General features: G+C 40.6%; 48 protein-coding genes. 30 read left to right on the top strand and 18 right to left on the bottom strand.

What is annotated here, in order from left to right; all coding sequences use genetic code 11:
- The 5 genes from HCR01_RS29400 to HCR01_RS29380 all read left to right on the top strand — a co-directional run.
- On the top strand, positions 1 to 755 hold a 755-nt coding region (locus HCR01_RS29400; RefSeq protein WP_193199557.1), incomplete at its 5' end, for a tetratricopeptide repeat-containing protein.
- A gap of 4 nt (positions 756 to 759) precedes the next feature.
- Positions 760 to 912, top strand: a complete 153-nt coding sequence (locus HCR01_RS29395) for a hypothetical protein (RefSeq protein WP_193199556.1) — start codon at positions 760 to 762, stop codon at positions 910 to 912.
- Between the two features lie 117 nt (positions 913 to 1,029).
- The gene (locus HCR01_RS29390) at positions 1,030 to 1,176 is read left to right on the top strand and encodes a hypothetical protein (RefSeq protein ID WP_193199555.1); all 147 of its coding nucleotides are present in this window, start codon (positions 1,030 to 1,032) and stop codon (positions 1,174 to 1,176) included.
- The gene (locus tag HCR01_RS29385; RefSeq protein WP_193199554.1) at positions 1,176 to 1,610 is read left to right on the top strand and encodes a type II toxin-antitoxin system VapC family toxin; all 435 of its coding nucleotides are present in this window, start codon (positions 1,176 to 1,178) and stop codon (positions 1,608 to 1,610) included. The genes HCR01_RS29390 and HCR01_RS29385 overlap by 1 nt, the downstream gene beginning before the upstream one ends.
- Positions 1,611 to 1,631: 21 nt before the next feature.
- Positions 1,632 to 1,778 carry a hypothetical protein gene (locus HCR01_RS29380; RefSeq protein ID WP_193199553.1) on the top strand — a complete coding sequence of 49 codons (147 nt, stop codon included), beginning with the start codon at positions 1,632 to 1,634 and terminating at the stop codon, positions 1,776 to 1,778.
- Positions 1,779 to 1,922: 144 nt separating this feature from the next.
- Here HCR01_RS29380 and glgB read toward each other — a convergent pair whose 3' ends face one another.
- Positions 1,923 to 4,214, bottom strand: a complete 2,292-nt coding sequence (gene glgB / locus HCR01_RS29375; protein WP_193199552.1) for a 1,4-alpha-glucan branching enzyme — start codon at positions 4,212 to 4,214, stop codon at positions 1,923 to 1,925.
- A 327-nt stretch (positions 4,215 to 4,541) separates the two neighbouring features.
- Positions 4,542 to 4,859, bottom strand: a complete 318-nt coding sequence (locus HCR01_RS29370; protein ID WP_226889711.1) for a hypothetical protein — start codon at positions 4,857 to 4,859, stop codon at positions 4,542 to 4,544.
- Between the two features lie 103 nt (positions 4,860 to 4,962).
- Between HCR01_RS29370 and HCR01_RS29365 the strand changes: the two genes are divergently transcribed.
- Positions 4,963 to 5,190, top strand: coding sequence for a hypothetical protein (locus tag HCR01_RS29365; RefSeq protein ID WP_193199550.1), 228 nt, complete (start codon positions 4,963 to 4,965; stop codon positions 5,188 to 5,190).
- A gap of 312 nt (positions 5,191 to 5,502) precedes the next feature.
- Here the strand turns inward: HCR01_RS29365 and HCR01_RS29360 are convergent, their stop codons facing one another.
- Positions 5,503 to 5,688 carry a hypothetical protein gene (locus HCR01_RS29360; RefSeq protein WP_193199549.1) on the bottom strand — a complete coding sequence of 62 codons (186 nt, stop codon included), beginning with the start codon at positions 5,686 to 5,688 and terminating at the stop codon, positions 5,503 to 5,505.
- Positions 5,689 to 6,170: 482 nt separating this feature from the next.
- On the opposite strand from HCR01_RS29360, the gene HCR01_RS29355 reads away from it, so the two are divergent.
- The 4 genes from HCR01_RS29355 to HCR01_RS29340 all read left to right on the top strand — a co-directional run bounded on the left by HCR01_RS29355 (position 6,171) and on the right by HCR01_RS29340 (position 10,968).
- Positions 6,171 to 6,863, top strand: coding sequence for a hypothetical protein (locus tag HCR01_RS29355; protein ID WP_193199548.1), 693 nt, complete (start codon positions 6,171 to 6,173; stop codon positions 6,861 to 6,863).
- A gap of 89 nt (positions 6,864 to 6,952) precedes the next feature.
- Positions 6,953 to 8,755 carry a peptidoglycan D,D-transpeptidase FtsI family protein gene (locus HCR01_RS29350; RefSeq protein WP_193199547.1) on the top strand — a complete coding sequence of 601 codons (1,803 nt, stop codon included), beginning with the start codon at positions 6,953 to 6,955 and terminating at the stop codon, positions 8,753 to 8,755.
- Between the two features lie 191 nt (positions 8,756 to 8,946).
- A complete protein-coding gene (locus HCR01_RS29345) occupies positions 8,947 to 10,044 on the top strand; it encodes an iron-containing redox enzyme family protein (RefSeq protein ID WP_193199546.1) in 1,098 nt (365 codons plus the stop codon).
- Between the two features lie 228 nt (positions 10,045 to 10,272).
- A complete protein-coding gene (locus HCR01_RS29340; protein ID WP_193199545.1) occupies positions 10,273 to 10,968 on the top strand; it encodes an SAM-dependent methyltransferase in 696 nt (231 codons plus the stop codon).
- Between the two features lie 133 nt (positions 10,969 to 11,101).
- Here HCR01_RS29340 and HCR01_RS29335 read toward each other — a convergent pair whose 3' ends face one another.
- Positions 11,102 to 11,983 (bottom strand): succinate--CoA ligase subunit alpha, encoded by an 882-nt coding sequence (locus tag HCR01_RS29335; RefSeq protein WP_193199544.1) that lies wholly within the window; start codon positions 11,981 to 11,983, stop codon positions 11,102 to 11,104.
- Positions 11,984 to 12,363: 380 nt separating this feature from the next.
- On the bottom strand, positions 12,364 to 13,590 hold the full coding sequence (locus HCR01_RS29330; RefSeq protein ID WP_193199559.1) for a succinate--CoA ligase subunit beta: 1,227 nt from the start codon (positions 13,588 to 13,590) through the stop codon (positions 12,364 to 12,366).
- 732 nt (positions 13,591 to 14,322) lie between these two features.
- On the opposite strand from HCR01_RS29330, the gene HCR01_RS29325 reads away from it, so the two are divergent.
- Positions 14,323 to 16,155 carry a hypothetical protein gene (locus HCR01_RS29325; RefSeq protein WP_193199543.1) on the top strand — a complete coding sequence of 611 codons (1,833 nt, stop codon included), beginning with the start codon at positions 14,323 to 14,325 and terminating at the stop codon, positions 16,153 to 16,155.
- A gap of 35 nt (positions 16,156 to 16,190) precedes the next feature.
- Here HCR01_RS29325 and HCR01_RS29320 read toward each other — a convergent pair whose 3' ends face one another.
- On the bottom strand, positions 16,191 to 17,525 hold the full coding sequence (locus tag HCR01_RS29320) for a hypothetical protein (protein WP_193199542.1): 1,335 nt from the start codon (positions 17,523 to 17,525) through the stop codon (positions 16,191 to 16,193).
- An 800-nt stretch (positions 17,526 to 18,325) separates the two neighbouring features.
- Here HCR01_RS29320 and HCR01_RS29315 point away from each other — a divergent pair.
- Both HCR01_RS29315 and HCR01_RS29310 read left to right on the top strand, forming a co-directional pair.
- The gene (locus HCR01_RS29315) at positions 18,326 to 19,225 is read left to right on the top strand and encodes a UbiA family prenyltransferase (protein WP_193199541.1); all 900 of its coding nucleotides are present in this window, start codon (positions 18,326 to 18,328) and stop codon (positions 19,223 to 19,225) included.
- 49 nt (positions 19,226 to 19,274) lie between these two features.
- Positions 19,275 to 20,669 carry a cytochrome P450 gene (locus tag HCR01_RS29310; protein ID WP_193199540.1) on the top strand — a complete coding sequence of 465 codons (1,395 nt, stop codon included), beginning with the start codon at positions 19,275 to 19,277 and terminating at the stop codon, positions 20,667 to 20,669.
- A gap of 56 nt (positions 20,670 to 20,725) precedes the next feature.
- On the opposite strand, the gene HCR01_RS29305 is transcribed toward HCR01_RS29310, so the two are convergent.
- Entirely contained in the window at positions 20,726 to 26,386 is a 5,661-nt protein-coding gene (locus tag HCR01_RS29305; RefSeq protein ID WP_193199539.1) for an ATP-binding sensor histidine kinase, read from the bottom strand.
- 511 nt (positions 26,387 to 26,897) lie between these two features.
- Complete coding sequence (locus HCR01_RS29300; RefSeq protein WP_193199538.1) at positions 26,898 to 27,530, bottom strand: response regulator; 633 nt, start codon at positions 27,528 to 27,530, stop codon at positions 26,898 to 26,900.
- Positions 27,531 to 27,789: 259 nt separating this feature from the next.
- On the opposite strand from HCR01_RS29300, the gene lipA reads away from it, so the two are divergent.
- Both lipA and HCR01_RS29290 read left to right on the top strand, forming a co-directional pair.
- Positions 27,790 to 28,689 carry a lipoyl synthase gene (gene lipA, locus HCR01_RS29295; RefSeq protein ID WP_193199537.1) on the top strand — a complete coding sequence of 300 codons (900 nt, stop codon included), beginning with the start codon at positions 27,790 to 27,792 and terminating at the stop codon, positions 28,687 to 28,689.
- A gap of 183 nt (positions 28,690 to 28,872) precedes the next feature.
- Positions 28,873 to 29,010, top strand: coding sequence for a photosystem I protein PsaX (locus HCR01_RS29290; protein WP_193199536.1), 138 nt, complete (start codon positions 28,873 to 28,875; stop codon positions 29,008 to 29,010).
- 21 nt (positions 29,011 to 29,031) lie between these two features.
- On the opposite strand, the gene HCR01_RS29285 is transcribed toward HCR01_RS29290, so the two are convergent.
- Positions 29,032 to 29,898 (bottom strand): branched-chain amino acid ABC transporter permease, encoded by an 867-nt coding sequence (locus HCR01_RS29285; RefSeq protein ID WP_193199535.1) that lies wholly within the window; start codon positions 29,896 to 29,898, stop codon positions 29,032 to 29,034.
- Positions 29,899 to 30,069: 171 nt separating this feature from the next.
- Here HCR01_RS29285 and hrmK point away from each other — a divergent pair, with 171 nt between their 5' ends.
- Positions 30,070 to 31,917 carry a hybrid histidine kinase/response regulator HrmK gene (hrmK, locus tag HCR01_RS29280; protein WP_193199534.1) on the top strand — a complete coding sequence of 616 codons (1,848 nt, stop codon included), beginning with the start codon at positions 30,070 to 30,072 and terminating at the stop codon, positions 31,915 to 31,917.
- Positions 31,918 to 32,048: 131 nt separating this feature from the next.
- Positions 32,049 to 32,879 carry an ATP-dependent sacrificial sulfur transferase LarE gene (larE, locus tag HCR01_RS29275; protein ID WP_193199533.1) on the top strand — a complete coding sequence of 277 codons (831 nt, stop codon included), beginning with the start codon at positions 32,049 to 32,051 and terminating at the stop codon, positions 32,877 to 32,879.
- Positions 32,880 to 32,890: 11 nt separating this feature from the next.
- Here larE and HCR01_RS29270 read toward each other — a convergent pair whose 3' ends face one another.
- Positions 32,891 to 33,943, bottom strand: a complete 1,053-nt coding sequence (locus tag HCR01_RS29270) for an SGNH/GDSL hydrolase family protein (protein WP_193199532.1) — start codon at positions 33,941 to 33,943, stop codon at positions 32,891 to 32,893.
- Between the two features lie 448 nt (positions 33,944 to 34,391).
- Here HCR01_RS29270 and HCR01_RS29265 point away from each other — a divergent pair, with 448 nt between their 5' ends.
- Positions 34,392 to 34,604 (top strand): helix-turn-helix domain-containing protein, encoded by a 213-nt coding sequence (locus HCR01_RS29265; protein WP_193199558.1) that lies wholly within the window; start codon positions 34,392 to 34,394, stop codon positions 34,602 to 34,604.
- A 142-nt stretch (positions 34,605 to 34,746) separates the two neighbouring features.
- Positions 34,747 to 34,959 carry a hypothetical protein gene (locus tag HCR01_RS29260; RefSeq protein ID WP_193199531.1) on the top strand — a complete coding sequence of 71 codons (213 nt, stop codon included), beginning with the start codon at positions 34,747 to 34,749 and terminating at the stop codon, positions 34,957 to 34,959.
- 42 nt (positions 34,960 to 35,001) lie between these two features.
- Here the strand turns inward: HCR01_RS29260 and HCR01_RS29255 are convergent, their stop codons facing one another.
- The 4 genes from HCR01_RS29255 to HCR01_RS29240 form a co-directional block, all read right to left on the bottom strand.
- Entirely contained in the window at positions 35,002 to 35,904 is a 903-nt protein-coding gene (locus HCR01_RS29255; protein WP_193199530.1) for a site-specific DNA-methyltransferase, read from the bottom strand.
- Positions 35,905 to 36,099: 195 nt separating this feature from the next.
- Positions 36,100 to 36,540, bottom strand: coding sequence for a cyanase (gene cynS / locus HCR01_RS29250; RefSeq protein ID WP_193199529.1), 441 nt, complete (start codon positions 36,538 to 36,540; stop codon positions 36,100 to 36,102).
- Between the two features lie 301 nt (positions 36,541 to 36,841).
- Positions 36,842 to 37,699, bottom strand: coding sequence for a methyltransferase domain-containing protein (locus HCR01_RS29245; RefSeq protein ID WP_193199528.1), 858 nt, complete (start codon positions 37,697 to 37,699; stop codon positions 36,842 to 36,844).
- A gap of 152 nt (positions 37,700 to 37,851) precedes the next feature.
- Positions 37,852 to 38,160 carry a TIGR03792 family protein gene (locus HCR01_RS29240; protein WP_193199527.1) on the bottom strand — a complete coding sequence of 103 codons (309 nt, stop codon included), beginning with the start codon at positions 38,158 to 38,160 and terminating at the stop codon, positions 37,852 to 37,854.
- A gap of 134 nt (positions 38,161 to 38,294) precedes the next feature.
- On the opposite strand from HCR01_RS29240, the gene HCR01_RS29235 reads away from it, so the two are divergent.
- A complete protein-coding gene (locus HCR01_RS29235; protein WP_162395758.1) occupies positions 38,295 to 38,618 on the top strand; it encodes a phasin family protein in 324 nt (107 codons plus the stop codon).
- Positions 38,619 to 38,696: 78 nt separating this feature from the next.
- Positions 38,697 to 39,218 carry an FKBP-type peptidyl-prolyl cis-trans isomerase gene (locus HCR01_RS29230; protein ID WP_193199526.1) on the top strand — a complete coding sequence of 174 codons (522 nt, stop codon included), beginning with the start codon at positions 38,697 to 38,699 and terminating at the stop codon, positions 39,216 to 39,218.
- A 105-nt stretch (positions 39,219 to 39,323) separates the two neighbouring features.
- Here HCR01_RS29230 and dnaB read toward each other — a convergent pair whose 3' ends face one another.
- The 3 genes from dnaB to gloB form a co-directional block, all read right to left on the bottom strand.
- The gene (gene dnaB / locus HCR01_RS29225; RefSeq protein WP_162395760.1) at positions 39,324 to 40,667 is read right to left on the bottom strand and encodes a replicative DNA helicase; all 1,344 of its coding nucleotides are present in this window, start codon (positions 40,665 to 40,667) and stop codon (positions 39,324 to 39,326) included.
- 240 nt (positions 40,668 to 40,907) lie between these two features.
- Positions 40,908 to 41,366, bottom strand: coding sequence for a 50S ribosomal protein L9 (gene rplI, locus HCR01_RS29220; protein ID WP_193199525.1), 459 nt, complete (start codon positions 41,364 to 41,366; stop codon positions 40,908 to 40,910).
- A gap of 180 nt (positions 41,367 to 41,546) precedes the next feature.
- Positions 41,547 to 42,317, bottom strand: coding sequence for a hydroxyacylglutathione hydrolase (gloB, locus tag HCR01_RS29215; protein ID WP_193199524.1), 771 nt, complete (start codon positions 42,315 to 42,317; stop codon positions 41,547 to 41,549).
- 376 nt (positions 42,318 to 42,693) lie between these two features.
- Here gloB and HCR01_RS29210 point away from each other — a divergent pair, with 376 nt between their 5' ends.
- The 9 genes from HCR01_RS29210 (at position 42,694) to HCR01_RS29170 (ending at position 53,385) form a co-directional block, all read left to right on the top strand.
- On the top strand, positions 42,694 to 43,731 hold the full coding sequence (locus HCR01_RS29210; RefSeq protein ID WP_193199523.1) for a glycosyltransferase family 4 protein: 1,038 nt from the start codon (positions 42,694 to 42,696) through the stop codon (positions 43,729 to 43,731).
- 15 nt (positions 43,732 to 43,746) lie between these two features.
- Positions 43,747 to 44,586 carry a putative nucleotide-diphospho-sugar transferase gene (locus HCR01_RS29205; RefSeq protein WP_193199522.1) on the top strand — a complete coding sequence of 280 codons (840 nt, stop codon included), beginning with the start codon at positions 43,747 to 43,749 and terminating at the stop codon, positions 44,584 to 44,586.
- Between the two features lie 17 nt (positions 44,587 to 44,603).
- Entirely contained in the window at positions 44,604 to 45,767 is a 1,164-nt protein-coding gene (locus tag HCR01_RS29200) for a glycosyltransferase family 4 protein (protein ID WP_193199521.1), read from the top strand.
- 199 nt (positions 45,768 to 45,966) lie between these two features.
- Complete coding sequence (locus HCR01_RS29195; protein ID WP_193199520.1) at positions 45,967 to 48,216, top strand: ATP-binding cassette domain-containing protein; 2,250 nt, start codon at positions 45,967 to 45,969, stop codon at positions 48,214 to 48,216.
- A 4-nt stretch (positions 48,217 to 48,220) separates the two neighbouring features.
- Positions 48,221 to 49,429, top strand: coding sequence for a glycosyltransferase family 4 protein (locus HCR01_RS29190; RefSeq protein WP_193199519.1), 1,209 nt, complete (start codon positions 48,221 to 48,223; stop codon positions 49,427 to 49,429).
- A gap of 72 nt (positions 49,430 to 49,501) precedes the next feature.
- A complete protein-coding gene (locus HCR01_RS29185) occupies positions 49,502 to 50,461 on the top strand; it encodes a glycosyltransferase family 10 domain-containing protein (protein ID WP_193199518.1) in 960 nt (319 codons plus the stop codon).
- Between the two features lie 3 nt (positions 50,462 to 50,464).
- Positions 50,465 to 51,439 carry an Npun_R2821/Npun_R2822 family protein gene (locus HCR01_RS29180; protein ID WP_193199517.1) on the top strand — a complete coding sequence of 325 codons (975 nt, stop codon included), beginning with the start codon at positions 50,465 to 50,467 and terminating at the stop codon, positions 51,437 to 51,439.
- Positions 51,440 to 51,443: 4 nt separating this feature from the next.
- Positions 51,444 to 52,334 (top strand): Npun_R2821/Npun_R2822 family protein, encoded by an 891-nt coding sequence (locus HCR01_RS29175; protein ID WP_193199516.1) that lies wholly within the window; start codon positions 51,444 to 51,446, stop codon positions 52,332 to 52,334.
- Positions 52,335 to 52,350: 16 nt separating this feature from the next.
- Positions 52,351 to 53,385: an Npun_R2821/Npun_R2822 family protein gene (locus tag HCR01_RS29170; RefSeq protein ID WP_193199515.1), complete on the top strand. Its 1,035-nt coding sequence runs from the start codon at positions 52,351 to 52,353 to the stop codon at positions 53,383 to 53,385.
- A 153-nt stretch (positions 53,386 to 53,538) separates the two neighbouring features.
- Here the strand turns inward: HCR01_RS29170 and HCR01_RS29165 are convergent, their stop codons facing one another.
- A complete protein-coding gene (locus HCR01_RS29165) occupies positions 53,539 to 54,891 on the bottom strand; it encodes an NAD(P)/FAD-dependent oxidoreductase (RefSeq protein WP_193199514.1) in 1,353 nt (450 codons plus the stop codon).
- Between the last annotated feature and the right edge of the window lie 612 nt (positions 54,892 to 55,503).

Raw genomic sequence — 55,503 nt, 5'->3', positions numbered from 1 at the left:
ATAGCCAAGGGCGGTACAGCGAAGCCGAACCCCTCTACACCCAAGCCTTGGAGATGAGAAAGCGGCTGTTTAATGGCGACCATCCTGATGTCGCTACTAGCTTGAACAATTTAGCAGGACTCTACGATAGCCAAGGGCGGTACAGCGCAGCCGAACCCCTCTACACCCAAGCCTTGGAGATGACAAAGCGGCTGTTTGATGGCGACCATCCCAATGTCGCTACTAGCTTGAACAATTTAGCTGGACTCTACTATAGCCAAGGGCGGTACAGCGAAGCCGAACCTCTCTACACCCAAGCCTTGGAGATGACAAAGCGGCTGTTTGATGGCGACCATCCTGATATCGCTAGTAGCTTGAACAATTTAGCTCTACTCTACAAAGGCCAAGGGTGGTACAGCGAAGCCGAACCCCTCTACATTGAAGCCTTGGCGATGAGAAAGCGGCTGTTTGATGGCGACCATCCTGATGTCGCTACTAGCTTGAACAATTTAGCTCTACTCTACAAAGGCCAAGGGTGGTACAGCGAAGCCGAACCCCTCTACATTGAAGCCCTGGCAATGTGCGATCGCATTTTAGGCGTTAATCATCCCACTACAACAACAATTCGAGAAAATTTAGCAATCCTGCAACGCCAGTCTACTCTCCATGCTATCTGGATACGTCGGTTAGGTCAGTTTCTTCAAATCTTATTTGCGATCGCAACTCTACCGTTTTCCCTGCTGTGGCGATTCGTTAAACAACTAATTCGTAATTAAAACATTGGCTTTGCACGTAGGCGTAGCCCTCACTTCTCTACGAGAGGCTGTGCTAACGGCAAGCTCAGTGACCATCGCAGCGATCGCCTTTTACAATTGGAGTATTAATTCTATTTACATCTATGAACTTTCCTCCCCAACTCCAACAAAAGATTGAAAAATGGGCAAGCAGTCAGGGAATTTCGACTGAGCAATTTGTTTTGCAAGCTATTATAGAAAAAATTGACACCTGAGTCAGCAAGTCATTGAAGAATATACTCAACAAAACTCTGAGATGACCAATGTATTGCCTCTTAACCAACCAAACATTTATCGAAAAGAAGGGATTTTAGTTGTAGAGGCAGAATTACCAGAAAACTTTGATGTTAATGCCTTTATAGATGAGTTGAGAGAAGAACGGATTCAAGATCAGATAGCTTGATGAAAGTCTTGTTTGATACTTCTGTCTTAGTTCCTGGATTAATTGTCAATCACCCGCAGCATTCTGTTTGCTTTTCACAGATGAAAGCTGCAAAATCTGGGCAAATTCAAGGTTTTATCTCGACTCACAGTTTAGCTGAAACATATTCTGTCATCACACGCTTACCTATTCAGCCACGTATTCAACCCCAACAAGCTCAGAGCATTGTTGTAGATATATCACAGTATTTAGAGGGAGTTCCACTGCTTGTCAATGATTATCAGGCTGCGATCGCTCAAATGGCAACCTTAAATCTTCCTGGTGGTGGTATTTTTGATGCTTTAATTGCTCAAGCTGCTTTAAAAGCAGAGGTAAACGCTCTATTGACCCTGAATCCAAATCATTTTAATCGTTTAGGAAATGCGATCGCTCACATTGTGCAAGTCCCTGAGTAGATACGTAGATGCTTCTTTGGCTTGTCGTTAAACATCGCTTTTCTCTCATCAACGAAAGTGCGATCGCTATTTCTAAACTTTGATTACTTTGAGCGAGATGAAAACATTGAAGTTGTGCGGGTTCTCTATGCGGGGCAAGATATAGAAAGGATTTTAGAACAGGAATAATATTGATTAGCGATCGCTCTTATGATTGCGTTAGTTGGGGAATTGTTTTTCTCGCGTCTGGTCAGGTTCACCTGTATACTTCGCGCTTGTCTGTTAAATACTGCGATCGCATAATTGAGGGTGGGCAATGCCCACTCTCAATTATTATCCCATCACCTCAGCAGTCTTCTTTTTATCCAACTTCAGAATCAACACACCCAAAGGTGGTAAACATAAATCCAGCGAATAAGGACGACTGTGCAATGACCAATCATCTGTCCACTTACCACCTAAGTTGCCCATATTACTACCGCCATATTGACGCGCATCGCTGTTGAACAACTCAGTATAAAATCCCGGTTGTGGTACACCAATGCGGTAGTGAGAATGGGGTTGGGGTGTAAAGTTGCAAACTACGATCGCAAAATCATCAGAATCCTTATCACGCCGGATAAACGAAACTACACTATGACGGTTGTCGCTACAGTCAATCCACTCAAACCCTGGCTCAGCAAAATCTTGAGTATACAAAGCTGGTTCAGAGCGGTAGAGATTATTTAGCTCTTGGAAAAACGTTTTCAACTGTTGATGCGGCTCATGCTGTAATAAGTGCCACTCCAAATCAGCCCAAACATTCCACTCACTCCACTGCCCAAACTCCATGCTCATAAACATGGTTTTCTTGCCTGGATGAGCGAACATATAGGAAAACAAACAACGCACATTAGCTAATTTCTGCCATGTATCCCCTGGCATTTTGCCAATCATATTGCTCTTGCCATGCACCACTTCATCGTGAGACAGAGCCAGCATGAAGTTCTCACTGTGGTTATACCACATGCTAAAAGTGATATTGTTTTGGTGGAACTGACGGAACCAGGGATCCATGCTGAAGTAGTCCAGCATATCGTGCATCCAACCCATATTCCACTTCAAGTTAAAACCCAATCCACCTGTATAGGTAGGCCAAGATACCATCGGCCAAGAAGTAGATTCTTCAGCAATTGAGAGAACGCCAGGGAAATAGCTGAAAATAGTGTGATTTACCTGACGCAGAAAATCTGCTGCTTCTAAATTTTCTCTGCCGCCGTACTGGTTAGGTAGCCATTCTCCTGGTTCGCGGCAATAGTCATTGTAGAGCATCGAGGCGACAGCATCGACACGAATCCCGTCAATGTGGTACTTGTCAAACCAAAACAGAGCGTTTGCTGCTAGAAAATTCTTGACTTCATGGCGATTGTAGTTGAACACCAAAGTTCCCCATTCTTTATGTTCGCCTTTACGGGGATCAGCGTGTTCATACAAGTGACTACCATCGAAGAAAGCTAAACCATGACCATCTTTGGGGAAGTGACCGGGAACCCAATCCACAATCACGCCAATGCCGTTTTCATGACATTTGTCAACAAAATACATGAAATCTTCGGCGCTACCAAAACGGGAAGTAGGGGCAAAGTACCCAGTTACTTGATAACCCCAAGAGCCATCAAAGGGGTGCTCTGCAATGGGTAGCAGTTCCAAATGGGTGTAGCCCAATTCTTTGACATAGGGAATCAGTCTATCTGCTAGTTCTCGGTAAGTAAGGAAGCGTGCACCCGGTTTAAGTTCTGAGACAGTAACTACAGGGGCGGTTTCACCATTGGGTAGTTTGGCTGGTTCTGAACTCGAAGCGTGCAACCAAGAGCCTAAATGTACTTCATAAACTGAGACAGGCTGCGTGAGTGGGTCGGTGTGACGCCGCTTGTCCATCCAATCTTGGTCACTCCACTTGTAGGAATTTAAATCAGTGACGATGGATGCTGTTTTGGGGCGGGGTTCCTGCTGAAAACCGTAGGGATCAGATTTTTCGTAAATGTGTCCTTCAAAATTTTTGATTTCATATTTGTAATGTTCCCCAACTCCGATTTCGGGAATAAATAATTCCCAAACTCCGGTAGGGCCTTTACGCATCTGGTGTTTGCGTCCATCCCAGAGGTTAAAATCTCCCAGTAATGAAACATTACGGGCATTGGGTGCCCAAACGGCAAAATAAACGCCTTTGATGCCGTCTATTTCTGTGGGGTGTGATCCCAGTTTCTCGTAAATCCGGTGATGATTGCCTTCACTAAACAAATGCAAGTCAAACTCTGTCAGGCGGGGAGAACGGAAAGCGTAAGGGTCATAGGTGACACGCTCATGTTCCCCTTCTTTGATCCGTAACTGGTAGTTTGCCAGTTCTGCTGTTTCAATCGTGCATTCAAAAAAGTGGGGATTATGCACTGTTTGCATTGGGTATTCCTGCCGTTGTTCAGGAAAGACTACCCATGCTGCACTTGCATTTGGTAGGTAGGCTCGCACAGCCCAGACAGTTTTGCCATTTTGTTCTATGGGGTGAGAACCTAGTATTTCAAAGGGATCGTGATGCTGATTCCAAACGATACGGTTAACCTGTTCAGGGGCGATCGTGGTCATGGACATGAAGCTACCTACATGAAATAACGTGATTAAATGTGCTTTTTTAATCAGAACTTACACAAAATTATGTAAAAATGACCCGCATAGACGCGGAATGGCTACTCTACAAGAACACCAAGGGCAAACCCACAGGGTAGAAATAGGAGTTTTAGAGAGTTTTTGCGTAAGTCCTATTAATATCTATATATATTCTTTACATTTATTTGCAATTTTGTCGCCACCGTTATCCTACCTCAGAATGAGTCTTGATTCCTTTCGGGGGAGTGGCTGATTGGGAAAGAAAATAACTTTTGACCCTTGACCCTTGATCCCTATCTCCTGCTTAAGTCATCAAAAATTGAAAAACGGGAAAACTTGACGCAGTGCCTTACGCAAACGCAGCAGGAAAAGAGTTTGTCGCAAATTAGAAGTTAGTTTTGGTGGTGGGGCCTTTTGCAGCTGCGCTTGTAATTCTGCATATTCGGCAGCAGTTAGGGATTTACCATCAATGGGTGATCGCGCTTCTGTAATAATCTGTGTCCGCAATATTTCTTCCGGCGTATCCTCTGGTGGCGGTAATGCCATTACCGCTGCTCCCCAATGGCTGTTCAACGCTATCAAGGTAAAAATACTTACTGTTAACACCAAAAATCTTATGGACTTTCTCATCACTCTTTGCATCTCCCTCTTCTAACACTCAGAGTTCGGTGATTCAGCCATCTAACCAATCTTCTAACATCTACAAAAGAAGACTTTTGGTTGTTACTCGATTTTGGGCAACAAAAAAAACTGTCAAAGATATACCGTAGGGGCATGGCCTCAGCCAGATTGTCCGTTTGTGGACAAGATTTTGGATGCCATACCCCTACTACACATTTCCCTAATAAAAATCTGGCAAGTCAATCAACATTACCAAGCCACTTATCCCAATATGGAATGGACTACAGCCAATGATCAAGAGCAATTGCCAGCGATCGCGATAAATTTTTTGCACTCTTGAAACTGAGCAGTTTACACCCACCGAAGTACCTTGCCTACATAGTGGCTGATATTTCTCGGACTCAACTTTTTTGATCTTGGAAAAAGGTTATGTCAGGCGAGAATTTACAGACGGACACCTGGTTACGGCAGAAACTATCCTCACCAGTGTCCTCTACTTGCTGTCTTACTTAAACTAACATTTCAGCAAGCTCCAAGCTCTCAGTCACCAACATAAAAAAATACTGGTATTTTCGCCTGACCCTAATTCATTTAAGTTGTTTAGTGAGCAGCGCCGTCACTAACCCATAGCGTGGGCGATGATAGCAAGAGTTTAGGGTGTTTTAGTAGGCGTAGCAAGGGGAGTAGTAGTAACGGCAGGGGTAGATCCGGTATCTGCTGGCTCACCGGGAGCACCTGGAGTGGTAGTAGTGCCAGCAGGTTCATTAGTGCCTTCACAGGCTCCGAGAATTGCAGCCAGACTTAACATTAAAGCAAAACCAAAGATTTTTGTTTTCATAACTCCTCTTTCACCAATTGTGGCTAGAAAAATTTTTCGCCTGTTGAATACGATACCGTATTTATTGCTTTTTTTTAAATGCTGTCAGATTACATACTCAAAAGCAATCCTTTCAGGTTATTTCATCCAGTAATCTGATTAGCTTCTCTTAACTCACGAGCAAGATAACTTAATTAGCGAACAGAAAGTAGTAAATTTACTCGTAAGGCGAGCGATCACATCAAGAATTTTTATTTTTTCTCAGAGGCTTGCACCTTTCACCCCGCATTGCCATACTTTAGATGCAATACATCTGTCAGATTGCTGCTCGCTGATTGCAAGCATTGCAATATCCAGAGGATGCAAACATTGGTGCGGCTATCTATCAGAACACATAAAAGGGTGTAGGGTGTTATGTGTGCTTATTGCACAAAAAGCAATTCTAACCTTAGCAAGAACAAACAATTAATCAAAAATACAGTATTTTCAATCTGAAAAAAGTTATGGTTGTTGCTCGTAAATCAGATGTTTCTGCAAAGGGTACTTGGTTCCAACGACATTTTACCCTTCCTTTAAGGAAACGACGCTTTGCGCGTCAGGGAGCAGCGGCGCGGAGCGCTTCTACAATCGCTGCTCAAGCTGCACCAGTCGTCTCTAAACAACGGCGTTCCTCGAAAAATTTATCCGTTTCTTCTACAAATGAGGCGGTTATACCCACAACGATGAAAGAGTTGGGCAGACAACAAGCTTCAAACCTCAACGGATCAAGTGCAACGCCCAAAAGTCTGAAAGAAGATTTTATTGGCGTTCCTGTAATGCCTGGTTCTAAATCAGCACCTTTATGGTTGCTGCGCTTGTACACTTTACATCGTTATTCGTCAGTTGTGGCGTTTTTATTTGTCGCTGCGACACTTGTGGTTTATGGCTGGACGGTATATTCTCAAGAGCTTTGGAGTCAGGCATACCGCAGAGTGCAAAACCTACAACGTCATGAGCGGCTGCTGACAACAACCAATGCAACGCTGACAAACAAAATGGCTGAGGAAGCAGAACGACCAACAGCAGGACTAGTCTCACCAACTCCTGAAGGGACAATTTTCTTGTCTCCAGTACCTCAAAGTCCTAATCCAGCATCGTCTCCCAAAACGCTAAATTCCGAAACGCAACAGCAAACCCTTTCGCCGTTGGGATACTAAGGTCAAAGGTCAAGGGTCAAGGGTCAAAGTTAATTACTCTGAACTTTTGACTTTTGACTCCATAAAGCAGTTTGCTACTGAGTAGGACAATGCAAAAGAATTTTCGGAATCCAACACTTACGAGGCGGCAGAAGCGTTCTAGACGAGGGTTGATGGGTAAACCTGCTTCTAATACCCAAGACAAAACACCCAATAATAAGTACCGGCTGTTCATTGCATGGGGCATATTAATAGCAGCAGGCTTGGGATTGGCAATCAATTTGTATTACTTGCAAATTGTACGTGGGCCAAAGTTAACCCAGAGGGCGCGAAACCAGCAAATGGTTAATTTGCGACCTTTCATGCCACGTCGGCCAGTGGTCGATCGCAGTAACAATATCTTGGCGATTGACCGTCCGATGTATACTTTGTACGCTCATCCCAAGCTGTTTAATAAGTCCAATGAAGAGATGGCAGAGCGACTTGCCCCAATCATCAATAAAGATGCTGCTAAATTGGTGAAAACCTTTCAAAGCAAAAAAAGCGGGATCACACTTGCTCCGCCGCTACCTGAAGAAATTATTGACCGCATCACCTCTTTGAACTTAAATGGCTTGGAGTTGATTCAAAAATACTCCCGCTTTTACCCACCAGATGATTTGATTGCTGACGTGGTGGGCTATGTAAATATAGATCGTCGCGGTCAGGCAGGTGTGGAGTATTCTCAAGAGAAGTTGTTAGAACGTTCTGTACAAACAGTGCGGCTAAGTCGATCGGGTAATGGGGCAATCATGCCGAATCATGCTCCTGAAGGCTTTTTGCATTTTGATGACTTGCGACTGCAACTCACTATCGATAGCCGTCTGCAACGGGCTACTCGCACTGCTCTAAAACAACAGATGGAGAAGTTTGGTGCAAAACGTGGGGCAGTAATTGTCATGGATGCGTCCGATGGTTCTCTACTAGCCCTGGTTTCTCAGCCCACATATAACCCTAATAAATACTCCACCTCTGATATCTCACTGTTCAAAAACTGGACGGTGGCGGATCTTTATGAACCGGGATCGACTTTCAAGCCTTTGAATGTGGCGATCGCACTAGAAAATGGTGTCATCAAACCAGATGATACTTTTAATGACCCCGGTTTCATTAAAGTGGCTGACCGCACGATCAAAAATGCTCTGAATAATAGTTATGGGCGAATCAACATTGCCCAAATTCTGCAACATTCCAGCAATATTGGCATGGTGCAAATTATCCAACGATTGCAGCCTTCAGCCTATTACAACTGGCTGGAACGCTTGGGGTTAGGACAAAAAGTTGATACAGATTTACCTTTTGAAGTCAGCGGTCGGCTTAAAAGTCAAGAGCAATTTATCGCCTCGCCCATTGAACCAGCTACTACTTCCTTCGGTCAAGGCTTGTCTTTAACACCGTTGCAACTAGTGCAATTACACGGAGCTTTAGCCAATGGCGGCAAATTAGTCACACCTCACGTCGTGCGAGGACTGATTGATAGCAAGGGGCAGATGCATTATTCGCCCAATCGCGCCACACCACGCCAAATTTTCTCAGCCACCACAGCTAACACGGTAGTAGAAATGATGGAAAGTGTGGTTACTGAAGGTTCAGGCAAGCCTTCACAAATTCCGGGATATCGCATTGCTGGTAAAACTGGGACAGCCCAAAAAGCTAGTCCCTCTGGAGGCTACATCAGTGGTGCTAGGATAACTAGCTTTGTAGCCATTTTACCCGTAGAATCTCCTCGCTATGTAGTGTTGGCATTAGTGGATGAGCCAAAAGGAGAAAATGCTTACGGTTCTACTGTCGCCGCACCAATTGTTAAGTCGGTGATGGAAGCACTGATTCCTATTGAACAGATTCCGCCGAGTCAGGCAAGGAGTGGGGAGTAGGGGCTGGGGGCTGGAGACTGGGGAAATAAAGAACCACTGTCTCTTGACTTTTGACCCTTGACTTCTGACCCTTGCTAAATTTAATCTTTGCTTTATAACCAGGGAAAGAGGTAGAGAAAGCTACGAGTATGGATATATAAATATTAGGGGTGGAACTAATTTCACACCTTTGCAAAGCTACCAAAGATTCCATGCAAAGTAATTTAGTTATGTTCCCCAATGCTGAGGCTGCGGGAAAGAGTACGCAAACACAGGAAAGAACGGCAACTAAGTACAACAGTGCTGAGCAGCAGTTTATAGAACTGCTGGCTACGGAGGATTTGGACAATAAACTGGATGTAGAAGTTGCGAAAGTCAATGAGTTTGAACGTGTACTCTCAATGGCAATTTGTGCTGCCTATCAAAATGGCTGCGGTGACGAACCAGCTCACCGTTTTCTTCAGCGAATACTTTATCGCATTAATCGGCTAAAGCTGTTTTGGTACGATGATTTGCAGCACTACACCAATGAGCGATCGCTTTACTTGCACTCATGTCGTGACCAAATTGAGGCAGCTTGGCAAGAGTGGGAACTTGCACAAATCGATGTGGCTGCACTACAACAATTGGATGTAAAACAAGGGCTAATTGAACGTGCATCTTTCGATTTAGATCCGCCTTTGTCAGATGATAGTCGCTATATCCGCGAGGAAATGACGGAAGCTGGCTATCGTCATTTGTTAGCGATCGCTTCTTTTGATGGTTTAGTCGAAGGTAGCCGTCTTTCCCGGATTTTGGGTGGTACTGCCAATGAGGTGCAATGTACGCTTGTACGCGTACTACTGGAAGAATACGGCAACGGTCGTTTATCTCGCAAGCACTCTACATTTTTTGCTCAAATGCTTGCTGAGTTTGGCATGAATACCGAACCAGAGGGATACTTTGATTTAGTACCTTGGGAAGTTATAGCTTGTGGTAATCATAACTTTCTGGTGACAGAGCGTAAGCGCCATTTTCTGCGTTACAGCGGGGGACTGACATATTTTGAGGTAGCTGGGCCAGCGGCTTACAGAAATTATTTAGCGGCGGCGCAACGATTGGGACTCTCAGAGGCAGCAATGGGTTACTGGGAACTACACATCAGAGAAGATGAACGCCACGGACGTTGGATGTTAGATGATGTGGCTTTGCCTTTAGTAGAAAGGTATCCTAACCAAGCATGGGAATTGGTACTTGGGTATGACCAAGAGAAACTAATGGGCGATCGCGCAGCTAAAGCTGTAGTGCGTTCAATACGTGAATCTGAATAAATCCCTATTTTCATGGGAGAAATGCAAAAAATTAGTAAGCAAAAATGGCAGGTTTCTTCTGGCATTTTTAATTTTGCATTTCTAATAATTCTATTGCTAATTCACCACCAATCTAATTTCTTTAGTAGTGACTTGCTTACTAAAGGAACGGTTTTTTATTGCTTTGATAGAGGTATTAAATAACCTCTTATTACATTGATCATAACATTACCGTTGAAGTACAGTCAAATGAAAGATATCTTTTTTTGCCCTGATGAATCTATTTTTTATTCCAACTGCTTAGAAAACCTTGTTTTGAGAAATTGTAAACAATCTGAATCTATTGTTGAGTTTGGTTCGGGAGATGGCAGTCCCGTGATTAATACATTATTGAGAAACAAGTTTGAGGGCGTAATCCGCGGATTTGAATTAAATACTTCTGCATGGAAAGTCGCAAATTCAACAATTGATGAATATAATCTTGGTAATAAATACGTAATCTATAATTCCTGTTTGTTTAAATCTTCTAAACCCAAAGCTAAGTATCTTGTAGCCAATCCGCCGTATCTTCCTGCACCAGATCAAGATATTTGTATGCCGCTATTATTTGGAGGCATAGATGGAGCAACAGTTACCAACAATCTTTTATCATTAGGTTACGAAAATGTTTTAGTTTTGGTGTCTAGCTTTTCTAATCCAAAAGGTACACTCAAACAAGCAAAAGAAAATGGTTATTGTGTGAGTAATTTTCTGATTTTACCTTTAGAATTTGGATACTATAGCTCTGAGCCAAAAGTCAAAAAACATATAGAAGGTTTACGGAAAAACAAAATGGCCTTTTATTCTGGTGATTATTACTTTTTGGCTGGTGTTTTATTTAAAAAGCAGCAAGAACCTGTCATTGATTTATCGAATGAATTAGCTCAAGTAATGACTAGTCTTTAAAAGTGCGATCGCTCTAACAGCACATCGTAATCCTTCTCGGATAAGTACTCTTCAACTCTGCTATGGTCTAGGAAAAGATTAAGGGGTAAATTTAAACCCTTCCCTTTTCCCTTTCCCCTTTAACCGAGAAATTTCAATTAATCCTTTTTCTGACCAATTCTGGAATTTGAGAAGGACGTTCAGCTACCGGAACATGTACTTCTTTTAAAGCAGCTAATTTACTTTGAGCTGTGCCAAAGTTAGAATCACGTCCGATAACCGTTGCCAAAGTCCCAGTCTGACGCCAACTTTTTCCTGGTGGTGCTTGTCTGCCAGCAATATAAGCAATTACTGGTTTATCAATTGCTTCAGCAATATACCGCGCCGCAGCTTCTTCACTACCTCCACCGGGTTGACCGACTAAAACGATCGCCTGCGTAGTTTCATCTTCATCGAGAATTTGCAGCCATTGCAGAAACGAGGAACCGACGATCGCATCACTACCAATACTGACACTAATTGACTGTCCTAAATTAGCTTTGGTCAATTCGTAGGCAACTTCGTAGGTGAGGGTGCTGCTACGGCTGACGATGCCTACTGGCCCAGGAGTGTAGAATTCACTAGGGTGAGTGCCTAAAAGAATTTTCCCTGGCACAATGATCCCAGGACTATTTGGCCCTATCACAAGAGTTTCACACGCCTCGGCTTTGCGAAGTAATTGCACCATATCCAAAGGCGGCACGCCAGCAGTGATAATAATTATCTGACCGATATTAGATGCGATCGCTTCCAATGCCGCATCTAATACTTGGAAAGGGTGTACACAAATAATCGTTGTGTCAATTGCTCCAAATTCTGCTATCACTTCCTCCACCAAGTCAAATACTGGCAGATCGTTAAGTTGCTGTCCACCACATCCGGGATTGACACCAGCTACCAAATTTGTGCCATAAGCTTTCATTTGAGCAATATGAGTTCCTGAGATGAATTCACAAAAGCCTTGAATCAGCACTTTACTGTCTGGTGTTAAGTTCATAAAAATTACCGTAAGTTTGACAACCTAGTACTTTTAATTTTTACTAAGATTACCTAGTTTCAGCGTCGTCAAGCTTAAAAATTCTTCCCTTGCGGTAAAAATTAATAATTTTTGAATTTTGAGAGAAGTCTAGGCGTCGGCTTCCAGGTAAACGCTCGATACCACAGCACTAGTGACTACTCAAGCGTCAAAGTAATTCGTAATTGATAATGACGCTCGTTTCTCCCTACCGCTATCGTTACCACTGTGCTCATGTAATTCGTAGTTACAATCAGTGCTTGCTCTGTACCCTTTGAATTACGTTAGTATAGCGGGGCGTAGCCCATTACGTAGCTTGCTTCTCGCGCCAGGCGCGAGTATTACGAATTACGGATCAGTAATTATTTCTTAGAAGCGGTTAACTTAGCCAAACGAACTGCTTTGTCTACTGCCTCATCTAAATTTTCTACCACTATCAGCGCATCAGTGTGGGTTTTTAGTTCTGCGAAATATTCTCTAGCGGCGTTGAATTCAGAGCCGGCAAGACGGACAACTAAGGGTAGAAAATTAGGTACTCGAAGGCTTTTACTGCCATTCGAGCTTACAGCCTGGGATTTGAGTTCGCTTTTGTCTTGCTGCACAAATTTAGCGATGACTTCAGTTACTTCTTCAGATTGAGGAATGCTACCTAAGAAGTTAATTAGTATCACTTGAATACTTTTGTCAGCGTTTAAGATTTTCAGACCAATGTCTAAGCGATCGCGAAAGGTCGTTGGTGCTGTATCTGTAAGGAAAGCATGACGTAGATTTAAACAAACACCAGGTTTACCACCAGCATTAGAGACTAAATCTAAGGTTGCCATTACCGAACCAGCGCCATTACCCAAAATACCGATTTTGCCGTGCATTTCTACACCATCCCAGTCGCCTAAAATGCCGTTAATCTCAGTACTGGTATGACGGCTGATGATGTTTGCCGCTACCTGAGCGAGATCTGGATGACGCTTGATTGCCCGTTCATTGACCCTAACTTTACCATTGAGAGCCATAACTTGATCAGCAGCATTAACTGCCAGGGGATTAATTTCCACTAAATCCAGGTCTTTCTGCACAAATAACTGATACATCTTTTCGACAACGCTGCTTACCGATTGCATTAGCGTTCCCTGCAAGCCCATTTTCAAAGCTAGTCGTCGCGCATAAAATGGAGAGAATTCTTGTTCAACGACAACATGCACCATTTTTTCCCCAGCCGATTCCCAATCAATATTGGCTTCTTTGCAACCTAAAAGTACTGGTCGGCAAACAGCAGTATCTAAAACCACTGCTAAGTAAAATTCCTGTTTGGCGTCGTATTGAGATTCTGCTAATAAAACTTCTGGTAACTCACCCCAAATCGGTAAATTAAAGATACTTTGTGCAGCGGCGATCGCATCAATTGTCGTTTCCGCAAATCTAACACCACCAGCTTTTGCCCGTTCAGCTCCATGTACTTGAGATTTTAGTACAATCGGAAAACGGATTTTTAAACGTTTTAAATCTGTGGGATGGTCGATTCTTTGGGAAGGCAATACCGGAATGCCTATCTTCCCAAACCATTCTTTAACTTGGTACTCTAATAAATCCATTGACGCACCTTGTATTGACACTTTCAAAGCTTTTGATTGGTGCTGTCTTTAATCTTTTGCAGCACCTTAATTGCAGAATTAAGTTTTGGGGAACTATAGGAATTTATTTTTCATCGATCAATTTTATCGAATTCGGCAGATGAGACAAATTAATTTCTATAACCAACCCATTTGTGCCAAGTCAACAAAACGTAATTAATCTCCTCAGTAAATCTCCCAGCATAGAAGATAACTAGCATTTCTGTCAAAAATCTCTGTATAAGTTATGAGTTAGGGGTCAGGAGTCTTTTTTGCTGCCTCCTCTCTAACAAGTAATATCTCTGAATGCAACTATACATGACATAGCATTGTCTCCTTCACCTTTAGATAATTCTATTACAACTGCTCTGCAACTAGAAGCTGAGGGTAGTAGCTACCATGAATTTAATTATCACTAAGTAATGCAGTTAAAATCCTCAAAAACTTTATTATTCCCATTTTTTATTTGTAATTTCTACTTTTGGACAGATTGTTTAATTTCACATCTAGTCAACCAAAAATGTAGCGGAGCGAACAATTATTACTGCTATTTTAATTTTTGGTTAAAAGACGGAATTTGTGTTAGAAAGTTGGTCGTTCTGATTCTCAGGCTGTGATTGGTTAAAACTGTGCATCTATATCAATTAACCCAAAAAGTTCATTTCCTCCCCTCAAAGATCAGAAAAACTATATAGAAGATCAGCACAAAGCTCTATGAAAGTAGCAGTCCAGCAGGAAGATTTACAACTTTTAGCCAAAACTTTGCAGGAACAATTGCTTGTAGAAGTCCCATTGGTTGAATTCTTCCAAGTTAAGTGTGGCGTCAATAAAGACGAGTTAATGATTTTAACGCAACATTCATCAGGTACGATAGTTGACTCTCAGACGATTTTTGCAGTACTTGAGGAAGTACTCCAGTCTCTAGCACCCCACAGAGAGCAACACGTGCAATGTTTCCTCAGAGTCTTTGGTGAAAAACTTCCTTATGCCAAACGTTTTTTAACGGTGCAGAGGGGGGAAGGGGAGGCAGAGGGGCAGGAGGGGAGCCAGCGCCGTGGGGGGGTTTCCCCCGTTGAGGTGACTGGCGTGAGCAGAGGCGCAAGGGGAGATAGGGAAGACAAGGAAGAAAATTCTACTTTGTCCTCCTTGTCCTTTCCATGCCCTTCATCTTCTCTGACTTTTGCTCCACCTATTGACGAGACTGAGGAAGAGGAACTATTTGACCCGTTTGTGGGTGCGCCGGATTTGTCAGCTTCTAAGCCAGCACGTCAAGTTAAACCTATTATGCTGGGTGCAGTGCTAGGATTTGTAGTCTTAGCTGGCGGTGCTTACTGTCTGACTCGTCCTTGTGTAATGTCTGAGTGTAAGCAAGTCCAAATTGCTGAGCAATTAAAAACCGAATCTCAGCAATTGACGCGCCGCGCCAAGTCGGAAAATGAATTGTTTGCAGTGCAACAGGGACTTCAAGCAGCCAGTGTAGCTTTGAAACCGATTCCCCGTTGGTCGCCCCATTATCAGCAAGCACAAGAACTACAAACAAATTTGTCAGGGCGGGTAGAAAAAATTAACCAGGTAGTCAAGGCTTTGCAGACTGCATCCATAGCAGCACAAAAAATTCAAACTCCTGCATATAGTCTGGAGGAATTACAAGCTAGACAACATTTATGGCGACAGGCGATCGCGCCACTAGAGGCTGTAAGTCCCAACAGTGAGCTCTATGCATTAGTGCAAGCGAAATTGCTGGATTACCGTGTCAAATTGCATACTGTAAATCAGCAGATGCTCATTGCAGAAAAATGGCTGAAAAAACTCACAGCAGCAAAAGCAGTAGCCAATGCAGCCGCTAACCGGGAAGCCACTGCTAAATCTTTGAATGACTGGCAAAAGATACAGTCTACTTGGCAGGTAGCAGTTAATGCCTTAAATGTGATTCCCCAGACTAGCCCTGGTTATCAAGAAGCACAAAAGCTGCTAGCAGATTATAAACCGAAACTCACAGCAGCACGCGATCGCACTACTCAAGAACAATTAGCTGCCAAAACCTACCAACAAGCTGTCAGCACTGCCAATCAAGCCAAAGCCTATGAACAACAAAATCAATGGCAAGCAGCGGCTACATACTGGGATCAGGCTTTGCAAACTGCTAAACAGATATCTCGTGATAGCTTTTACTACACTCAAACTCAGACTCTCATCGAACCTTATTCAGTTGCCCTCAAACAAGCACAAGAGAAACTACAAGTTACTAGTAATTTGCAACAAACTCGCACAGACCTAGATAAAACTTGTGTTAATGGAATTCAGATTTGCACCTTTAGCATAGACAACGAAGGAATTATTGTCCGGTTAACTCCTGAGTATGACCAAACAATCCAAAATAGCTTAGTAAATTCTTATTCTGAGAACTTAGCTACTTCTGTTGACCTTACCAATCACTTACAAACTTTACGGGAAGCGCTAGCCGTAATTAGTGAGAATGCTAACTTACCCTTGTTTCTCTATGATGCTCAAGATCAGATAGTTTATGTGCGGACACTGGAAGGGTAAAAAAGAGGGAAGGAGTGGGAAAGATGGCGAGTGAGTTAACCTCGTTGAAAACCCTTTGCTGGCTTTTGTTGCCCTTTACTCTTAGGCTTAGATTTATTCACTTCTCCTAAAGCTTCTTGAAATAAGTTATGCAGATGTATGGGGACACTAGCAATTTCTGGTAATTCCGGCTCGATGGGTTTGTGAAATTCTTGCAAAAGTGCGTCTAAGTTGGTTGCAAGGCGAAGGTCAGGACGTTGTAGAAATGTCTGCAACACCTTTTCTAACTGAGTTGGATACTGTTGCGCTAATCGATGCCAGATAAATGCATTAATACTTTTATCTTCGAGGTAGTAGCGAATTAGTTTTTCAGCACCTTCAATATTGTGCCAGTCTTCTGCTGATAAAATTGCTTGGATTTTACTGTATGTTGGTAAAAACATTTGTCCCCAACGAGGATGAGAAAGAGCTGTTACCTGTTCTGCTTTCTTGAGTTCGGCAGGTAAATCAACCTTTGGCATCACCATTTTACTATTGCCACTTTTGCTGTTAAACATTTGAGAAACTGTCTTGGAGTCAGCACCAAATTCTTCTGCCGCTGCTTTGATTTCCTCATCTCCAATGCCAGCGGCTTCTGCCACTTCAGCCAGGGATTTTGATGGATCAATTCCTGCATCTGCTAACTGTTTCTCAGTAATTAATTCTTGAAATTCAGCTATTTTTTTATTAAGCTGATAACCAGGTAATGTGATTTCATCAGCGCCAAAAAAGTCAACAAACTGTTGGTGGTATTTTACTACTGATTGCCAAGCTTCTTCTAGCAAGTCTGGAGCATCGCTGTAAAGATTACTTTTATAGTTATCTTTGAAATTGCCAATTGCTACAGCAAGTTTTGGTTTACCCAATTTACCCATCAGTGTGTAGGGGCCAGAAAACATCCAATAGCTATCGGTGACGGGAGAAATTCGAGTTAAAATGATTTCTCCTACTTTTAACCGAGATATTTCCTGTAGTGTTTTGGCATTGTTTGGCTTGACAATGTAATTTTTATCTGTGAGCCAGTTCGTTAACTCAAAGCCATCAGGTAGGGTGTTAGCTATAGCAAATAAGCCAATAAAACTACGATGCCAGCTGTTGATCAGGTTGCGATCGCTCTCTAATAAATTAGGATTGCTTTGTGTAAATAACTCTAGTGGTGACTGCTCATTGACTTTTCCTTCTGTGAGAAAACTGTCAATAATTAAGTCCTGCTGTGTGCTATCACCACTCCCACGACGTAACTGTTTCGCTGCATAGGTTTCTAGTGCTTGTGCCAGTTCCCCCTCTGCGTCTAGGACAAAATCTACTATGGCTTGTTTTAGTTCGTGCGATCGCTCTAGTATGACATCCACAAGTTAATCTCTTTGTTCAACAGTTGTAAATTATAGCTTTTAACAGAATTACAGCATCTAGCAATAGCTAGATTTGTACCAAAAAAATTACTTATTTTTCCTCAACAGACTCACCACTGCAAAGATTTAGATAACGAAGGTAATGACGATAATAAGCCGCAGAGGCAATTTTTGAGAATTTTAAACAGCAGACATACAGCAGATTTCAGGTAAATGAAGTACATAAATAAAACCCGAAACCCTGTAGAGACGTTACATCTACGGTCTCTAAACAGTTACATGTAACGTCTCTACACACATGTGGCATCAATCTTTGGTTTTAGTTTGCTCATTCTCTCAGCGTAAATCTTATGATCGCATTAGCTGCTGTATAATACATAAAATTACAGAACGAAATATTTATAATTAGTTATTAATACCCTTGCCTTTTTAGCTAATTAGCATTGCTACTAAACGCTATTGCACTTTTTCCGATTGTCATCAGTATTTATCATGAATCGGCGTCAGCTTAATATTTTTTTTATAATATTTTTTAATTACGTGTAATTACGGATATCTTTTTAAAGAAAGTATTGAACAATTATTAATTAATCTTGGGAACATACACCTAACTTTAAACACCAAAAACAGCAGCATAAATGTAATTAATGTTCTGTTGAAAACTTGGTGTAATCTTGTATTTTTCACCAGTTAAATTGCAGATTTAATCAATATTTATTCGCATAACATTCAGATTATGTGAATTTGTGTTGTAGCTAAAATTCATTGTCAAACTTGATTTTACTAAGGATTTAGTTATTATGATCAATAGTGCAAAATTTCAGGTTTTGACACAATTTAGTAGTAGCCTGATTCGTGAACCATACCTGATTTGGCTATTCATTAGGCGCGATTATTCCACCACGATTTTGCCTGCACTGCTGTTTATAATAGCCGCCTGGAAGAACAGCCAATCATCTCTTGGGGAGTTGTTTTTGGCATTAGAACGTGGCTTTATTTATTTTTTGTTGTTCATCTTATCATTTTGTATCGCTAACCAAATCATTGGCATAGATGAGGATCGGATTAATAAGCCTGATCGCCCACTTGTAACTGGAGCTGTTTCATATCATGGAGCTTTAGTTAGATTGGCTTGTAGCCAAATTGCATTCTCGTTGATCGGGCTGTGGCTTGGAGTTTTAGAATGGGCATTGCTATGGCAACTATTCACTTTTCTATATCACTTCGCTGGTTGGGATAAGAATTGGTTTACCAAAGGTCTTGTAATCGGAGTTGGTGCAGTTGCAGAACTTGCCGCAGCATGGGAAATAGTCACACCAATTACACCGATCGCTTGGCGCTGGATATTCATGATGGGAGTTTTCTGGACTACACTAGTCGCTGTTCAGGATTTTCGTGACATGGAAGGCGATCGCGCTATTGGTCGCAAGACATTGCCGATGGTGATTGGAGAAACAGCAAGCCGAGTGATACTAAGTGTGGGCTTTACATTTTTACCACTTGTAATTCATTTAGTACTGATGATGCCTGCGGGAAATACTTTGAATGTCTTGGCATGTGAACTTGGACTCACAGTACTCTGCTGGATTATTGCCGCTAGAATTATGCTTTATCGCAATCCCCAGGCAGATCATCATACCTATATGCTGTTAACCTACTGGTTTTGCCTTGTCTTAGCTAGCGCGATCGTAATTCTTTAAATTTCTTGCAGAATTCTCTAACAGTAGTGTTACGCAATTAAAGATTTAGATGAAACTCCCAAATACTCTCAAAACCTCTTCTTTTGTACAGAAACTCCAGTGGGTTTTTGATCCAGTAGGATATTTGGAAAGCGCAGTTCAGGAATATCCTGATATTTTCACTGCTGAGATCGTTGGTTTTGGGGATACTGTAGTATTCGTTAACAATCCCCAAGCAATCCAGAAACTTTTAAGTAGCGATCGCAAGAAATTTGCCGCCCTCGGTAAGGCAAACAGTGTTATGCATCCCTTAGTCGGTGACAATTCAATGCTCTTACTGAACGGCGAGCAACACAAACGACAACGGCAACTTGTGACACCCTCCTTTCATGGAGAGCGGATGCAAGTCTACGGGCAGCAAATCTGTAATTTGACTGAAAAAGTCTTGAGTCAGTTACCCAAAAATCAACCCTTCCTAGCTCGTGACATCACACAGGAGATATCCTTGCAAGTCATGTTACAAACCGTATTTGGTTTGTATGAAGGAGAACGTTATCAAAAACTCAAGCATTTATTTACAGTGTTGATGTCGGATGTCTTTCGGTCGCCACTCACGTCTAGCTTACTCTTGTTCTCCTTCTTGCAAAAAGATTTAGGAGTTTGGAGTCCTTGGGGAAAGTTTCTACATGATCGACGAATACTTGATGAACTGCTCTACGCAGATATTGCCGAACGCCGAGAGCATCCCGATTTAGAGCGTATCGATATCCTCTCGTTGCTGATGTTCGCTCAAGATGAAGCAGGTAACACAATGACGGATCAAGAGTTGCGCGATGAGTTGATGACTCTAATGCTTGCCGGAAATGAAACTACAGCTACAGCGATCGCATGGGCTTTGTATTGGATTCATCATTTGCCAGAAGTAGGTGAAAAACTGTTTCAGGAATTAGATACTCTGGGTGATTCAAAAGACCCTATGAGCATTTATCGGCTGCCTTATCTCACCGCTGTCTGTAATGAAACCTTGCGGATTCACCCCGTGGCTATGTTCACATTGCCCAGGGTAGTGCAAGAATCTGTTGAACTACTGGGATATTCGTTAGAACCTGGTACGGTAATGCAAGGTTGCATTTATCTCACTCATCACCGTGAAGATTTGTATCCACAGCCGAAGCAGTTTAAGCCAGAGCGCTTTCTAGAACGTCAATTTTCTCCTTATGAATTTCTGCCTTTTGGTGGCGGTGTCCGACGCTGTATTGGTGAGGCTTTAGCTGTCTTTGAAATGAAGCTAGTATTAGCAACTATCTTGTCAAACTATCAACTGAGGTTGGCAGATCAAAAACCAGAGCGACCCCAGCGCCGAGGTATGACGCTTGCACCTGGCAATGGCGTCAAAATGGTTATTACAGAACAGCGTGTGCGTCAAAATTCTTTAGTAAATATGAAAACTACATGCGTCCTCTAGCTTAGCTATTTGACTAGACTTCTGGCAAAATTCCTAATATTCAGAATACCAGAAGTCTACTGTCGCATCGGTATTTCAACTACAAACTCAGTTCCCCTTCCTAATGTGGAATCACAAGTTAAACTACCCTTGTGCTTATCCACAACAATCTGATAGCTAATTGACAACCCTAATCCTGTACCACTTCCTATCGACTTAGTGGTAAAAAATGGGTCAAAGATTTTCTGTTTCACTGCTTGTGTCATACCAGAACCGTTATCAGCAAATCGAATTATTACAGTATTTGAATCTGTTAATTCAGTAAAGATGTGAATTGTAGGATTATCAATTGTCGGTTGTTCATTGTCAGTTGTTTTTCCATTGACCGTTAACCACTGACTACTGACTTCTGAATTCTCCAAAGCATCGATCGCATTGCTTAGGATATTCATAAACACCTGATTAAGTTGACCAGCGTAGCAAGTAACTTCTGGCAGTTGTCCGTATTTTTTGATGACTTCAATTTCTGGATAATCGCTCTTTGCCTTGAGTCGGTGCTGCAAAATCATCAAGGTATTGTCGATACCCTCATGAATATCTACAGGTTTCATTTCCGATTCATCTAGACGAGAGAAGTTGCGTAAGCCCAAAACAATATTTCTGATGCGCGAACTGCCAAGCTTCATTGAAGCTAAAGTTTTTGGCAGGTCTTCTGCTAAAAAATCTATGTCTATTTCTACCGTTTTATCCTCAACTAGAGGTGAAGGACGAGGGTATTCCTGCTGATAAAGAGTAATTAAATCCAGCAAATCTTGGACATATTCACTAGCATGAGTAATATTGCCATGAATAAAGTTGATGGGATTATTAATTTCATGGGCAATTCCCGCCACCATCTGCCCTAATGAAGACATTTTTTCACTTTGAATCAATTGAGTTTGGGTACGTTGCAATTCCTCCAGGGCTTGCTGTAAACGATGATTTTTGTTGTTAAGTTCTTGCGTTCTTACCTCAACTTTTTCCTCTAGCGTATGGTTATATTCTTCTAAGTTTTCCTTAGCTTGTGTCAAATTTTTATAGAGGATGGCATTCTCTAGCGAGATTGCTGCTTGAGTAGTGAGGAGTTTGATAACTTCAACGCGATCGCTTGTAAATGCTCCTGTAGTTAGATTATTTTCTAGGTAAAGAATACCAATCAATTTCCCTTGATTGATAATAGGTATAGACAACAAGCTTTTAGGTGACTCTCGAATAATGTAGCTGTCGGTTGCCAAAGATGCGACAGCCATTGCATCGTCGATGACGAAAATTTCCCTAGTACGTTTAACGTAGTTAATTAAAGTAATAGGAACATCGTCGCTTGACTCTAAACTAATTGATGGAAACTCTGTATGAGTTGAATTTGAACTAATCACAGTAATGGTTAAATCTAAGTTATTACCTTTGCTCACAATCAGAGCGCATTTAGAGGCTCCTGCGTTCTCCATTACAACTTTCATTAAAGTAGAAAGCAGTCGTTCAAGCTCAATTTCTCCAGAGAGTGCTTGAGATGCTTTGATGAATGCTGCTAAATCCAGAGAGTCGGAAATGCTTGTTTTAGAACCAATAATAGTTTGTTGATTACTTAGAGTAGTAGATAAAGATAGGCTATTGAGAGAAGTACTTTGATCTCTGGAATGGAAGCTCAGGTTTTCTTGCTGGAGTATGGAAGCAAGTAACTGAGGATAACGTTTTGCCAAATCGTCAACTTTGGCTTTAGCACCCCAACGAACGTAGCTATAGTAGGCATCAATTAGATATGTTTGTGCAATCTTCTGTTTGCCCCACCCTAGATAGAATTTCCCAGCAAGTTCGTTCGCTAGAGCTTCTTCATTAATGTACTCATGTTCTTTAGCAAGGGAAATAGCGCGATCGTACAATTCCATTGCCTCTACATATTTACCAATGACCCGATATCGTTCTGCTTCCACTAAATAAAACTTGTGCAAATAATTCATTGGAGCGTGATTTGCCCAATGCTGCATCTTTTCCTGGCTAATAGCTACCTTTGTCAAGATTTGTTTTTGTTCAGCTTCATCGAAATTAAGGCACACAGCTAGCATAATTAGAGAATTGTAAAAATGGAAAAGAGGAACAACTAGTTGTCCTGTACCAGCATCTAAATACTTTTCTGCCAGAATAGCAATTTCAACTGCTTGAGGAAAATCCTGAAATAGGTAACAAAGATGTAGTTTGCTGAAATATAAATATAAAAGTCCGACTCTATCCTTGGCTTGAAGTTGAATTGGTAGCATTTTCTCCTCGTCGTAGGCTTCACCAATTAAACGACAGGGATATTCTACATTCCCTAGCAAATTCAAAACGCTCTGCCAATAAATAGTCAGCCAATTAAGCATTCTCTCTTGCTTGGTTTTAGCAATAGCATTGCTGTAGATTGTTAGCTCCTGTGTTAGCCCTGTCAATTCTCTACCGATGAAATATGAATAGTAAGAATAAGCCAAAAGAGAAAAGGCTGCAAATTCTAAATCTCCCGTTTCCAGTCCAGCCGAATAAGCTTCGTGTAAAGGCTTTAATGCTTCTCTGGTATGTTCCTTCCAAGGTCTGATATTGGCATTAAATGTCGTAAGTATTTTAGCTGTAACAGTTTTAGTGTGGAACTTAGATAAAAGACTTTCAGACAACTTGCCAAATTTATAACCAGTTTCAATATCTCCCATCACTCCGCAGAGTATTGATGCATAAACAACATATCCAAAAGCAGATAAGGGAGTATTGCCATGTTTAACAGATAAAATGATTTGTTTAAGGACAATCAGTGGTAAAAACTCAGGAGAAACTGCATAAGCAAAAATAGTTGCATTGCTTAGGATATGCATCACCGCCAGTGGTTGTGCTTGTGTCATCTCTGGCAGGCTAATCAAGTCTTCAATACGTTTGCCAGTTAGATTTGATGTGATTTCTACCATTGCTAGCTGAACATCAGACTGGCTAGGATTATCAGGGAAATCCACCTCCAACAACTTCAGAAAGGCTAGTGCAGTATTGACTGCTTTGAGTGCTTGGTTTTGCGCTCCATAGGCTTTAAGTTTGACTTCATAAACTTTCACTTTCTCCAATAGTGTTTTAGCTCGTGCTAACACTACCTCTATTAATTGCTCAGTTTGCTCAAAGTCGCCAGCTAAGTATGCCGCTTCTGCTGCTGTCTCATGTAAAGCTAGGGTTAGCTCATATTCACTCTCCCAACTATCACCACTTGTTAATAGTTCTATTCCAGTAGTTAAATACTTAATCGCAGCTGGATAAGCCGTTGATGCCAAAGCTTTACGTCCAGCAATCAAATTCATCGTAGCCAGTTCATCACGCTTATCCTGATTAGGAATGAATTCCACTGCAATATTGAACTGATTGACAAGCTCAAAAATATTTTCTTCTCGTTCTGCAACTGAGATACTACTTAACAGCATTAGCCCAATTTTTAAATGAATTGGCTTTTTTTGGTCATCAGGAACCAAGGAATAAGCAGCCTGCTGCACTCGATCATGTACAAATTTATATTTAGGTAGTTGTAAATTAGAACTTGGAAATTGTGTAGATTCTTTACTATTAACTAGTAAATGTTGATCATTAATATTTTCTGGAAATATTTTATAAACATCAGTCTGAGGTAAAATTAATCCCTCAAGTAATGCTTGCCATAAGTCTGACGCTGTATCTACTACAGATTTTTCATGTATAATGGCGAGAGCTTTTAAGTCAAAATGATTGCCAATGCAAGCAGCAAGTTTTAAAACTTTTTGAGTATTTATTGGCAATTTCTCTATTTGAATTGCCAGAAATTCCACTACATCATCTGTAAGGGCTAATGCCTTGATTTTTGTAATATCATACTGCCAATGCCCAATATCAAAGTTTAATGTAATTAGTTTCTCATCTAATAAAGACTTAAGAAATTGAATAGAAAAGAAAGGGTTGCCTTTAGTTTTGGCGAATACCATTTGGGTGAGAGAAACAGCAAATACTTCAGGGCAATGAAGGGTATCAGCAATCAGATGGTTTAAATCACCTTGATTTAAAGGTGATAGAGTGATAGTATTAATAGCTGCTCCAGCTTTTTCAATCTCCTGTAGTGTCAAATAAAGCGGATGCGCCTTTGAAACTTCATTATCCCGATACGCACCAACAACCAGGAAACCTCCCTTAGCTTCATCTAGTTTATCTATTTCATTTGCGAGAGAAGATGACGGGTTTTCACTCATTAATAGTTGAATTAATTTCAAAGAAGTTGTATCTGCCCATTGCAAGTCATCCAGAAAAATAACTAAGGGATGTCCTTTAGCGGTAAACAACTGGATAAATCTTTGGAACAACAAATTGAAACGATTTTGAGCAGCAATGCCAGAGAGTTCTGCAACTGGGGGTTGCTTGCCAATAATCTGTTCTAGTTCAGGAATTACATCGGTAATTACCTGAGTTTGTGTACCCAAGGCTGACAAAATCTTGACTTTCCACTGTTCAATTTGAGCATCAGTTTCCGATAGTATTTGTCCAATTAAGTCACGAAAAGCTTGTACCAATCCTGACAAAGGAATATCACGTTGGAACTGGTCAAATTTACCTTTGATAAAGTAACTACGCTGCCGCACAATGGGTTTGTGGATTTCATTGACTACCGCAGTTTTGCCAATACCAGAAAAACCTGCTACTAATATCATTTCTGTGACTCCGCTTGTCACACGTCCAAAAGCAGCAAGTAGGGTTTCTACTTCACGTTGGCGACCATAAAGTTTTTCGGGAATAACGAAACGGTCTGAGATATCCCGGTATCCCAACTCAAAGGGAGCAATATTTCCAGTTTCTTGCCACTGGTTTTGACACACTTCCAAGTCATGCTTTAATCCCAAGGCACTCTGATAGCGGTCTTCGGCATTTTTTGCCATCAGTTTGCTGATGATGTTGGATAAAATTGGGGGAATATTGGAGCTAATCAAGCTTGCTTTAAGTGGTTCTTTGGCAATGTGACAATAAACTAACTCCATCGGGTCAGTGGGGGTGAAGGGTAACTGTCCGGTGAGAAGTTCAAAGAAGGTGACACCAAGGGAATAAAAGTCGGTGCGGTAGTCTATACCTCGGTTCATCCTTCCGGTTTGTTCGGGAGAAATGTAAGCCAACGTTCCTTCTAAGACGTTGGGATTCGTGAGAGATTGAATTTCTCTTGGCAAGAGGGTGGCGATACTAAAGTCGATGAGCCTGATCTCACCTGTGGTAGGGTTAATTAGGATATTGGCAGGTTTAATATCTTTGTGAATGATGCGTAGGCGTAGCTCGCCGTAGGCATCGCAATGCAATTGCTCAAGGGTGGAAGCAACTTTAATGGCTATGTAGAAAAACTCACTCAAAGAAACAGGATTGCCTTCCTTTGCCTTATCTCCCAGTCGCCAGTCTTGAAGAGAGATACCGCCAAAGTCTTCCATCACTAGCGCATAGCCGTTGCGGTAGTTTTCTAAACTATAGGGTTTGACTATGCCAGGAAGGTCAAGGTTTTTGGTGATGGTGTATTGATTGCGGAACTGGGCGATTTCCACGAACGTAGGATATTCATTTCGCATCAGTTTGATGATGACCAATTTTTGGTCTTGTTCTCTGATGCCTCGATAAACTAAGGTTTTGCTGCCTGAGTAGATTTGCTCAGTAATGCGATAACCGGGAAGCACGTATAATGTATCGAATACTACTGACATCGCAGCTCATGCTCATAATTTGTGTTTATATCGCTTAGTATTCCCGTGAGAAGGCTGTCGTTATCATCAAATAGTAGATTTATTTTATTTAACTTGTATTTCAAAATGCATCTTTTTTAAGAAAAATCTCATATTAAATTGTGTAATTATAAAAATACTAATGCTAAAGTCAAACAATAATATTACTATTCACACTGCAAAAACTAAAGTTTTATCTTATATTCAATTACGTATCTTGATTTAGTATATTTGTAAATTACTTATTTTAGATAATTCCAAACAATAAAAAGCCTGCCGTTACCTTAGCTCAAAAGTAAATTGCGGCAGGTTTATTGTATTTGGAGTTGTTTACTAGACTAGAAACTCAGATTACCTCTACCCTAATAAGTCAGGTGTTTGGTTTTGAAATCTACCTAAATATGGTAGACTTACATATCAATTTCAAGTGTAGAAAAACTTTTCTTCTTACTTTATTAGCTCAAGAGAACATTGAAAATAGAGAGCGCAAAAGCTACTTAATTTTCTGTTTAATAAAAGTCACAACTTGAGCTAGCTGTTTCTTCAAACCATCAATTTCCCCTTGCATTTTGACAATTTTCTCACTTAGCGCATTTATTTCTGCGGAGGAAGCTGCTTCAGTATTAGAGGCTGCTGGTGTACTGTTTTCAGTACTAAAAGTTGCTGCTGTAACTCCATCACTAGAGGTTGCTACAGGGCCATTTCTAGCACCAACACCTGCCCCTACCAGAACTGGCTCTGGACGAGGCTGTTTAGCCTTTGTCATGGCTAACTTAATCGCGCCAATTAGTTGTTTCTGGTCAAAAGGCTTTCCTAGAAATTCAAAATATTCAAAGGGTTCTGTGATTTTCTCTGTTACCTCTTCCTTACGACCAGACATAATTACCAAAGGAATCTTTCGTAACTCAGGCTGGGCTTGAATTTGCTGGAAAACTTCCCAACCACTCATTTTTGGCAACAGAAAATCCAACATGATGAGGCTGAGTTTTTCCTGAAGGATGAAATTTAGTCCTTCCATCCCATCTTTTGCTTCCAGTACCTCGAAATTGCCTGGAGGCAGCATTTCTCGTACTTTTACCCTGACAACTGTAGTGTCATCGATAACTAAAATTTTGTTACTTGCCACGGCTGATTGCTCTAAACAGAAACTTTAAGTGTAAATAGCGGCTTTGCCGATTGACTTTGAGAATGCTCCCACTATATCCAAAATTTTTGTTGATTGGGGGACAGTATATTTCGGTATAAATCACATGACTAGAGGTATTTTGCAAAACTTTTGCCTATGTTCTTTGCAATTTGTGTCATGGTGATATTTAAGGCCTTAACTTTGCTCAAGAGCAGAAGAAACTCGCCTTACTTTATCTCTGCATCTTGTTTGGATGTCTATGACTTCGTCACAACCAGCCCAACTCAAGTCTGAAATTACAGCAATACCTAGCTGGTTACGTCGCCCTATTGGCAAAGCCAGCGAACTCTCCACGGTACAGCGTATTATTAAGCAGCGCCAAATTCATACGATTTGCGAAGAAGGACGCTGCCCTAACAGGGGGGAGTGCTACGCCCAAAAAACTGCTACCTTTTTACTAATGGGGCCTACCTGCACACGCTCTTGTGCTTTTTGTCAAGTTGATAAAGGTCATGCACCGATGCCTGTTGATCTAGAGGAACCACAAAAAGTGGCAGAGGCGGTGCAGCTTTTGGGATTGCGTTATGTAGTGCTGACTTCTGTAGCCCGTGATGACTTGCCCGATCAGGGAGCGGGTCACTTTGTGAAGACGATCGCCACTATCCGCCAGTTGAACCCAGAAACTCAAATTGAAGTACTGACCCCAGATTTTTGGGGTGGTACGGGATCTGGAGAGTCAGGTCAACACCAGCGAATAGTTATGATTGTCCAAGCCTTGCCAGCTTGTTTCAACCACAATATCGAGACAGTGCGACGGTTAACTGGGCCAGTGCGTCGAGGAGCAAAGTACGATCGCTCACTACGAGTGCTGGCTATGGTCAAAGAAATCGAGCCGAATATTCCCACCAAATCAGGTTTGATGCTGGGACATGGAGAAACACTAGATGAAGTGAGCGAAACAATGGCTGATTTGAGGGCTGTGGGGTGCGATCGCCTGACTATTGGTCAGTATATGCGTCCTTCCTTAGATCATCTGCCAGTCCAAAAATATTGGACTCCAGAGGAATTTGATCAGCTCGGCAGCTTAGCATGGAAAATGGGATTCAGCCACGTCCGTTCTGGGCCTCTGGTTCGCAGTTCCTACCACGCAGGAGATTAGGGATTGAGAACAAGGGGGACAAGGACGACAAGGAGAAATTATTACTCTGCTTTGTTTATGTTGTCTTTTCCCAGTCCCCAATCCCCAATTCCCCAAGCTACACAAATATTTTTAAAGAATTTGGGTAATGGGTACACCTGTTTGGTATTTCTTAAAAAGTCCTGACATTAAGGAGAACCGTTTATGACTGCTAAAAGTAAAGATTTACCAGTTGCTGATAGTGGAGCTAAACCTCCCTACGCCTTTCGCACAGGCTGGGCATTGTTCCTGTTAGCTATCAACTTTCTGGTAGCAGCGTACTATTTCCACATTATTCAATAGTTAGAAGTGGAATGGTGCTGCTCAAATCGTGCCTTTGAATAAACCTTTGGGACGAATGAGCAGCACCAAAATCATAATTAACAGTGCCACACCTTGTTTATACTGAGAACCCAGCCAAGGGGTGCTGATTTCCTGAACAATGCCGATGATAAAAGCTGCGGCGATCGCACCGTAAGGGTTGCCAATTCCTCCTAAAATCACGGAGGCAAACAATGGTAATATTAAGAACCATCCCATATTTGGGCGGACAGCTGTAATTAACCCATACATGCTCCCCCCCAAAGATGTGAGAGTGCCAGCAATTAGCCAAGTCCACAGAATTACTCTGTCGACATTAATACCAGATACCCTAGCTAAATCTAAATCGTCGGCAACAGCTCGCATCGCCTTACCAATTTTGGTATTTTGCAAGAGGTAGTGCAGCGCCAAAATTGCTAATACCGCTAAACCCAATACCAATAATTGATTTTGTGGTACTTTTAAGCCCAAGATATCAAGAGCAGTAGTTACAGGTACATCGTAATTTTGGTTTCTACCGCCCCAAATAAAAATAATTCCATTGCGAATAAATAAAGCCAGTCCTATGGAGATAATAATCAGCGTAGTGGAAGTAGCACGGATAGAGCGCATTCTTGACCATAGAAACTTTTCTGATAAAAGCATCGCCGATACTGTTCCCGTCGCCGCCAGTATCATCGACAGCCAAATATTGACTCCAAAGGTATTCACCAGCCAAGTAAGATAGGCTCCTAAAGTTAGAAAGTCACCATGAGCGAAGTTAGATAACCGTAAAATTCCATAGGTAAGAGTCAAGCCGACTGCTGCTAGAGCAATAATGCTTCCCACAGCAATTCCATTGACGATTAGTTGAGCGAATTGTGTATCCATAGTTTTAAGTTGCGATCAAAAAATTTTAAATGAGTAATTTCATACAAGAATTTTTAGACTGGCTGCTACATAAGTTATGGTTTATAAATATAAAAGAGTTGTCCGCTAATTTACATAGAATCCTGTTCGCATTTTTATGCGAAGCTAATTTGTTCACCGGTCTAGTTGACCATGCAGCAGTATTCAAGCTTACCAGAACAGAACTCACAGATAGATGCAACGCCAACACTTTTGAAAACAATTCAGCAACTTCGTGCCGAGTTGTGGCTGGAGAGCAGCTTGAACCAGTTGCAAAGTCGCCTTAATGATTGCCTGCTTTCTGCGTGTATCACTGTCCCACACGCAAGAGCAGCAGAAACAGAAATTTTCCAAACCGTGGTGAACGAGCTAAACAGTGCTGTGGATACCAGTAGAGTGGCGCTCACGCACTGTGCCGTAGGCATCGCTTTGTTTCAACCGCAAGAAACAGTTGGCACAGTTTGCTACATTTCTGGCTCCTCATCCCCAGCTTCACAATCTCCACTCTTAGAAGTTACGCCCAAAAAACGCAAAAAACTGCGGTTAAAGTTGCAAGAGGTCATAGAACTCAAAGATTTGCAGCAGCTTGAAAACAAACAACCACCAAGTGCTTGGCGGTTAGTCGATACTTTTGGCGAGGTTATGGGCTGGCTAATTATCGCCACAGCACCCCTCGTCGAGTCTGGTGACTCACTCATAGCATCACAAGCTCAACTCACCTCGCAATTGATGGCAAGGTCTGCTAAGCAGTGTGCTACAGCTTTGGCACAGCTTAAGCAAATATTATCTTGGCAGCAACGATACCAACAATTAGGTAGCTCTAATCAAGAACTAGAACGCACCAATCAACTCAAAAATCAATTTCTGGCAAATACCAGTCACGAAATTCGCACGCCGCTGAGTTCGATTATTGGGTTTACTCACTTACTCTTAGCTCAGGGGTACGATCCCACCAGAGAACGCCACCAAGAATATTTGACTATTATTCAGTCAAGTGGTAGACATCTGCTAGCTCTAATTAATGATATTTTGGATCTCTCTAAAATTGAAGCAAACCAGCTAGAAGTCCAGTGGGAAACCGTGGATGTGCCAGTGTTGTGTAGCAATGTTTTGGCGTTGGTTAAAGAGAAAGCCGCTAATAAGGGTTTGAAACTGCGCCTAGAACTAGATCCTAATGTCACAACTTTAGTAGCTGATGCTTTGCGACTCAAGCAAATGCTATTGAATTTACTTTTCAACGCTCTAAAGTTTACTAGTAATGGAAGTGTTGGCTTACAGGTCGCCCCTAAAGGTGAGTTTGTGCATTTTACGGTTTGGGATACTGGCATTGGCATCTCTCAAGCAGACCAAGCTCACCTGTTTCAACCCTATTTTCAAATTCTCAACGCTGTAGCTGATGGTATTGAAGGTACTGGATTGGGTTTAACAGTAACTCGGAAACTTGCGGAAATTCACGGAGGTTGCGTGGAAGTCGAATCTGAAGTTGACCGCGGTTCCTGTTTTACCCTCATACTTCCCCTCAAGCCTGTGGAAGTAAATGAAAGAGATAAGGGAGATGAGGAAGCAAGGGGAGCAACATCTTTTTTATTGCCTCAGACCGTTACGCCTAGTTCAAGGTTAGAGATTTTGCTAGTGGAAGATGACTTACCCAACGCTGAGTTGATGCAAATTTATTTAAGTAAGTTGGGATATGAGGTGACTTGGGTAAAGACTGCTGCCGAGATGTGGAAAACTCTAACACAGTTAAACCCAGTGGTGATTTTAATGGATGTCTACCTACCAGATGGAAACGGTCTTAAATTGGTGCAACAATTGCGAGAAAATCCCCAGTATTGCAATATTCCAATAATTGCCCAAACAGCACTGGCGATGAAAGGCGATCGCGAAACCTGTCTAGCTGCTGGAGTCAATGAATATACTTCCAAACCGATTGATTTACCACTTTTAGCAAATCTGATAGCTGAATATAGCAAACCAACAACTGCAACTGATGAGAGATAAGCAAGTCAGAGAGTGTAAAAGTGTGAGACAAGGGGAAATAGGTACTGACCCTTGACCTTTGACTTTCATCTCCTGACTGCTGACTACAATAGTATTGATTGGGTGCTATTGGGTTTTAGCAGGATTGGAACATGATGCTGACAGAAAAGTTGGAACAACTAAAAGTCTTATTTTTAGAAATGGAGCAGGCGTTGATCGCCTACTCAGGAGGCGTTGATAGTACTTTGGTTGCCAAAATTGCTTATGATGTGTTGGGCGATCGCGCTTTGGCTGTAACAGCTGTCTCTCCTTCGCTATTACCCGAAGAGTTGGAAGATGCCAAAATTCAAGCAGCAACGATTGGGATTACTCATAAAATCGTCCAGACTCACGAGATGGAAAATCCTAATTACACCTCTAACCCAGTCAACCGCTGTTATTTTTGCAAAAGTGAATTGCACGACACTCTCAAACCTTTAGCTTGGGAATTGGGTTATCCCTATGTAGTGGATGGGGTGAACGCTGATGATTTGCATGATTATCGCCCAGGAATTCAGGCGGCTAAGGAAAGAGGTGCGCGATCGCCTTTAGCAGAAGTAGGTGTTACTAAAGCAGAAGTCCGACAACTTTCGCAACAACTCGGTTTACCTTGGTGGGGTAAACCTGCTCAACCTTGTCTGAGTTCTCGCTTTCCTTACGGTGAAGAGATTACTGTAGCCAAGTTACAGCGAGTTGGTAGGGCAGAAATTTTCTTACGAAAACTGGGTTGGCAAAATTTGCGTGTGCGTTCGGAAGGCGATACAGCACGCATTGAATTACCACCAGAACAAATCAAAGAGTTTGTGTTGACTACGGATTTACAAACATTAGTTTCCACATTTCAGGATTTTGGATTTGTCTATGTCAGCCTAGATTTAGAAGGTTATCGTAGTGGTAAGTTAAATCAGGTCTTAAATCAGGAAGCCTTGGGCGTTAAACTATAGATTGCGATCGCTCAATTCTCGCTCTGAGTGAGCCTGAATTCTATCTGCTGTAGCACTGACCGCCACACATCATATCCCTCTTGAGAGAGATGCAATCCATCTGTGGTCAACTCTGGGCGCAAATTACCTTCAATATCCGTAAACCAACCATAAATATTTAAATAATTAGCTCCTTGTTGTTTGGCGACTAGCACAAGTTGTTCGTTGATGCGACGAATACGGCTATTAGAAATTGTTGACAGGCGAGTAGGTAAAATTGATTGGACAATTATCTGAGCTTTTGGGTGATTCTGCCGTAAGATGCGGATGATGCGGCGGTAATTACGTAAAATTACTTGATCACTAGCACCTTTGCGTAAATCATTAATTCCAGCCATGACATAAATTACGTCGGGTCGCGTTGCCGAAAATGCCCCCAATCTCTTTAAAATGCCACTAGAAGTATCTCCAGATATGCCCTGATTTAGCCACATTTTGCCCGTAGGCAGTTTTTCTAGGGGAAACCACATGCTTAAAGAATCACCAACTAAAATACTCAGGTGATTCGCACCTTGACCTTGGGCGATCGCTTTGGCTTCCAAAGCTAATAATCTTTTCCAGTCCTCATAAGTCAATTGGTGGTTTTTGGCTGACTCCCACAATGACTGCAAGCTATTATCATCTGCACGTTTATAAATCTGGCCTGTTTTCAGAGCTGCTAATCTTTGGTAGTAAAGTTGACTTCCAGATAAAAATGTGCTACTTGCTGCTGAGAAATTAGGGTTAAGTGATGCCTCCGTCTGATTACTGAATTCTGGAGAGGAGATATCAACACTGGGGGTGATTTTCTCACCTACTGTTGGCTGTACGTGTTCTAGCGATTGTAAAGCCTGGTTACTCAATTCTGGAGAAAAGAGGTTAACGCTAGGGATGACTTTCTCGTTTACTGTTGGCTGCGAACCCTGTTTTAAATCCCACAGGAATCTAGAATTGCTTGGCAGGATCATCGATAAATGTGGAAGAGTCGACGCTGGTATTGCCAATCCTGTTAACAAGCCTGCTGCCAACAGATAAGGTTCCCTCATCCTTCTACCTCTCCTCTACTCACTGCTTTTCCCTATGACAACATTTACTGGCTGGATTCAGGAAAATTTTACTTCGGTTAGATTATTATTCTTATTTACCCTGTGTAGTTCTGTAAAGTGGGTTAACGGGATTATATTGGGCAATTTACAATCTCTTCAAAGCAAATTTTTCTTGGTATTAAATTACAGCCTTCAACATTACTCTTACTGCTTGTTGTGTCACAAATTTTGCTAGTAGTGCAGAATTGGCGATTTGTGAGTAATTTTTGATTATCTAGCGGCAGATGTTTTTGTCTTTGATGTTGGTAATATGGTAAATGTTTACCTGATTTTATAAAGCCTAAAATCAGGTAGCTACGTGATCGCCTGGAGACTGCTAGACCGGGGGCGATCGCTTTTTAATATTCTCATATAAAATTAAACGATGCAATTGCATCAACAGTCAAGTATGGGATTAGTCAGATTAAAGGTTCGAGAACTAGCACAAGAAAAAGGTTGGACGTTGAAAGAGGTTTCTGACCGTTCTGGAGTAATTTACAGCACAGTTAGAAGCTATGCTCGTCGTTCTGGAATGACAACAGTTGATTTTACTGCTATCCATAAGTTAGCTCGTACCTTTGATGTGATGATTGAAGACTTAGTAGAAATTCTAGAGGAATAAACTAAATACTATTGAGGGTGTTGATATAATACGATGCTATGTTATCAATACGCAAGCATTATGTGTTTAAACACATTTAAATTAAGTTTTAAATATATAGAACAAGTTTATTAGAAATGCTAATATTTAGGCTAAGTCATTAGTGTTTCCCTATTATTCTGTGGCTAGAGCTAGTACAGCGATCGGTGTTAGTCCAATTATTAAGGAGATTGTGCAAAAACAGGCACATTCAACACGTTTAACCCTAAAAGAGGTTATTCTCATGGGTATGTTAGCGATTGAAAAGATGGATGATCAAAGTCGTCAAGAGCTAGCGGATCAAGTTCATCAAATGCAGGTAAATCGAGAGATTTAAGTTATTTGTCATTAGTCATTTGTCTTTTATTCTTACTAATGACTAATGGCTAAATCGATAGCGGCTTCCGACAACATAATCCTGATTAATTTCAAAAGATATCCATTGGCGTTGCAAAGTTTCAGCAACAAATCCGGTTGTGTTAGAACCTGCAAATGGGTCTAAAACTATATCACCTTCATCAGTTAAGAATTTGATGAAGAACTCGGCAAATCCTTGAGGGAAACGTGCTGGATGGGGTTTAACTCCTGCTGCTTTACATTGACGTAAATAAGCACTATTTGATTCAGTATTGGCAATTTGTAGTAAATTTGGCGGAATTGCACCCTGGTTATCTTTTTGAAACTTATCAGAAATATCATGTCCGCTAGGACGTATTTTAGCTTTATAGCCATTTTTGAGTAATTGTTTCATACTTTGGCTATATGGCTTTAAGACTTTTCTATTGTCTGCTTTAGGATTTGGTGTTTTAGCCAACCACCAAACTATATTTACTGAATCTTTCACCCGAATTCGCCTGATTGTCACCCACTCAGCAGGGGTTGGTAATCGAGCCGGATTGTAGTGGTAAAATTCTTGAGCAAGACAAAAACCTACTTCCTTGCATAATCTAACTAAAAGTTCGTATTGGTAGATACTCCGCACAGGATTACCAGGAAGATAAGCACCACCTAAATCTAAAATAAATGAGCCATTATCTGTCAATACTCTTTTAAATTCGTAGGCAAAAGGTAGAAACCATTCGATATATTTTTCAGCGCTTTCGTTACCGTATTCTTTTTTTCGAGTCAAAGCAAAAGGAGGCGAAGTCAGAATTAAATTAATACTATTATCAGCAATGAATTTAATAAGTTGAAGGCTATCACCTAAATATGCTGCTCCTTTTTGCTGGACATAATAAGGATGAAAAATTGTTTCTTTGTGTTGCGTTATTGGTTCTTGCAAAAGTTATCAAATTATTTTGACTTTATAGTTATAACTTGTTTTGATATTGTTTAGATATTTAATTTTAAAAATTATTATTTCAGCGCAAACTAACACAGAGAATGTATATTTACTTTCCATAACTCTGCGTTAGCATATAATCCTGAAGCATTTCGTGATCTGTTAGTGCAGAAGTTGGTATAACTGACTGAAACACTACCACTTCTTATATGAGAGAAATTTACCAGACATAATAATTTTAACGCGATCGCCTTTGGGATATTCTTCTTTTTCCACGTCTAAAGTAAAGTCAATAGCGCTCATAATTCCATCACCAAATTTCTCATGAATTACGGCTTTAATTGGTAGTCCATATACCTGAATAATTTCGTAGAACCGATAAATCAATGGGTCAGTTGGGACAATTGGGCCCAATCCTTTCACAGGGTATTCAATCAATTCTTGAATGTAACTTGCATCCAGTCCTAATGCTTCAACTAGTAACTTAGCCTCTTCCTCAGAAGCACTAGCTTGACGGTAGAATAAAGCGGCAATCCAGACTTCATCACGTCCGAGAATTTTTTCTAAATCAGCAAAGCTTAGTCCCTTGTTTTGTTTTGCAGCTAATAGTTTTTGAGTAATTTCGGGAATAGACACCTGATAACTCCTCCAAATCTGTAATAATTCTGATTTAATCGTCACTAAACTAAGCTTAAGGCGATCGCTCTTTTTTGCTAAGCTCGACTTTATTCAAATCCAAGAACATAATCCTTGAAATCTGGCAAAAGTTCTAGTTTTGTAGCAAAAACTTTACCCTACGTGATGAGTTTGAGTGAAATCGAAAAACACAAAAGCTAACTTGGATAAGGGTTTTAACGTATGCGATCGTTTACGCCATCGCAGAAAGCGAAAATGGATAAAGTCGAGCTAAGTAACAATAAGCTTTACTTTGCTTGCACTATTGTTTTGGCATAATAAATGTGCCAGCTGGCAAATACAACATTTTGCGGTCATTCTGCTCAATTGCCACTTCCTCAACTAGAGAAAGTAGCTGCTGATTCAATTCAGCAGAAGCATCACGTAAGTTAGCCTGGAAGAGGAAATCCATCAACACTTTACCTTCTTCCAAATTCTCTTCAAAGCAAGCAGAAACATCCAAATATTCGGGATAGCTTTCAAATTGATACGACAGACCGATATCGTCAATGATTTCACGTAACTTACTCGATTCCATCATTTGGGAAGACCCTTCTTGCCAGTATTGATCATTCCCAACGACCTCCGCATATTTCGTAATCAACTTAAATATCACTGCTTCTTCTGTGTCTAGAGTAATCAAAAGAACTCCTGCGTCTTTTAGCATATCAAGCGACTCAAGGATTAAGCGCCTCTCTTGACCAGGCATATGGTAGATTGAATGCGTGTAATGGATACAGTCAAATTTTTCATTTGTCTGAAAATCCTCAATAGTCATCGGATGCATCTCGAAATGCACTTTGCCAACATTAGCAGACTGCATCGTTGCTTCAAATATCTGCCGATGAATATGATTCGGTTCCACCACTACATACTTTAATGGTTGCCCCTCAGCCATATTTTGCTGAAGGAAGTGGATAAGTTGCTTATCGAACTCTCCAGGGCCAGGGCCAACACTTAACACTGAAACCTCTGTTTGCTTAGAAAGACTGCTTTGAAGATGCTTCTCAAGCATCTCTAGAGCTTTTTGTCGGTTAACTTGCCAATTTTTTAAAAAAATGGTGTATGAGGAAGCATAAGCCTCATACATCTGCTTCTGTGTATCACTTGATGTTGACATTGTAAATTTACTAAAAACTTTATTACAGGAAAAACTGGAAAAAGTATAACAGGATTGCAGTAAAGAATTTACGTAATGCTGCATTGCCTTTAGCTAAAGGAAGTCGCCTCCAGGACTGCGACTGCCTCAACACTGCGGTCTACGCATTACCGTCAAATATGGGGGAATTTCCGTACTTGATACTCCGCTGATTCCACAATTAGATGAGATTTTCCCACTGCTTGGACGAATTTATCTTCAATAGCCTGCAAATCGGCTTGGGGTATGGCTTTCCACTGTTCTCGCGTTGCCCAACGAATGATTAGGATAACTTCTTTGGAGTCGTCGGGAGTAATCCAAACTTCTTTGCCGAGAAATCCAGGATACTTGGCCAGCGCTGCTGTCCAAATTTCCGCATCCTTCTGAATAAAATTTTCCCGTAAATCGGGGGCAACATGAAACTTGAGAAGTTCTATAACCACGCCCTTTGATCCCTATGCTTGCCAATTTGCCAAAATAGAGCTGTAGGCTAGAATAACTACGCTTCCAGCATAGCTTGATTGCGTATATTCAGTAGCAAGGGTCGGTTGGTTTGAAACAAGAAGAGGAAGGGAGTATGGACAGCAACAACTGGTTGCAACAATTAATGATGGTAGGTCTTGGTACAACATCTATAGTTGCAGAAAAATTACGGCAAGTCAGCGATGACTTAGTTAAAGATGGTAAGCTCAATCCTGAACAAGCCAAGGCTGTAATTGATGATATTGCACAGCAGTTAAAGTCGGAGCAGGGAAACTGGGATGTCCAAATGCAACGACAAATGCGAAATATGATGCAGGATTTAGGGGTGGCTCGCCAGTCTGAAGTAGACGAACTGCGAGGTAGAATTGACCGTTTAGAGCGTCAAGTGCGCGATTTAGAAAATAAGCTTTGGCGTTAGAATGTCCTTTGTGATTTAAACTAAATGTGTTCTGTTGGTAATCCTTTTGCCAGACTGCCTAAGTAGGGAGAACTGATTTTGAAAGCAATTTTCCTCAGCGTGGTGTTCATGCTGGCATGTGTTGTGCTTTTGGTGTTGGCGCAAGTTGGCGGTAGACAGGATACTGCCATTGCTACCCAATTGACTCAAACACTACCAGCGCCTACGACTGTAACTGAAAACAATACTCTAATTGCGAGCAATACTATGTCTGATGCCAATGCCGTAACCACCCCTTCTGGATTAAAGTATGTTGAGTTAAAAGAGGGGACTGGGGCAACTCCTAAAACCGGACAAAAAGTTGTGGTGCATTACACTGGCACTCTAGAAGATGGTACTAAGTTTGATAGCTCACGCGATCGCGGTCAACCCTTCGACTTTAAAATCGGCGTCGGACAGGTAATTAAAGGTTGGGATGAAGGAGTTGGCACAATGAAAGTTGGTGGTCAACGTCAGTTAATCATCCCCCCTGAGTTAGGTTATGGCTCTCGCGGTGCTGGTGGCGTGATTCCACCTAACGCCACTCTACTGTTTGATGTGGAATTGTTGGACGTTAAGTAGGGATTGGCGGCTCTTAAGAGGGGTAAAGGGAAAAGGGATAGTTTTTTCCTTTCCCTAATGCCCTATGCTCAATCAAAGCAATAATTATTTTGTTTAGCTAAATTATTAAAGTTTGAGATTTTGAAACTTTGTAAACTGTGGATTGAATAGAAGTTTCACAGTACCAGTTGGCCCGTTGCGGTGTTTAGCTACGATTACTTCTGCAATTCCGCGATCGGGAGTATCTGGAGAGTAATATTCATCGCGGTACAACATGATTACTAAATCCGCATCTTGTTCAATACTTCCGCTTTCTCTCAAATCTGACAACATTGGCCGCTTATTGGTGCGTGCTTCTACCCCTCGGCTCAACTGAGATAAAGCAATAACTGGTACTGATAATTCGCGCGCTAAACCTTTAAGATTCCGCGTAATCTTTGATAATTCTTGGACGCGGTTATCACCTCCTCCTTCCATTAATTGCAAGTAATCTATAACAATTAATCCTAGTTCAGTTCCTTGTTCTGCTTGGAGTCGCCGCGCCTGACTACGCATTTGTGTAACTGTAATATTCGGCGTGTCGTCAATATAAATTGGCATTTCTGAAAGGATACCAATAGCACGGCTTAAAGGTTCCCACTGTGTTTGACTGAGGCGTCCACTCCGCAGATAACTACTTTCAATTTGCGCCTCGCTAGCTAATAAACGTTGCGTTAGTTGCTCTTTGGACATTTCCAAACTGAAAACAGCAACCGGTAATTTATAAGAAGCAGCGATGTTATGAGCAAGATTCAAACAAAAGGCCGTTTTTCCCATTGATGGCCTACCAGCGACAATAATCAAATCAGAACGCTGAAAGCCACTGGTCATGGCATCTAAATCATAAAATCCGCAGGGAATACCAGGTAAGGCAATACCTTGATTGCGATCTTCAATATCTTGGAAATTATTAATCAGGGTATCAGAAATGTGAACTAGACCTGATTGGGGACGTTCTTGAGTAACGCCGAAAACTTTCTGTTCTGCTTGATCGAGGACGATTGGTAACTCGGTTTCTGTCTCGTAACCGAGATGCACAATTTCATTACCAGCTTTGATTAACTGTCGCCGCAAGTATTTTTCCATCACCAACCCTGCTAAGGAGTCGATGTTAACTGCTGACACTGTGCGGTCTACCAAAGTTGCTAATTTATTTCTCCCACCAATGCGGGTAAGACTATCATGGTCAGTTAGCCAACTTGTAACCGCGAGTAAATCTGTGGGTTTCCCTTGAGCGTGGAGCCTCACAGCTGCTTGATAGATATCTTTATGAGCGCTGATGTAAAAAGCTTCGGGAAGGAGGCGATCGCTAACTCGACTAATTGCTTCTGGATCTAGTAAAATTCCCCCCAAAATCGCTTCTTCAGCCTCAATATTTTGGGGTGGTAAGCGATCGCTACCATCACCTTGAAAACGTAGTTCTTCAGCCATAATGAAACATTAGGAGTCAGGAGTAGAGACGCGATTATACTCTTACGAGAAGCGGTCTTCGAGCGTCTACGCATCTGTACAAGGATTCAGGAGACAAAAGCTATAAAAAATGGAGTTTAAACGTCATGATTTCTTTTTCGATTCTGCTTACAAGTGCCAGATTTTAAAACCCAACTCAAGGCACTCACCCAAAAAACATTCTGTCTCCTGTCTTTTGTCTTTTGTCTCCTTACTTTACCGTTAGCTAGCTACAACTTGAATATCGACTTGCGCCGTTACTTCAGAATGCAGCTTAATTTCGGCTTTATAAGTACCAAGGTGGTTAATATCAGGGATGGTAATACCACGCCGATCAATTTCTTGACTGGTAACTGCTTGAATTGCCTCTGCAACTTCTTGAGTGGTAACAGTACCAAAAATTGCTTCGTTTTCACCAACCTGCTTAGCAATTGTCAAGCTACCAACTTTTTCTAAAGCTTCTTTTTGTTCTAGAGCTTGTTGTCTGAGTTCTAATTGCCGTTGACGTTCTTGCTCACGACGGCGTTCTACTTGCTTGAGAATACCGGGAGTGGCATGGGTTGCCAATTTTTGGGGAATCAGATAATTACGAGCATAGCCGGGAGCTACGTCCACTAAGTCGCCAGATTTGCCCAGCTTGCTGATATCCTGATTTAAAACCAACTGCACGCGTTTCACCATCGTTTTCCGTTTTTCCTGTAAAATCTCATTAACTGGGGTTTCGGGCAGAATAGCTCATAAGAGTGTAGCTCTCTCCCAAGTAGCTTTGCCTATACCCTAAAGCTTACAGATCGTAGCGAAAGGTAGGGTGCGATCGCAACTATTAGCGTCAGAAAAATCACAAAGCGTGTTAACTCTTGACTAAAACCTGTCTTTCATTCCCCGGATCCGAGCAAAGGTTTGCACAGGATCAATGCTTTTAGCTGCTGATTGTAAAGACGGCTGCTCCCAACGTAAAAAGGGATTAGTGCGTTTCTCCACTCCCAACAGCGAGGGAATTGTCGCTTCTCCTCGACTACGGTAAGCCTTGACTTCATCGTAGCGCTTCTTGAGGTCGGCATTGTCGCCATCCACAGTCAGGGCAAATTGCAGATTTTTTAAGGTGTATTCGTGGGCGCACCAGATGCGGGTATCATCAGGTAGAGAGCGCAGTTTACTTAAAGAGTCTACCATTTGCGTCGGTGTCCCTTCAAATAAACGACCGCAACCACCAGAAAACAGGGTATCACCACAGAATAAATCCCCTACACCAGCTTGTTCTGGGGGAAAGTAATAAGCAATGTGAGCGCGAGTATGTCCGGGAACGAAGACTACTTCAGCTATTCGGTCTGCAAACTGAACGCGATCGCCTTGTTGCAAAAACATCTGTTGTCCAGGAATTCGCCCGCGATCCTCAGCTCCGCCATAAACTATCACTTTCGGGAAGTGTTGCATCAACTGTTTGTTACCACCCACATGATCGTTATGGTGGTGCGTATTGAAAATCGCTACCAAATCAGCTTTTAGTTCTGTCAATTTCCTTAATACTGGTTCCGCCTCCGCTGGATCGACAACAGCGGCAATATTTTGTTTGCTGTCGTGCAGTAAGAATATGTAGTTGTCTGAGAGTGCCTCAAGACGCATTACCTGCATTACCTCTGCCTCCCTCGCAAATAAATGTTTGGTATTGATTAATAATCTTATACATCAGTAAGTAACAGGGTTACTTGCACAAGCTACATCAACTATTTATACTTTCACTATTATAGCTGTAGTACTTCATAAATCATGATAGTATACAACCGTACTTCCACGGTAAATATACTGAATAACCACAAAATTTATCTAGATTTATCAGTGAATTTTCTATAGGAATAACCATTATTATAAAGTTAAATTTATCATATTGTTTTATATTTTAAAAATACAAAATAATTTCATGATCAAAATTAGATTTTCGATGTCGAGCATAATACTACTATATATTTAAAATTCCATTATTTGAATAAAATAAAAATGGATTAAAAAAATGCATTTTTTAGATAAGCCATTAATTGCAAATATATTTTTTAAAGTTTTAAGTATTTCTAAAATAGAAGAATATAAATATCCTTATATTTTCGGAAAAGCTAAATCTAAACTTAGCAATTTAATCAAAAATAATCTAGATGAAAAACTATATGATCTAGTTTTTGTAATTCACGATGCTAAAGGCTGGATACTCGAAGCAATATGCAGAGAAATTGCTACATATTTTCCAGGTAATTATTTTTTTGCATATTCTTTGACCGATCTACCTCAAGCTAAAGCATACTTTTTTGCTCACTACTCTTTTTTACCCATAGCTTTAAAGCAAAACCCGATTCTTTGGCAAAGCAAGCTACTCGTTTGGTATACACATCCAAAAGATATTGGTAGAAGTAATGAAGAACTTGTTTATACACTAAATCAAAGTACTAAAGTTATATGTACCTGTTCCCAATTTGTAGAGCTACTTCAAAACCAAGGAGTAAACAGTAAAAAAACAACATTTATTCTGGGTGGTGCTGACCCTGCAATCTTTCAACCTCATCAACGTTCCAATGGCGCTGTTGGTTTTTGTACAGCATATTATGCCAGAAAATCTCCAGAATTAATATTTAATATTATCAAATTAATGCCCCATAGAAAGTTTATTATTTTGGGGAGAAATTGGGATCAATACGAAAGATTTGAAGAACTAATTGCTTTACCAAACCTATCTTATATTCAAGCTCCCTATTCTGATTACCCTAAGTACTATGCTGAAATGGATGTTTTTGTTTCACCTGCAAAATTAGAAGGCGGCCCCATACCTTTAATTGAAGCGATGATGTGTAATATTGTACCTGTAGCCAGTAGAACAGGGTTTGCTCCTGATATTATTAATCATGAAGAAAATGGCTTTATCTTTGATATTGATAGTCCCTGTGAAGTGGTATGTAAATTAATTGATCAGGCGTTTAATATTCAAGCTAATATCAGTCAAACTGTTGAACATTTGAGTTGGAAAAACTTTTCTTTAGAAGTGCAAGAACTTTTAAAATAACTATTATATAAACTTATGAACTCAAAAAGAGGATTTATAACTATTCTGACAGGTCTTTACTCTTTTCAAGATTGCATTCACTTTTTAGCAGCAATTAGAAAGTTTCATCAAGAACCAATAATTATTCTAATTGACCAGGTTCCGATAATTCTCTATCCTTTACTCAAGGCTTTCAAAAACGTAACTTTAAAGCCAGCCCCAGCGAATGAAAATACTGTTTTAGCATCACGACAAGCAAAACTCGCTCTATATGAAGCTTCGGAGTTTGAGCAAACAATTTATCTAGATTCAGATATTTGCTTACTTTCTAATATCAATGATGTGTTTGAGTATTTAGATGAGTATGATTTTTTATTAACTGAGGATGTGCAACCTTATATTGTTAAAGCAACAAATTTATTGCGGGGAAAGCAACAAGAACTTTTACCTAATGTTTTACCAATACTGCAATCTGTAGGTTTACCTTTAAAAGAAGATAGTGTGCAGTATAACGGCGGTTTTATGGCTTTCCGTAAAACAGAGATAACTAAGGTATTTTTTGACAAATTTAAATACTATTTTGAGATTGTTAAAAATAACCAAGATAAATTACTTTTAAAAGATCAAGGTGCTTTTGCTTCTGCGATCGCATCTGTACATCCTAAGATGAAAATATTACCGCCTACTTACAATTATCTCAGTAAATGGCAAGAAGCTTATAATATTCAAGATGAAATTAAAGTACTTCACTGTACGTATCCTTACCGTCCTCAATATGCTAAAAATATTACTCGTTCTTTATACACAAGGGTTTTTGACAGATTCGCTAAAGTATTTTTGCCGAATCAAGTTACAAATCCTTGGCGCACTAAATAAAAACCAGTGAAAAAATAGTGAAAAAGATTTCAAAAATATCACTGTTGGTTTCAGACTTATCAAGTGCGGCTATTCTGCGTGCATACTTGATAGCAGCAGCCCTCAAAACATTAGGGCTGGAAGTTGAAATTATGGGGTTTTTATTTGGAAAAAACTTATATCGAAATTTACCGTCAGAGTTAAACGTTTATCATTTACCTGGCAAAAATTTTCCAGACTTTTTTGGTGAGATGAGGAAACTTTTACCAAAAATAAATGGAGATATAATTTATGCAATCAAACCACAAACAGCAAGTTTTGGAGTTGCACTACTCAAAAAACTATATAGCCAAAAACCAGTAATTTTAGATATAGATGATTGGGAACTTAGCTGGCATGGTGGGGATGACTGGCATTATCATCCTACACTCAAACAATTAGCTAGAGAATTATTCAAATCAGACGGCGCACTTAGGAATCCTTATCATCCTTTGTACGTTAAATGGATGGAAACTTTAGTAAATTGTGCTGATGCTGTGACTGTGCATACTACATTTTTGCAACAGCGTTTTGGCGGTACATTTGTTCCCAATGGTAAAGATATTTCCTTATTTGATCCTGCTCGATATGATGCTGAGTCTAGCAGAATTCGCTATGGTTTATCTGATTATCGTATTTTAATGTTTCCTGGTGCGCCAAGACCTTATAAAGGTTTAGAAGATGTTTTAATAGCGTTAGATAAAATTAATCAGCCAGACTTAAAATTGGTAATTGTGGGTGGCAGTCCTTATGATAATTATGATCAGCAACTTCAACAACAGTGGGGACGCTGGATTATCAAACTGCCAAAGTATCCAGCTGATGTTATGCCTGATTTAGTAGCGGCTGCTCACATTGTTGTTGTTCCCCAGCGAGATACTCTTGAAACTCGCGCTCAATTTCCCCTCAAGTTGACAGATGGGATGGCAATGGCTAAACCTGTATTATCAACTCGTGTTGGAGATATTCCCAAAATTTTAGACAATACTGGTTATTTAGTTGAGCCTGCTTGTCCTGAACAAATTGCTGAACAAATTCAAGCGATATTTCAAGATTTAGAATTAGCGAACCAGCTAGCTCTCAAGGCAAGAGAAAGATGTGTGAAGCACTATAGCATAGAGGCTATGGCTTCTACGCTTAAGTCAATAATTTCTCAATTATAAATATTAATGGAGGTGATTTATATGCAGAATTAATTAGATTAACTATTTTATCAAAGCTCCAAAAGCTATAGATTATAGGTAAATATGTGTTTTAACCAATTTATGAAAGTTATTTAGCTCTGTTTATTTGATGATTAGCTGATTAAGCAACTAATTGGTGAATAATATTAATTAATAAGTGAATAGTAAAAAATAGCCAATGTCTACCAGAAAACTACTACTAAGATTTGCTAAACCCTATCCAGGTTTGATTATATTGACAATATTGTTAGGATTTTCTGGAGCTTTATTTAATGGGGTAAGCACGGCTCTAATTGTGCCAGTAGTTTTAAGAATTGTGGGGCAGGAAGTAGATTTAAGTAATGCTCCTACTCTTCTCAAAACGATAATGTCTCCCTTTGATAATATTCCAGCGAATTACCGCACAGGAGTAATGGCTGGAGCTATTATATTCACAATTATTTTAAAAAACTTAGCGGCTTATGCCAGTGCTTTAGCATCGAGTTCTTTAACACGAGCGCTGACAGCAGATATGCGAGAAGCCGGACTAAGACTATTGCTAGAAATTGATATAGATTATTACGCTAAGACAAAAGTTGGTGATTTAATTAATCGACTTGGTGGTGAAATTGGTCGTGCAGCCGGCGCTGTAGGTAGTACAGTCAAGCTAGGTATTTTAGGGATTACTATTTTAGTTTTCGTTGGGTTGTTATTGTCAATTTCTTGGCAGTTGACGATTGCTTCAACGATTTTGCTTTCGTTAGTAACTTTAATCAATCAGTATGCTATTTATCGTTCTAAAAAGTTTGGTAAACAGCTCAGTGATATGTCTAAAGCATATTCAATTACTGTGCTGGAAACTCTGAACGGGGTTCGGTTAGTCAAAGCAACTGGAAATGAAGAAAAAGAATATCAACGAATTAAGAAATTAATCCGTGATCGCGAGAAAGCAGATTTTCAATCTCAGGTTAATTCAGGAGCGATCGCACCCCTCAGCGAAGTCATGGGGATTACAGCTTTACTGCTGATTGTACTTTTGAGTAAAATATTTTTTGCCGACCAAATTACTTCTCTTGCTCCTGTACTTCTAACATATTTATTCTTGCTGCTGCGAGTGCTGCCATTAATTTCTGAGTTAAATACTATTCGCAGCAACTTTGCAAGTACTGCTACTAGTGTGGATGTAGCTAGTGAATTTTTGAGCTTGGATGATAAGCCATTCATGGGCAACGGTAAGCTTCCCTACACGAAATTGCAAGAGGGAGTGCGATTTAATTCCCTTTCCTTTGCTTACCCCAGTCATGAAAAGTTGGTGCTCAAAGATGTGAATTTATACTTACCGCATGGCACAACCTTAGCTCTGGTAGGCGGTTCCGGTGCTGGTAAATCTACTTTGGCAGACCTTTTACCCAGATTTTACGACCCAACATCTGGCTCTATTACCATTGATGGCACTGATTTACGCGAGTTCGATGCTGTATCCCTGCGAAAACGAATGGGAATTGTCAGTCAAGATACCTTTCTGTTCAATGACTCGGTGGGAAATAACATTGCTTATGGACGACCAGAGGCTACCCAGGATGAAATTATCACAGCAGCAAAGCGGGCAAATGCCTATGAGTTTATCAGTAAATTACCCCAAGGTTTTGATACCTTGATTGGCGATCGCGGCGTCATGTTGTCTGGTGGACAAAGACAAAGATTAGCGATCGCTCGCGCCTTGCTACAAAATCCCGACATTCTCATCCTTGATGAAGCCACTAGTGCTTTAGATACCGTTTCCGAACGCTTAGTACAAGCTGCACTTGATGACCTCAGTCGCGATCGGACAACCTTAGTCATTGCTCACCGCCTTTCTACAGTCCAAAAAGCCGATCAAATTGCTGTATTAGATCAAGGACGTGTGGTAGAGGTGGGAAACCACGAAGAACTTTTGCAAAAAGGTGGTTACTACTCACGCTTATACTCAATGCAATTTGCTGAACGTCCAGAAGCTATTGTTAAACGTAATCAAAGCTTACTCCGCATTTCTCATGAAATTCGCACGCAGTTAAACTCAATGATTGGGTTTTTACGCTTATTGCTTGATGAGATGGTAGACAATTCTCAAGAGCGGCAAGAATTAATTGAAGAATCCTACAAATCAGCCTGGAGAATTCTTAATACCATTGATGTTTTTGACGATGTTGTTAATATGCAATTAAGAGGTAAATTCCTCTCAATTTCTGAGCAAAATCAGAACATTGCAACCACTCAATACGAAACATTTAATCATATTTCCGTTGAGTTTCGGACTTGTCTTAATCCTATACTTAGCTCTCTCCGCTCTCTAGCCGATAATTTGATATACACCCATAAAGAACAAAATAAGTTAGTTACGGAAACTTATGAATCTGCTATATATCTGCTCGATAACTTAGAAAAATTTGAGGATAGTATTACCACCTAAAATCATGAACAATGCTGCTTTAAAAAAACACTACGTTTTTTTTATTGGTGAAGAATTACCCCAGCAAGAAGCTCACTTAGTACAGTCCACAAATGCAGCTAACGCCGCCGCTAACTTGGGATATTCAACAGTTTTGGTATATCCTGACAAAGATTCGAGAGCTATTAACCCAGCTAATTTGTTTCGTCCTTTTCAACCTCAAAAAACTCCAACAGAACTGATTAGATATTATAACCTTCATGACAAATTGAAAGTTGCTCCCTTACCGATGCCTTGGCCGATTGATCATTTTAAAAGTAAATTTACTGATTCTAATACTATTGCCACTAAGTACTATTTACCATTTCATATACTTCCAACTACCAAACTTGTCCATAGTCGCAACTGGAATTTTGTGAAAGCTGCTATTAAAAATGGCGTTCCCGCAATTTATGAACACCATCACCACGAAGATAAGGAATTTGAGCCAGAAATTGTCAAAAGTCCGCTGTTTCAAATTGCTGTCACAGTTGTAGATACCATCCGCGAAACCATGATTAAAAATGGCATTCCACCAGAAAAAGTAATTAAGCTGCACAACGGTTTTAACCGCTTATTTATGCAGAGACAGCCAGAAAAAGCGGCAGAATGGCGCAAAAAACTACTGACGGAGCGATCGCATTTGGTAGTGTATGCAGGAGCGCTACAACAATTTAAAGGTATCGATGTATTAATTGATGTGGCTAGGCAAATGCCAAATGTGCAATTTGTCTGTGCAGGTGGTAAGTCCACAGAAATCGAATACTATCAGCAATTAGCAAAAGAAAAGCAAGTTTATAATATTACATTTTTAGGCTATGTTTTGCATAATGAGTTAGCATCTTTGCTACAAGCAGCCGATATTTTAGCTCATCCCCATTGTTCAGGAAAAGCAGCAACTTTTACATCTCCCCTAAAACTATTTGACTACTTCGCCTCTGGAACACCCATTGTAGCCACAAAAATTCCTTCATTAATTGAGTTTCAAGATACTAAAGCCATCGCTGCTTGGTGTGAGCCAGATAATCCTAGCAAATTCGCCGAATGTCTCAAGCGAGTTCTACAAACTCATCCCAAAAAAGTAGATGGTTATCCAGATAGTGTTGAGTTTGTCAAGCAATTCTCTTGGGAAAATAGAGCAGCAAAAATCCTCAGTTACGTTGATGAATCTCTACTTCCTCCACTTATTGCGTAATGGAAAATGAGGGAATAATTCTTGAATTTTGACCCTTGACAAATAACAAATGACAAATGACAAATAAATAGAATGAATATAAAAACTGTAGGTATGATTAGTAGCTATCGAGGTTTGGAAACTAGAGCCGATTGGCTGTGGCAACAAACCCCGAATCAATTTGGAACTTGGGGCAATATGCAAATGTTAGCACTAGCGCCAAAACCAGATTTTTTGATAATGTATCAGTTTGATTTTCCCAGAATATCGCCACATAAATCTTGGTTAGATAGCTTTCGTAAACCACAGCAAGCATCAGAATTAAATATCGATTCTCGATTACGTAATGTCAACAAAGAGCGAATTATTTATTTACTCAGAGAACCGCCTTTAGATGAAATTGTAGAAATAAACAATCATAATTATCAACAAGCCCAAAAGTATTGTGGTTACGTTTCTGGCCCTGATGATTTTGCTCCAACTCCCGATTATATGCCTGCTATTTGGTATCATTCAAATTCCTTTCAAGATTTAAATGAAATGCCATGTACCCAAAAAGTTTCTCCATGCAGTTGGATTACTTCTGGAATTAGCCGCACAGCTAACCACCGCCAGCGTTTAGAATTTTTGCAGTCCTTAGAATCAAGTGGAATTAAGTTTGATTTGTATGGGCGAAACTTACCTGTATGGGCAAAAACATTAGGAGAACTTAGTAACAAGTGGTATGGGATGGCTCCTTATTATTACAATCTATCAATTGAAAACTATGCTGATAATAATTGGTATGTAAGTGAGAAACTTTGGGATAGTTTGCTTGCTTGGTGTTTACCAATTTACTATGGTGGGCCGGCTGCTGATAAATTGTTGCCACCGGGTAGTTTTTTAAGATTGCCTAGTTTGGATGAAAAAGGCATTGCCTACATCAAAGAAGTTACTGCTACACCTGATGCTTGGTATGCTGCCAAGGATGCGATCGCAGAAGCACGTCAAATTATATTACACAAATTAAATCTGCTCAACTGGTTATCAAATTTTGTTACTCAACACTCATAAACTATGGATGGTATTTGTACGCTTGGCAATGATTATGTTTTTGATCAACTGATTGCTTTACTCAATAGTATTGATGTGATATTGGGCAAAGAAACCCCTGTTTGTATTTATCCTTTTGATGACCAAACACAGCGGATTGCTGATGAAATAGTTAAGCGCCCTAATGTATTTATTTACGATAATCAAGAATCAATCAACCGCTGGGATAAATTTATGCTAGAGGCTAGTCCTGCTAGTATGAACAAAAATAAGTACAGAATTTATGGCGGACATCGACGCTTTTGTGCATTCGATGGCCCCTTTGATAGATTTGTTTATTTGGATGCCGATACTCTAGTGATGAATTCACTAGATTTTATTTTTGAAAAATTAGATGAATACAACTGTATCGTCTATGATTTCCAGTTTAAATATCCAGATAAAGTTTATAACATCAATTCAGAGAAATTATTCCAAGTATTTGACGAATATCGAATAAAAAGTGAAATTTTTTGCTCAGGATTTTACGCTTCTAAAAAAGGATTATTTGACCAATCTAAACTAGAAGGATTGTTATCTCATCTGAGAGCAGGTGAGATAGAAATACTCTATCCCACAGGAGATCAGCCAGTTCTCAACTATATGTTTATGAGGTCTGGTATACCAGTTTATAATCTTGCTCATCACTTACCAAATAATCAAGTTACAGGCTGCTCCGTTACTTCTAAACATTTTGAAGAACAAGATAAAGTTCTTTATGATAAAGGTGCTCGATTAACTTATCTGCACTATATTGGTATTCCTCCTAATATCAATCAAGCAGTATGTGCTGGAGAAAATATAGAGTTTCCCTATCGAGATTTATTTCTCCATTATCGTTACTTGCATGAACCAGATAAACGCCCAATTTTTAACAATCCTCCTAAGCGTTATGACGCTCCACCACCGAGTTTACTTACAAGAGCTTTGCGAAAATTAAAGTTAATTAATCAAGGTTAATCCTATGAGTCGGGGAATTTACATAGTTGCCAATGACCGTGTTATTGATAATGCGATCGCTTTACTCAATAGCATTCGCCACTATGACCAAGAAGTGACCGTTTATCTTATCCCTTTTAATGACAATTATCACAAGGTAGCAGAGCAACTTGCCAGCTTACATAATGTGCAAGTTTTCCCAGACCTAGAACTTCTTGAGAACTTAACTAAACGCATAGGGGAAATTTTTGATCGAGATTTTCTCGCATTACCTAATAAAATGCGTAAGCTGGTGGCATGGTTTGGGCCTTTAGATGAGTTTATTTATATTGATACTGATATTGTCGTTTTTGAAAAAATCGCTGACAATTTAGACAAGCTTTCAGAAGTCGATTTTTTCTGTTGCGATTATCATTATGCCAATGATAAGATGCGAAATATTTTTTCCCCATTTGTGAAAGAACAGCAAATTTTTTCAGATGCTCAACTAGAAGACGTTTTCAATAGCGGCTTTTGGGCTTCTCGAAAGGGAGTTATTACACAGCAACAGATGGATGAAGCTTTACGCGAGTGTGCAATGCATCGTGAATATTTCGATTTTTCTGAAGGAGTTACAGACCAACCTATTCTGAATTACCTTGTTTTGAAGCTGATTGCTAAACGTGGCAATCTCGTCAAAATTCCTGGGGGCGGGCCTGGTAGTTGGGCCGGTTCGCAAAATTTTCAACAGCAAGATTACGCTCTCTATGACCGAGGACAACGACTAAAATATCTCCACTGGGCTGGTACGCGGATTAAAGTTGGTAGTCCCTATTGGCAACTGTGGGAACACTATCGTTACCTTCATGAAGGTAAATTTGCTTTCATTCCAAAGCTGACTCGCCGTTTATTTCCCTTTGTTTCTGCCCGTACTTAATATTAGGAGTATCCCAATGACCGATGGTATTTATATACTAGGTAATGATGTGGTCTATGACCAAGTAGTTGCATTGCTCAATAGTATAGAAGCTAATGCTGGTAGAAAAATACCTATTTGTATAATTCCATATAATGATCGGTTGCACAAGGTGCGAGAAGAGATTGCAGCTAGAGATAATGTCACCTTATTTGAAAACTCTGCTGCTATTACTTACTGGGATAACTTTGCAACTCATATATGGAAAAATTATCCAAGAGCACAAAAAACTTGGCGAGAGTGGGGTTTTTCTGATTTATATGAGTTACCGATGCACCGTAAATTTTGTGCATTTGATGGGCCATTTGATAAATTTATTTATTTTGATGCAGATACCTTATTAATGGGGCCTGTAGATTATGTATATGAAAAGTTAGATAGCTATGATTGGGTAGTAAATGATTTTCAGTATAAGTCTGACTTAAAGTACATTTTTGATGGTTCGCCAGAGCTTTTACAGCAAGTTTTCAATCAAGAAAAATTGCAGTCTCAGATATTCTGTGCTGGTTGGTTTGCATCTAAAAAACATATTTTTCCTCAAGATATGTTAGTAGATATCCTCAACAAATTAGAGGCTGGTGAAGCTGATGTAATGGCTTTAGTAGCACCTGACCAATCTTTATTTAACTACATGGTATTGAGAAGTAGAATTTCATACTATAATTTTGCTTACCATGACTCGGATAAAGCGACTGGTAATCACTGGAGTTCTAACTTTGATGTGGTAGATAACATCCTTTACGACCAAGAACGGCGGCTGACATATCTGCACTATATGAGTATAGGTGCATCAACATTTACTCAACTTTGCGCTGGTGAGAATGTCAACATTCCATATAGAGACGTGTTTTTGCATTATCGATATTTAACGTCGCCAGAACAAAGACCTCAAAGTTTTAGGTCTGAAAGTCCGCTAGTTCGTCTACAAAAGACTACCAGTAGTTTTATTCAGCAAAAAGTTAATAACATTAAGCTTAACTATCGCAATTTCAAGGATAGAATTACTCAATAAGATTCCCAAATAGAATGCTTGGAGTGTTCTAGCCTAGTTTATAATGCGTTGCTTAGTTTGCAAGGGTTCATCTATTTTTTCTCTAGTGCTCAATTGCTTTAACTTCAACTCGGTTACATTAACTGTGATTGATTTAAATTACAGGAATTTAGATCAACGCGACTTTTGGAAAATATTTAACTTTGCTTTTGGAAGCACTTGGCGGTTTTGAATGCCAACGTCTTTAGTAGACAGAATCAAGCGAACGGCGCGATCGCGCCATAAATAAGTATGAAGCCAGGTAAATAATACCAGCAAACGACTACGGTAGCCAGGAAGATACATTAAGTGAACTCCCAACCACATCAGCCAAGCTAAAAAGCCTGTAAACGCAAACGCGCCAATTTTTCCAACGCCTGAATAACAGCCAATGATCGCTAATCTTCCGTTGTTAAAATAGTTAAAGGGTTTTGGTAATTTACCTCGAAGCTGCCTTTTAATATTTTGTGCTACAGTAACACCCTGTTGTAGTGCCTCTGACGCAATCCCAGCTAAAGGTTTACCGTTTTTCTCCAAATATGCAAGATCCCCAATGGCATAAACATTGAGTTGCTCTAACAATTGCAGGGTGGGATGAACAATTAATTTTCCTTTGTTTGCTAAAGATATCTCCTCTGATATCGCGGGAGAGTTAGCTTCTAAACCTGCTGTCCAAATTACGGTTGCAGTTGGAATTATCTGGTTGTTTTGAAGATGCACAGATCCCAGAGTTACTTGGTTGACTCTTGTTTGCAAATAAACTTCCACTCCCAAATGACGTAATCGCTTGTAGGTATAAATTCCCAACTTCTCTGGGAGATCAGCCAATAAGCGATCGCCTGATTGTACAAGAATCAGCCTCACTTGCCTTAAATCTAATGTTGGATAATCCTGACGCAAATAGCCTCGAAGCATTTCAACAAAGGCCCCTACCATCTCAACACCTGTTGGGCCACCACCTACAATAGTAAACGTCAGCAGTTGTTGACGGCGTGATGAATCAGATTCCTGGATAGCTCTTTCAAAACAAGAGAAAATATGGTTACGTAATGCTATTGCCTCTTCTAATGTTCTCATTGAGAAGGCATATTCTGACGCTCCAGGAACTCCCAAAAACTGCGTTTGGCTTCCAGTTGCAAGCACGAGAAAGTCATAGCTGATTACACAATCATCTGTTTCAATGATCTGCGCTGAAAAATCAATTTGCTGAACCTCAGCCATCAAAAACTGAACTTTGGGTACTCGATTCTGCCGTCTCGTTTCCCTAGCATTCCGCAAGAAAGAGAATCGCCGTAAAATTGTGCGGATAGGGTAAGCAATGTACTCAGGTTCTAATTGACCTGTTGCAACTTGATACAGCAGCGGTATAAAGGTGTGATAGTTGTTGCGATCAATTAACAATACATCTGCACCAGAATCAGCTAAAGATTGAGCAGCTTGCAATCCACCGAATCCAGCGCCAACAATGACAACGCGGCTACTCTTCATCCATCCCCTCTTGATTTAGCTAGCGGGTCAATTTATACCAATTTAAAAAACCATGTAGAGACGTTGCATTGCAACGTCTCTACATGAATTGGATCGGTATTATTAATTATTTATCAGTAGACCTCCTACAAAAATAGAGGCTGAAACCATACAAAATCGTTCCAACCTCATTTTTATTATTCCCCGTGAACGTATCTAATGATCTCTTAATTCATCGGTGTTTATGGGTGTTTATCTGTCTTGAAAAGTTTTGCGCTCCTGTTACCCGGACGCGCAAACTTTTCGCTGTGGTTATTTTTTCGCTTATTCGCATTTTTGCAAGAAGTCTAGTTAACAGTGAGTATTTATGTTAATTCATCTTCTAACAAAGCGTCTTATCTCTAACAGGTTGTATGAAAAGTGGTCGGCTGTGATATTAGGCACTTATTGATCCCCCCTAGCCCACGCCAGTCGCTCCACTTGGGGAGACCCCATCGCATAATTGCGTCTCCCCTTCTCTACGAGACGCTACGCGAAGGGAGAAGACCGCGCTGGCTCCCCTTAAAAAGGCTACGGTGTACACACAAGTCTTTGAGAGTTGCCCCACAGGCTTTTGATCCCCCCAACCCCCCT

This window comes from Nostoc sp. MG11 (assembly GCF_014904695.1).
Classification (GTDB): domain Bacteria; phylum Cyanobacteriota; class Cyanobacteriia; order Cyanobacteriales; family Nostocaceae; genus Komarekiella.
Note: the sequence above shows the minus strand (reverse complement) of the source record. Positions and strands in the feature narration are given on the sequence as shown.

Bases quoted from the DNA above. Each gene is read 5' to 3' on its own strand.
- HCR01_RS29390 (WP_193199555.1), top strand. From the start codon at position 1,030: ATGACCAATGTATTGCCTCTTAACCAACCAAACATTTATCGAAAAGAA.
- HCR01_RS29385 (WP_193199554.1), top strand. From the start codon at position 1,176: ATGAAAGTCTTGTTTGATACTTCTGTCTTAGTTCCTGGATTAATTGTC.
- glgB (WP_193199552.1), bottom strand. From the start codon at position 4,214: ATGTCCATGACCACGATCGCCCCTGAACAGGTTAACCGTATCGTTTGG.
- HCR01_RS29370 (WP_226889711.1), bottom strand. From the start codon at position 4,859: ATGAGAAAGTCCATAAGATTTTTGGTGTTAACAGTAAGTATTTTTACC.
- HCR01_RS29360 (WP_193199549.1), bottom strand. From the start codon at position 5,688: ATGAAAACAAAAATCTTTGGTTTTGCTTTAATGTTAAGTCTGGCTGCA.
- HCR01_RS29355 (WP_193199548.1), top strand. From the start codon at position 6,171: ATGGTTGTTGCTCGTAAATCAGATGTTTCTGCAAAGGGTACTTGGTTC.
- HCR01_RS29350 (WP_193199547.1), top strand. From the start codon at position 6,953: ATGCAAAAGAATTTTCGGAATCCAACACTTACGAGGCGGCAGAAGCGT.
- HCR01_RS29345 (WP_193199546.1), top strand. From the start codon at position 8,947: ATGCAAAGTAATTTAGTTATGTTCCCCAATGCTGAGGCTGCGGGAAAG.
- HCR01_RS29340 (WP_193199545.1), top strand. From the start codon at position 10,273: ATGAAAGATATCTTTTTTTGCCCTGATGAATCTATTTTTTATTCCAAC.
- HCR01_RS29335 (WP_193199544.1), bottom strand. From the start codon at position 11,983: ATGAACTTAACACCAGACAGTAAAGTGCTGATTCAAGGCTTTTGTGAA.
- HCR01_RS29330 (WP_193199559.1), bottom strand. From the start codon at position 13,590: ATGGATTTATTAGAGTACCAAGTTAAAGAATGGTTTGGGAAGATAGGC.
- HCR01_RS29325 (WP_193199543.1), top strand. From the start codon at position 14,323: ATGAAAGTAGCAGTCCAGCAGGAAGATTTACAACTTTTAGCCAAAACT.
- HCR01_RS29315 (WP_193199541.1), top strand. From the start codon at position 18,326: ATGATCAATAGTGCAAAATTTCAGGTTTTGACACAATTTAGTAGTAGC.
- HCR01_RS29310 (WP_193199540.1), top strand. From the start codon at position 19,275: ATGAAACTCCCAAATACTCTCAAAACCTCTTCTTTTGTACAGAAACTC.
- HCR01_RS29305 (WP_193199539.1), bottom strand. From the start codon at position 26,386: ATGTCAGTAGTATTCGATACATTATACGTGCTTCCCGGTTATCGCATT.
- lipA (WP_193199537.1), top strand. From the start codon at position 27,790: ATGACTTCGTCACAACCAGCCCAACTCAAGTCTGAAATTACAGCAATA.
- HCR01_RS29290 (WP_193199536.1), top strand. From the start codon at position 28,873: ATGACTGCTAAAAGTAAAGATTTACCAGTTGCTGATAGTGGAGCTAAA.
- HCR01_RS29285 (WP_193199535.1), bottom strand. From the start codon at position 29,898: ATGGATACACAATTCGCTCAACTAATCGTCAATGGAATTGCTGTGGGA.
- hrmK (WP_193199534.1), top strand. From the start codon at position 30,070: ATGCAGCAGTATTCAAGCTTACCAGAACAGAACTCACAGATAGATGCA.
- larE (WP_193199533.1), top strand. From the start codon at position 32,049: ATGATGCTGACAGAAAAGTTGGAACAACTAAAAGTCTTATTTTTAGAA.
- HCR01_RS29270 (WP_193199532.1), bottom strand. From the start codon at position 33,943: ATGAGGGAACCTTATCTGTTGGCAGCAGGCTTGTTAACAGGATTGGCA.
- HCR01_RS29265 (WP_193199558.1), top strand. From the start codon at position 34,392: ATGGGATTAGTCAGATTAAAGGTTCGAGAACTAGCACAAGAAAAAGGT.
- HCR01_RS29245 (WP_193199528.1), bottom strand. From the start codon at position 37,699: ATGTCAACATCAAGTGATACACAGAAGCAGATGTATGAGGCTTATGCT.
- HCR01_RS29235 (WP_162395758.1), top strand. From the start codon at position 38,295: ATGGACAGCAACAACTGGTTGCAACAATTAATGATGGTAGGTCTTGGT.
- dnaB (WP_162395760.1), bottom strand. From the start codon at position 40,667: ATGGCTGAAGAACTACGTTTTCAAGGTGATGGTAGCGATCGCTTACCA.
- rplI (WP_193199525.1), bottom strand. From the start codon at position 41,366: ATGGTGAAACGCGTGCAGTTGGTTTTAAATCAGGATATCAGCAAGCTG.
- gloB (WP_193199524.1), bottom strand. From the start codon at position 42,317: ATGCAGGTAATGCGTCTTGAGGCACTCTCAGACAACTACATATTCTTA.
- HCR01_RS29210 (WP_193199523.1), top strand. From the start codon at position 42,694: ATGCATTTTTTAGATAAGCCATTAATTGCAAATATATTTTTTAAAGTT.
- HCR01_RS29205 (WP_193199522.1), top strand. From the start codon at position 43,747: ATGAACTCAAAAAGAGGATTTATAACTATTCTGACAGGTCTTTACTCT.
- HCR01_RS29195 (WP_193199520.1), top strand. From the start codon at position 45,967: ATGTCTACCAGAAAACTACTACTAAGATTTGCTAAACCCTATCCAGGT.
- HCR01_RS29190 (WP_193199519.1), top strand. From the start codon at position 48,221: ATGAACAATGCTGCTTTAAAAAAACACTACGTTTTTTTTATTGGTGAA.
- HCR01_RS29185 (WP_193199518.1), top strand. From the start codon at position 49,502: ATGAATATAAAAACTGTAGGTATGATTAGTAGCTATCGAGGTTTGGAA.
- HCR01_RS29180 (WP_193199517.1), top strand. From the start codon at position 50,465: ATGGATGGTATTTGTACGCTTGGCAATGATTATGTTTTTGATCAACTG.
- HCR01_RS29175 (WP_193199516.1), top strand. From the start codon at position 51,444: ATGAGTCGGGGAATTTACATAGTTGCCAATGACCGTGTTATTGATAAT.
- HCR01_RS29170 (WP_193199515.1), top strand. From the start codon at position 52,351: ATGACCGATGGTATTTATATACTAGGTAATGATGTGGTCTATGACCAA.
- HCR01_RS29165 (WP_193199514.1), bottom strand. From the start codon at position 54,891: ATGAAGAGTAGCCGCGTTGTCATTGTTGGCGCTGGATTCGGTGGATTG.